This window comes from Corynebacterium sp. ACRPQ, assembly GCF_022347225.1.
In the GTDB taxonomy this organism is placed as follows: domain Bacteria; phylum Actinomycetota; class Actinomycetes; order Mycobacteriales; family Mycobacteriaceae; genus Corynebacterium; species Corynebacterium tuberculostearicum_D.
The window spans coordinates 57,209-109,510 of the sequence record NZ_JAKRNF010000007.1 but is presented as its reverse complement, the minus strand read 5'-3'; the positions used below and the strand labels follow the sequence as shown (position 1 = coordinate 109,510).

The window sequence follows — 52,302 nt, the reverse complement described above, 5'->3', positions numbered from 1 at the left end:
GAGATCCGGCGGCGTACCGACGTTGTAGGGATCTTTCCTAACCGCAGGTCTGTGATCCGCCTGGTCGGCTCTGTACTAGCCGAGCAACATGATGATTGGATCCAACAAAAGCGCTACATGTCGCTGGCGAGCTTGGAACAAACCCGAAACCTCATAGCCGCCAACACCTTCAATGACAGCAACACGAAGACCACCGAAGAAGCAGCCTAATGAACCGACATCAACCCCGAGCCGGACCCTAACACCGCCGATGACACTGTCCCTCGATTCAGAAAGAACAGATACACCACTTCCACGGACTTGACCGCTGTATATTTCATATACCGAAATCAGACTATCAAGATGCAAACTCTGCTGCAGCTGTATCGATAGGTGGAATCATCATCGACATCAGATCTTACCTCTTGTTTGAAAACTTCTTCCCTTTTAATGCCAACCAGGTTGAAAATCAGCCCCTTAATCGAATTGGAATTTCATTAGGTCCACGAACCGGCATGGACCTTGACCCCTTCACCACCCCACCCAGAGCTTAGACAACCAATAGATAGCCCTGAGGCAAACTTTTGTTCGCATACTTGAAATTTGAACTTAACCATCCAATGGACTATCTGACATCTCTGATACCAGATACCCCCACTCGCTAGTACGTGAAGTAACTTTCAGAAACACACCCACCAATACTTTGCCACGCAAGGAACGGCCTTCTCTAGCCAACTCGGCCGTACAACAGCTTTACAAAATCTTTGCTATTTCATTTCAACACAAACTATCAGTTATTTTATTTAGTAATAAGCATTATATCAACTTGATATTATTTTTATTAATTTATTGGTTTTGTGGGTTAGTGGTCAGAAGGGGACGCGGACATGCGAAAAGCCCGGGCGAAGCCGGGCTTTTCGCATCTCCGTGTCGGTGTGCGACGGGAGTGCGGAGCGGTTTACTCCACTACGGAGTTAGCACCCACAGCGTGGTCGAAGAGGTCCGGCAGGGTGGCGGACCAGGCGGCGACCAGCTGGGAGATGGCGACGGACTCGCCACCGAGGGTGAGGGCACCGGTTTCGGTGGTCTCGCCAACGATGGCGGCTGGGATGCCCAGCTCACCGGCGCGGGCAAGTACCTGATCGGCGCGGTCGGCAGTGGTGGCCACGAGCACGCGGGAGGCGGACTCGGAGAAGGCCGCGACGAATTCATCCTCGTGGACTGCGGAAAGGTCCAGGTTGAGGCCGAGGCCGGCGCCGTCGGCAGTCGCACCAGCGCGCTTTGCCATCTCAAAAGCGGTGACGGCAAGGCCACCCTCGGACAGATCGTGTGCGGCGGTAAGCAGCTCATTGCCGTGGAAGAACTCAGCCAGGCGCTTCTCGTTGGCCATATCCACCTGCGGCGGCAAGCCATTGAGGGAGGAAGCATCGGAAGTATCGGCGCTTACCTGTTGCCAGATGGAGCCGCCGAACTCGTCCTTGGTCTCACCCAGGGCGATAAGAACTTCCTTTTCGTCCACGGTGCCGAGCTCATTGCCAATGGCCTTGTGCACGTCATCGATAACGCCCAGCACGCCTACCACCGGGGTAGGCAGGATCGGCTCCTCGCCGGTCTGGTTGTAGAAGGAGACATTGCCGCCGGAGACGGGGATGGAAAGCTCCACGGCGGCGTCGGCAAGCCCATGCACAGACTCGCGGAACTGCCACATCACGTCGGGGTTTTCCGGGGAGCCGTAGTTTAGGCAGTTGGTAATCGCGACGGGCTTCGCACCGGTGACGGCGACGTTGCGATAAGCCTCCGCCAGCGCGAGGCGGGCGCCCATATTCGGATCCAGCTTGGTGTAGCGGCCGGACGCATCGGCAGAAACGGCCACGCCGCGGCCGGTCTCCTCATCGATGCGCAGCACACCGGCATCCGCGTGGTGGGACTGAACGGTATTGCCGCGCACGTAGCGGTCATACTGATTCATGATGAAATCGCGCGAGCAGAGCGATGGGGAGGAAACGAGCTTCTGCAGGGATTCCACCAGTCCACGCTTGTCAGTGCCCTGGTATTTCTGCAGCTCGTCCTGCCACTCCGGGCGGGCATAGGGGCGCTCATACACAGGGGCCTCATCCGCGATGGTGCCGGCCGGGGCATCCACGACAACCTCGCCGCGGTGGCGGATAACCAGGTGGTTGCCCTCGGTGACCTCGCCGATCTCAGCGCAGGTGACGTCCCAGTACTCACAGATTTCGCGGAACTTCTCCACGTTTTCCGGAGCCACAACGGCACACATGCGCTCTTGGGACTCGGAGGCGAGGATCTCGGCCGCGGTCATATTCTGCGCGCGCAGCGGCACGTTATCGAGGTTGACCTCCATGCCGCCATCGCCGGAGGCGGCCAGCTCGGAGGTGGCGCAGGCCAGGCCCGCGCCGCCCAAGTCCTGAATGCCTACGACCACGCCGGCGTGGTAGAGGTCCAGGCAGCACTCGATGAGGACCTTCTCTGCGAAGGGATCGCCCACCTGCACGGCCGGCAGCTTGCGCTCAGCGCCGTCCTCGAAGGTATCGGAGGCCAGCACGGACACACCGCCGATGCCATCCAGACCGGTGCGGGAGCCGAAGAGCATAACCTTGTTGCCCTTGCCGGACGCAAAGGCCAGCTTCAGGTCATCAACCTTGAGGGTGCCCACGCACAGGGCATTGACCAGCGGGTTACCGGCATAGGTCTCATCAAAGACGGTCTCGCCGCCAATATTGGGCAGGCCCAGGGAGTTGCCGTAGCCACCAATACCGGAAACAACGCCGGGCAGGACGCGCTTGGTATCGGGGGCGTCGGCAGGCCCAAAGCGCAGCTGGTCCATCACGGCAATCGGGCGAGCACCCATGGCCATAATGTCGCGCACGATGCCGCCCACGCCGGTGGCCGCACCCTGGTAAGGCTCCACGTAGGAGGGGTGGTTGTGGGACTCCACGCGGAAGGTCACCGCGTTGCCGTCCCCGATATCCACCACGCCAGCGTTCTCACCAATGCCGGCGAGGATCTTCTCCCCCATCTCCTCGGTCATGGTCTCACCAAAGTAACGCAGGTGCGTCTTGGACGACTTATAGGAGCAGTGCTCGGACCACATGACGGAGTACATGGTCAGCTCCGCATCGGTGGGGCGGCGGCCCAGGATGTCATGGATGCGCTGGTACTCGTCGTCCTTCAGGCCGAGTTCCGCGTAGGGCTGCTGCTCGTCCGGGGTGGACTGCGCCTTTTCTACGGTGTCATTATGAACGGTCATGAAAATGGCCTCCTTAAACCGCCGGCGCCTGGGCGACGGCCTTGATGGCGGATACGAAAAGTCCCAGTCCGTCGGTGGATGGGCCGGTTAGCGTGTCAATGGCGTGCTCGGGGTGCGGCATGAGGCCCACGATGCGGCCGGACTCATCGCTCACACCGGCGATGCCGTTGACGGAACCGTTGTAATTATCGGTATAGCGGAAGACCACGCGGCCCTCACCCTCGATGCGGGCGATATCATCATCGCCGGCCTGGAAGCGGCCCTCGCCGTGCTTGGCCGGCACCAAGATCTTCTGCCCCTGCTCAAACTCGCTAGTCCACGCGGTGGTGGAATTAGCCACCTCGAGGTAGGTATCGGTGCAGTGGAAATGCAGGCCCTTATTGCGGGTCAGCGCGCCTGGCAGCAGGCCCGCCTCGGTCAAAATCTGGAAGCCATTGCAGATGCCGAGCACCGGCATGCCCTGCTTCGCACGATCGATGACGGACTGCATTACCGGCGCAAGCGCAGAAATAGCGCCCGAGCGCAGGTAGTCACCATAAGAAAAACCGCCCGGCACTACGACCGCATCCACGCCGTGCAGATCAGTATCTGCGTGCCAGAGGCTTTTCACCTCTGCGCCGGCGGTGCGGGCTGCGCGAGCGGCATCCACATCATCCAGGGTTCCGGGGAAAGTGATTACTCCGATAGTGGCGGTCACTTACTTGACCTCCAGCCCAACAACCTCGTAGTCCTCGATCACGGTATTGGCCAGCAGTGTGGCGGCTACCTTCTCCAAGTCCTCTGCGGTGACGGAGTCATCGACCTCGATTTCGAAGCGCTTTCCCTGGCGAACATCGCTGACACCGGAGACCCCGATGCGACCCAGCGCGCGGACGACGGCTTGGCCCTGCGGATCCAGAATTTCCGCCTTGGGCATGACATTGACAACTACACGAGCCATGAAAATATTTGCCTTACTGTATGGGGCTTTGGTCTGCGCGGCTTAGTTTAGTTGGCACCCCCGGCTTTTACCTAGACTCACCCCCGCAGTGTGGGTTTCACCCCGGTTGGGGAAACTCTACGTGAACCCCAAACAACGCTCTGGCAAACTCCGGCGTGCGCTCCAGCCTGGCCCGGCGCGGCGCTCTACTAATAGACATCGCACACTATCGCTCTCTTTTTAAGGTTGAATCTATGTCTTCTCGCCGCCTAGGCGCATTGGCGCTCGCCACCGCCTTGTCCTCTGCCGCCCTTGCCGTTCCCACCGCCACGGCTGCCACCGACGGCTCCGCCGCAGTCATCTCCGAAGTCTATGGAGGAGGCGGCAATAAGGGCGCTGCCTTCACCCACGACTTCATCGAGCTCTATAACCCCACCGATGCCCCAATTGACCTGAACGGCTATACCGTGGAGTACTTCTCCGCTTCCGGCAACACGGGCGGCAAGGTGGACCTTTCCGGCACCATCGCCCCGCACGGCTACTACCTGGTGCAGGGCGCGGCCGGCAATGGTGCGGGCGAGGCCCTGCCTGCCCCAGATGCCGAGGGCAGCCTCAACATGTCCGGTTCTAAGGGCTCGGTGCAGCTTGCCGACGCCACCGGAACCCCCATCGATGCCATCGGCTACGGTGCCGCTTCCCTCAAGGAGGGCACCGCTGCCGCGGGCCTGTCCAATGCCAAATCCGCCTCCCGCAACGCGGAGGGCACCGATACCGATGACAACGCCGCCGACTTCACCATTGGCGCTCCCACCCCGACTAATACCGGTAATGAGGCTCCCTCCCCTCAGCCTGAGGATCCGGCCGAGCCCGAGCAGCCAGCTCCCGAGGGCGTGACCGCCATCGCGGATATCCAAGGCACCGGCGCTGAGTCCCCGCTCAAGGACCAGACCGTTACCACCGAGGGTGTTGTCACCGGCGTGTGGAGCGAGGGTGGCCTCAATGGCTTCACCATCCAGACGGGCGGGACCGGCACCGAGGCTACCGATGCCTCCCAGGCCCTCTTCGTGTACATGGACGATAAGCCAGCCGATCAGTACCCAGACCTCGAGGATTCCGTCGCAGTCACCGGCAAGGTCTCCGAGTTCTATGGCTCCACCCAGCTCACCGCCTCCACGGTCACGCAGCTCGAAACCCCGCTGGAGAAGGTCACCCCACTCAAGGTGGATCAGCTTCCCGATGGCAACGAGGCCCGCGAGCCCTTCGAGCACATGCTCATCCAGCCCGGCGAGCACACCGTGACCAATAACTACTCGCTCAACCAGTACGGCGAGGTCGGACTCGCCCCCGGCAAGGAAGCCCTCCGTCAGCCTTCCGATATCTTCTCGCCCTCCACGGATCCCAACTCCGATATTCAGAAGCTGACCAAGGACAACGCCGATAAGCTGGTCACCCTGGATGATGGCCGCACCCGCGACTATCTCAAGACCGACCAGAATACCCCGCTGCCGTACATCGCCCAGGATGATGCCCAAACCATCAAATCCCTGCGCACCACCGATACCGTGACTTTCCAGCACCCCGTCATCGTGGGCTTCTCTCATGAGCAGTGGCGCTTCCAACCCACCACCCCAGTCACCGGCAACACCAAGGGCGCAGACCTGCCCATCTCTTGGGAGGACTCCCGCGAGGCCGAGCTACACGCCATCGATGACGTCAAGGGCGAGTACACCATCGGCGCCTTCAACGTGCTGAACTACTTCACCTCCCTGGGTGAGGAATTCGGCGGTAGCGCCTACACCGACCGCGAGGGCAATAAGGTCACCGTCAACCGCGGCAAGACACGCGGCGCCTATACCCAGTCGGCCCTGGAAGACCAGGAGCGCAAGATCGTTGCCGCCATCAACGGCCTCGATGCCGATGTCATCGGCCTTTCCGAAATCGAAGATGGCTACGCCGTCACCGGTGACTTCGCCGAACGCGACAAGGCGCTCAAGCGCCTGACGGAAAAGCTCAACGAGGCCGCCGGCTCCGACAAGTGGGCCTTCGTCCCCTCTCCTTCCGAGGACGCCGTACCGGACTCCCCGGACGTCATCCGCACCGCGTTCATCTATCACAAGGATGTGGTCAAGCCCGTCGGCGAATCCCGCATCTTCCAAGACGATCGCTTCACCGGCACCGCCCGCGAGCCACTCGCCCAAGAGTTCCAGCCGCTAAAGGAGGGCGAGGAGTCCTTCGTTGCCGTGGCCAACCACTTCAAGTCCAAGGGCTCGGTGGCCAAGGGCGACGCCGATTCCGGCGACGGCCAGGGCAATAACCCGAACGTTCGCAACGCACAGGCGCAGGCCGTACTCGATGCCCTGAAGAAGCAGGAAGACTGGAAGGATAAACCGCTTTTCGCCCTGGGTGATTTCAATACCTACACCCACGAGACCGCGCTCGATGTCTTCCGCAACGACGGCTTCACTGTCCCCGCCGAAAAGTACGAGGCTGACCCCTCCTACCAGTTCTCCGGTCTGCTCGGCACCCTCGACCACGTGCTGGCTAATAAGGTTGCCACCGGCACGCTTGACGACGCCCAAGTCTGGAACATCAATGCCGATGAACCCGTCGCCTTCGAGTACTCTCGCCGCAATTACAACATGGTGGACTTCTACGATGATTCCCCGTTCCGCGCCTCCGACCACGACCCGGTCAAGGTCGGCTTCACCCTCGGCGAGGACGACTCCGCCGGCCAGCCAGACGATCCTGCGGACAATCCTGCAGACGAGCCTTCCGATGAGCCAGGTAAGCCAGAGGACAAGCCCTCCGATAACCCTTCTGAAAAGCCGGATAAGCCTGCCTCCGGCTCTAGCTCCAGCACCAGCTCCGTCGGCGCCGGTATCGCCGCTGCCATCGCGGCCATCGCTGGTCTTATCGCCATCCCCGGCTTCCTCGCCGTGACCGGCAATCTCCAGAAAGCCATCCCAGCCCCCATCTGGGTCATGCTGCCTAAGGAAGTAAAGAACTTCATCACCAGCCTGCAGCGCTAATCATTTTCGCCAGCTTATAGAAATCCCTGCTCTTCCTACGTAGAGCAGGGACTTTCCATTCGGGTAGGCCACAAACGATGTATTCTGAATCTGCCCTATCCCCTATCCCGAACGCTTCTCTGCGCTCCATGTGCCAATGCAAATAATCCAGGAATTAGCTGCTGATTTTCGACGGAAGGCGGACGAGCTCCGCTACGTTCCCCAGGACTTTCTCCGCGTCCTCAAGAATAATTGGCTCGCGTTATTTGGCACCTTAGTTTTAGCCGTTGCGCTGAACAGGATCCTTCTATGGGGCTCCGTAGCCCTGACATTTATCCATCCAATTCTCAGTACTCTGACCCTCCCTTTTGCCGCTCTCGCCATGATGTCTGGGGCAATTGTTGCCATATGGATCATCGAAAAGGATCTAGTTCACCTAAAATTCGCGGTACCCCAAGAAAATCGATTTAGATACCTCCTCCATTCCACCGGTGCGTTAATACTTCCATTTATCGCTATATACGTATCCACTGGGTGGTATAGTGATGACTTTATTGATCGCCGAATGCCGATCATCGAGCTGCGGGCAGGAAGCGCTGAATACTTTGACTCTCTGAAGCTCGACCCCGGCTATGACGAACGCTCAACTATTGTGGTGTTCTGCGCCGCCGTCGTCGTGCGTATGCTTTTGAGGTGGTCTGGGCTGGGACGTAAGAATCTCCTGTGCGCATGGTTATTGGCCTACTGTGAAGTGCTGTGGGCATTTACCCTTGCTACTTGGCTGAAAAGCTTTGCTGCCGGTGAATCCATTTGGCCACAACAATTTCATTTCTGGGATTGGTGGGAATCCGGAAAAGACTTCTTCTCTAGCGTGGAACCGCTGAAGGAAGGCATCGTCTTTCTATTTTCGACAGTCTTAGTGCTGCCCGTTTCTTGGAAAATCTTTGTCCAGGTAGTCCTGCGTAAAAGCATTTTTCTGGACGAGAACACCCCCTTTCCCAAAACAAGGGACGAGTGGGCAGTGGCACCACAATTGGTATCCCGGCAAACGTTTACATTCCTCCAGGCCTTTCGCGAAACAGTACTTTTGTTGTTCTCAATAGGCCCCTTTGCAGTAGCGCTTCTCTGCTTCTACTTCAATCTTTTTTGGGTACCTGAAAACCTTTGGCGCTGGTTACTAGATCTTATTCTCGGGCCAATTACAGCCCCCGGGCCGCGGTTTTACATCAAATATTCGCTACTTCCGTTCGGAAAAGTCTTAGCCCTCGCAGTCATTACCGTTCTTAGCTGCGTGACCGCAGACCGGTGCCAAGGGAGCATCATTAATCGGCTGCGCAAACCACAATGGACTTAGTTAACGGCAAACTCTGACTTGTCTCCGTCAACGTCTCCTGACTTATTTACTTCAACGATGATCCGGTCGATTTCTAAATCTTCCGGCAGCGGAATGTACTCAGTGACGCTTCTGCGCGTATCTTGCTCAGAGGGAGAAGCCGGTCCGTCCTGCTCACGGTGATGTTTTGCCGAAAATTGTTGGTCGCGCAAAATTCCGCATGCGTCTTCTCTGCGTGTTGAGAAGACGCTGCCACGAGGAACAAATGTCTTCGGAAGTTCAATTTCGCCTCTGTATTCCACAGCAGGAGCAGTAGTTCTTAACCGCCATTCTTGCTGATTCCGGTCATTGATATAGGAAACTTTGCACGAGAACTCTGACTGTACGGAAGCATCATTCCACGTAATTTCAGCGGCGAATACCCTGTATTTATTGCCATAGGTGTCCACCGCGTAAGACGATTCCATAATTTCAGCCGATTTAACACCAATCTCGGGCTGACCACCTAACCCGCTTCCAAATTGAGGCCCTAAAGCCCACATTTCTCCAACCCGACCGTTCCAGTCCGCCTCACTGCTACCCCCGTTGCCGAAGAAGATATAGAGCGGTAAGCTCGAAGACAAAAGTAGGGTTAGGCTTCCGAAAAACAACAATGCGAACCGCCTAATCAAGCAATACTCCCTCGTCAAACTCAGGAAGATGGATGGTCCTTCCCTGTGCTTCCTCTGCCAAGCTTGTCGCCTCTTCAGAATCAACCTGCAATGGAATTCGGATTTGTGGTTCAGCAAAGTTGAACTTTCCGTCCCAGCGGGTCAATGAGATCACAAGCTCCGCTCTTTCCAACTGGTCCACAGGTATTTCAAAAATGGGGCGGCAAGAAACCACAACATAGCGGGTGTTGGGATTACAGTTTCCCGTGTGCGCTACAGAAAGAAACACATTGTCTTGCCTACTTTGCAAGGCATAGCTTGCTCTCCCCGTGTTTTTCAGAGTCAACTTCTGTGCAACCTCAATCTGCACGAAGATTCCTTCAGAGTGGGCATCATCCAGATTCGAAAATGATTGCATTCCCTTAACCTGGAATTCTCCAAACCCGTTCACCGCGACCTTTTCATTGAGCTCACCTTTGATTTTTACTCGGTGTTCGCTTACCCGCTCGACCCGAGAAAAATCCTGAAAATACGCACTACCCACCACAAGGCCAATGATGACAAGGCCCCACAAAAGCGTGCGCAAAATAGACGTACTCACTTGTTTCATTAGAAATACACTTTCGCCAGTGGTTCCCCTCGAAGCGTACTGTTTACGAAACCTCGATAGTTAGGGGTTGGCACAATATCGAATAGATAAAAGCCATCATTTCCGGACTTCTCAATTTCGTACTGGGCACTCAAGCTTGGCCCCAACATGCTGCCGCCACGATGACTCCCTGCCCGGAACACACTGAACTCTTCGCCGCTCTGCTTAGAAAATCGCCCCTCCGGGTTTGTACCCAGTACCTCATGGGGATAAAAAGCCCTATCCAGATGATTCGTAATACTCACCTTGATAACAGTCAGTTCTTTGGGTTCAATGATCTGCTGTCGTGTACCCACTCCCTCAAAGGAAAAAGTTACTCCTTCGCCCTCGGTAACGGGGTCTTCGCTTAAGTCATATGTAGGGATTTCTCCTCCCTCGCGAGGCTTGAATCCGCCGGCAATCGCAGTTAATGCGAGCAGAATGACGCAGAGGCTCACAAGCAGCACGCGGGGTCGGGATAGTAAGGAAGAGAGATACACCCTTCAGAGTGTAAATGCATTTTGTCTGCATTTCTCTACTTAGCAATGCAGCCAGCTCGGCCCACTCCTGCTACAGCTTGCCACTAATAGATTCTGCTTCGCGCCGATGCAGCTGAGATCGGCAAAATCACGACTTTCGTCCATCTAAACCACCGCAACCGTCGACGGAAATGGGCGTTTATATGGACGAAAATCGCGAAGATGTGCTTATTGCTCCGCGGAGCCTCTGACGAGGGAATGCGCAGGCTATTTTGGAAGATAAGCGCCGTAATCGGCAGGGGTCGCGCCGGCGTTGATGGCCCGGTCGGCGGCTTTGACGAAGTCATTGATTACTTTGCGGTCATCCAGGTTGCGGCCGGAAACCGAAAGGCGGACCGTATTGCCACGCTGGGCGGAGCGCTCAGCAGCGCGAATAATGTTCTTGCGCCACCACTTGGCGGAACCAAAGCCTTCACCGAAAGAAAGGTTGCGGGCCTGGTGGAACTTACCGGAATTAATCTGAAGAATGCCGCGGGTGGAGGCGGCTACCTCAAACTTGAACTGCGGCAAGACCTGCAAGGTGCCGGGCGACATGCGCCAGCGAGGGGGCGCAAAGATGGTGGGGTCGAAGCCGATCTTGGCCATTTGGCGGGTAGCTCCGGCGAGCCGCAGCTTCGCCTCGTGCGAATCGAGGTTGGCGAATTCCGCGCGGCGGCCCTGCACTGAACGATCAAAACCATTCAGGATGAGAACGCGGCCGGCATCGGCTTGGTCTTGGAGCCACTTCTTGGTGTCTTTGTCTTTGGCGAGGTGCCAGTCGCCGTCGATATGCGGGGCAATCAGCAGGGAAACAGGAATCTCCTCCCGATCAAGGATCGAGAGGAGCCGGCTAGCCTGCTTCCGTGTGTCATCAAAGATGCTGGAGATAGATACCAGAAGGTGGCCATTCATAAGGAAAATTATCGCACAGGAATTCAGGATTCGCGCGTTGGCCCCCTATCCGGGTTTTACTTCTCCAAGCCAGTGGCCTTGTTGATGGTCCACGCGTACTCGAAGGCATTCTGGCGCCACTTTTCATAGCGCCCGGACACGCCGGCATGGCCTGCGGCCATTTCGGTCTTGAGCAAGAACTCGCCGCCGGTGGCCGTCGTTCGCAGCTGGGCGATCCACTTGGCCGGCTCAACGTAGAGTACGCGAGTGTCATTGAGCGAGGTGATAGCCAGAATGTCCGGGTAGTCCTTAGCCTCGATATTTTCATACGGCGAGTAGGACTTCATGTAGTCATAGACCTCTGGATCGTGGTACGGGTCGCCCCACTCTTCCCATTCAGGGACCGTGAGTGGCAGCTCCGGCATGAGGATGGAGGTCAGCGGATCCACGAACGGCACGACGGCCTGGATGGCGGTGAAGCGATCCGGGGCCATATTGGCAATCGCGCCCATGAGCATGCCGCCGGCAGAGCCGCCCTCGGCCACCATCTGATCCGCGGTGGTCACGCCGCGGGCGATGAGGTCATCGGCGACATCGATGAAATCGGTGAAGGTGTTCTTCTTCTTGAGCATCTTGCCGTCGTCGTACCAGGTGCGGCCCATCTCGCCGCCACCGCGGACATGGGCCACGGCGAAGATCATGCCGCGATCCATGAGGGACAGGCGGGTAACGGAGAAAGCCGGATCCACGCTGACCTCATAGGAACCGTAGCCGTAGAGCAGGGTCGGATTCGGCTGGGTGCGGTCGAGATCCGCGCGGTGGACAATGGAGACGGGGATTTCGGTGCCGTCGGCAGCCGTGGTCCACAGGCGGTAGGCCACGTAGTCATCCGGGTTATAACCGCCGGGAACCTCCTGCTCCTTGAGCAGGGTAAATTCGCCGGTATCCACGCGGTAATCAAAGAGCTGGGAGGGCTGGGTGAAAGACACGTAGCTCACGCGCAGCACCGGTGCGTCCCACTCGGGGTTACCGGATACAGACACGGTGAAGAGTTCTTCGTCGAAGTTGAGCTCTTCGAATTCGCTAAAGCCGTCGTTCACACGCATGATGGCGGCGCGGCCGATGCCGCCGCGGCGGTAGCCCACCACAATCTGATCGCGGTAGGTGTCCACGCCCTCGATGCGGGTGGTTTCCTCGTGCGGCAGAAGCGTCGGCAGCTCGCGTAGGGCGGGCAGCTCATCCTTGGCCTTGGTATAGCCGACCTCGAAATTGGGGCCGGTGGCGTTGTGGGTGACGATCCAGTAATCCTCGCCCTTAACGACGGCGTGGTCGACGTCGTAGTCCACGCCGGATTCGCGCTCCCACAGCAGGCGGAATTCACCCTCGGGGTTGTCTTCTTCGAGGACCCACACCTCAGAGGTCACCTTGGAGCTCACGCCAAGGAAGAGGTATTTATCGGAGCGAGCGCTGCCGATGCCGACGTTGAAGTGTTCGTCTTCTTCCTTGAACACCTGCACGTCTTCGGACTGCGCGGTGCCGACCTTGTGGCGCCAGATGGCGTCAGGGCGCCATGCCTCGTCGACGGTCGTGTAAAAGATATAGCCGTCGCCGGCCCAGGTGGCGCCGTAGAAGATGCCCTTGAGGTGGTCGTCGAGAAGCGCGCCGCTTTCCAAGTCCTTGATGTAGAGCTCGAAGCGCTCGTCGCCGGCGAAGTCCACGGAATAGGCCAGGTAGCGGCCGGAATCAGAGATGGAGGCGGCGCCGAGGGCGAAAAAGTCCTTGCCCTCCGCCAGCGCGTTGGCGTCGAGGATAATCTCCTCACCTGCCGGGGTGCCTTCCTCTGGGATAACCGGGGCAGTCCATGGGTCGGCCCCCTCCTCTACCGGGAGGCGGCAGGAGTAGCCGTAGCTCTTGCCCTCCTCGGTGCGGCCGTAATACCAGTAATCGCCGCGGCGAGAAGGCACGGACATATCGGTTTGCTTGATGCGGGACTTAATCTCCTGGAAGATATTTTCCGTCATCTCATCCAAGTGCGCGGTCTTCGCCTTGGTGTAATCATTTTCTGCGTTGAGGTAATCCAGGGTTTCCTGGGATTCCTTGTCGCGCAGCCACTCGTAGTTATCCACGAACTCGCGTCCGTGGAAGGAACGGGTCACGGGGTGGACGGCGGCCACGGGGGCGGAAAGATTCTCGTTGCTCATGCCGCCCCACTGTACGCGTGGCGCCCCGTAGAGCGAGAGCTAGGCCTCGGGTGAGAGGAAGTCCGCGAAGCGCTCGCCGGAAAGCCGCTCATAGGCCTCGATGTAGCGCAGGCGGGTGGCGGAAACGACGTCGTTGGGAAGCTGGGGCGGGGTGCCGTCAGCGGCTTGATCCCATCCGGAGGCGTCGGAAGTCAGCCAATTGCGCACGTACTGCTTGTCGAAGGACGGCTGGACCTCGCCCTCCACGTAGGAATCGGCCGGCCAGTAGCGGGAGGAATCTGGGGTCAGAACCTCATCGGCCAGCACGAGGGTGCCGTCCTTGTCGAGGCCGAACTCAAACTTGGTATCGGCGAGGATAATGCCCTTCTCCTCCGCGAGCGCGGCGGCCTCAGAGTAGATGCGGAGGGTGGCCGCGCGCAGCTCCTCGGCACGCTCGGCGCCCAGCTTGTCCGCCACGAAGTCGAAGGAAACGTTCTCATCGTGCTCGCCCTGTTCTGCCTTGGTGGCCGGGGTGAAGATGGGCTCGGGCAGGCGGGAAGCCTCAACCAGGCCCTCCGGCAGCTCGATACCGCACACGGTGCCGTTGGCCTTGTACTCCTTCAGGCCGGAACCGGTGAGGAAGCCGCGGGCCACGCACTCGAAGGGCAGCATATCCAGTTTCTTGACCACCATCGCGCGGCCGAGGCACTCGGCGGGGATGCGCTCATCATCGAGCGGGCCGGCCAGGTGGTTGGGGAAATCGATGGAGTCGAAGAAGAACTTCGAGGTTGCGGTCAGCACGCGGCCCTTGTCCGGGATGGCCGGTTCGAGGGCGTGATCGTAGGCCGAGATGCGGTCCGAGACCACCATCAACAGGGTGTTCTCGTCTACATCGTAGATATCGCGGACCTTGCCGGAGGCAAGATGGTTATAAGAAGAAAGCTCAGGTCGCATGACCTTTATTCTAGCGCCCAGGGGTAGCGAGCACGTTTCGATCAAATAAGCCCCGAAATCCGCGTGGGATTCGGGGACTATTTGATCGAAATGCGAAAAGTGGGGCGCACCGCGACAGGCAGGGCGCACCGCGACAGGAAGGCGCCCGGTGCGGTTCGAATTAAAGGATCTCGCCCGGGGTATAGGCCGCGGCCTTGGGGTGCTCGCCTACCAATGCGTTGATGCGGTTGAGCACCTGGCTGACCTGGGACTCGGCGGCGCCGATGAAAGCATGCTTATCGGCTAGGGCGGCCTCGAGGTCGGACTCGTCCATGGGCAGGCGGTCATCGGCAGCAAGGCGCTGGACCAGGTCCTGCTCGCCGCCGTTTTCGCGCATATTGAGCGCGACGGCCACGGCGTTTTCCTTGATGACCTCGTGGGCGGTCTCGCGGCCCACGCCGGCGCGCACGGCCGCCATGAGGATGCGGGTGGTGGCCAGGAAGGGCAGGTAGCGCTCCAGCTCGCGGTCGATCATGGCCGGGAAGGCACCGAACTCGTCGAGGACGGTGAGGAAGGTTTCGAATTGGCCGTCGAGGGCAAAGAAGGCGTCGGGAAGCGCGACGCGGCGGACGACGGAGCAGAAAACATCGCCCTCGTTCCACTGCTGGCCAGCGAGGTCTGCGGCCATGGTGAGGTAGCCGCGGAGGATGACCTGCAGGCCGCCGACGCGCTCGCAGGAACGGGCGTTCATCTTGTGCGGCATGGCGGAGGAGCCGACCTGGCCTTCCTTGAAGCCCTCGGTGACCGTCTCGTTGCCGGCCATCAAGCGGATGGTGGTAGCCAGCGAGGACGGGGCGGCGCCGAGCTCCACCAGGGCGGAGATGGCGTCGAAGTCGAGGGAGCGCGGGTAGACCTGGCCCACAGAGTTGAAGATGCGGTGGAAGCCCAGGTAATCCGCGATGGCCGTCTCCAGGGAGGCGAGCTTGTCCTCGGAGCCACCCATGAGATCGAGCATGTCTTGGGAGGTGCCCATCGGGCCCTTGATGCCGCGCAGCGGGTAGCGTGCCAAAAGATCTTCGACGCGCTCAATGGCCAGCAGCATCTCGTCGCCGGCCGTTGCGAAGCGCTTGCCCAGGGTGGTGGCCTGCGCGGCCACGTTGTGGGAGCGGCCGGCCATGACCAGGGACTGGTACTCGGCGGCGTGGCGGCCGATGCGGGAGACCACGGCGATGGCCTTATCGCGGATGATCTCCAGCGAGGTATGAATCTGCAGCTGCTCCACGTTCTCGGTGAGATCGCGGCTGGTCATGCCCTTGTGAATGTGCTCGTAGCCGGCCAGAGCATTGAATTCTTCGATGCGGGCCTTCACATCGTGGCGGGTGACGCGCTCGCGCTCCGCGATGGACTCGAGGTTCACGTCCTCTACCACGGCCTCGTAGGCATCGATGGCCTTGGCGGGGATGTCTACACCCAGATCCTTCTGGGCGCGCATAACCGCAATCCAGAGCTTGCGCTCCAAGATGATTTTATGCTCCGGGCTCCAGATATTGGACAGCTCCGCGGAGGCATAGCGGGAGGACAGGACGTTGGAAATCTTCTTCTTTTCAGCCACGTGGCTATTATTCCATGCCTGCCCCGCCGCGGGGTGAAGGGTTAGAGAGAAATCTCACCGTCTTCTGCTCGCTTGCCGATGTCCCGGCGCACAAAGCCACCCGCAAACTCGATGCCGTCGACGGTGGCGTAGGCGTTTGCGCGGGCGTCGGCAAGCGTGGCGCCCTTGCCCAGCACGCTGAGCACGCGGCCGCCGGCGGTGCGGTAGGCGCCATCGGTATGCACGGTGCCGGCATGGAGGACGCGCTGCGGATCGTCCAAGGCGGCGCCGGAGATGGCATCGCCCTTGCGCGGGGAAGCCGGGTAGCCCTCGGCCGCCATGACGATGATGACGGCGAAGCCATCCTCCCACTCCAGCGGCGGGAGCTCGGAGAGGGTGCCGGTGGCCGTGGCGTGGAGGGCCTCAGCCAGCGGGGACTTGAGCAGGGAGAGCACTGCCTGGGTCTCTGGGTCGCCGAAGCGGCAGTTGAACTCGACAACGGCCGGGCCTTCTTCGCCCCAGGCCAGGCCGGCGTAAAGCAGACCGGAATAAGGGGTGCCGCGGCGCGCCATCTCCTTGGCCACAGGGGTGCAGACCTCGTCCACGATGCGCTGCACGCCGTCCTGCGGCAGCCACGGCAGCGGGGTGTAGGCGCCCATGCCACCGGTATTGGGGCCTTCGTCGTTGTCATAGGCACGCTTGTGATCCTGGGCTGGCAGCAGCGGGACGACGGTCTCGCCATCGACTAGGCAGAAGAGAGAGACTTCGGGGCCGTCGAGGAAGGATTCCAGCAGCACCGGGTTGCCGGCCGCGAGGACGGCATCGACGTGAGCGCGGGCGGCGGCGCGGTCTGGGGTGACCACGACGCCCTTGCCGCCGGCCAGGCCATCATCCTTGACAACGAACTGCGGGCCGAAGCGGTCGAGCGCGGCCTCAATGTCGTCTTCGGTGGCGCCCGGGCGCAGCTGCTCCGCGCGGGCGGTCTTGACGCCGGCGGCTTCCATGACGTCTTTGGCAAAGGCCTTGGATCCCTCGATTTGGGCTGCTTCTTTGCTGGGGCCGAAAACTGCGATACCGGCCGCGCGCAGAGCGTCCGCCACGCCGGCAACGAGGGGAACCTCAGGGCCGATGACGACGAGATCCGCGGCGATGCTCTGGGCGAGCTCCACCATGCGATCAGCGTCCTCTACCTGGGAGTAATCCGGGTGGACGGTAGCGAGGGTGGACATGGCCGCGCTGCCCGGCGCGGCGTGGATTTCGGTGCTCTTAGGGTCGGCGGACAGGCCCTTGACTAGGGCGTGTTCACGGCCGCCCGAACCAATTACGAGAATGCGCATGCCCACCATCATAACCAGCGGGTAGCCTGGCACACATGGCTTCTGTATTTACAAAGATCATTAATGGTGAACTACCCGCTCGCTTTGTCTACCGCGATGAGACCTGCGTGGCTTTCCTCTCCATCGAGCCGCTGCGCTACGGCCACACCTTGGTCGTGCCCATCGAGGAAGTAGATAAGTGGACCGACCTAGATCCACAGACCTGGGCCCACCTCAACGAGGTCGCCCTGGAAATCGGCGGCGCTATCAAGACCGCGTTTGATACCCCGCGCACCGGCTACATCATCGCCGGATTCGATGTCCCGCACACCCATATCCACCTCTTCCCCACCGAGAAAATGGAAGAGTATGACTTTGCCAAGGCCTTCGACGCCGAGAACACCGACGATGCCGCGATGGACGAGGCGGCCGCCCGCATCCGCCAGCACCTGGGTACCAACGAGGAAGGCTTTCGCGAGGAGGATTAGGGCTCAGAGGGGGCGTCGGCAAGCGCGGGCAGGCGCACCGTAAAGGTGGTGCCGCGGCCGAGCTCGGAGTCGACGCTAATGCTGCCATCGTGCTGCTCCACCAGGGAGTGGACGATGGCCAAGCCCAGGCCGGAGCCGCCGGTATCGCGGGTGCGCGAGGTATCGGCACGGTAAAAGCGCTCGAAGATGTGCGCCGCATCTTCCTGGGACATGCCCTTGCCGTCATCGCTGACATCGACCAGCACATCATTGGCCTCGCGGCGCAGGCGCAGCGTCACCGTGGCATCCTCGCCGCCGTGGCGGATGCCGTTGGTCACCAGGTTGAGCAGCACCTGGTGCAGGCGGCTGGCATCGCCATTGACCACCGGGATGGACTTGGCGTCATTGGCCACCGAAATTTCGCGTCCGGGAAAGGCCGCGCGCGCAGAAGAGCCCACGGACAGGGCCAGCTCCAATAGGTCCACTGGGCGCAGGTCTAGGCGCGTGCCTTCGGCGCGGGTGAGGGCCAGCAGGTCCTCCACCAGCAGGGACATGCGCTTGGACTCATCATCGATCTTGGAAAAGACAAGATCCACGTCCTTGGTGGCGCCGGAGCGATAAAGCTCGGTATAACCGCGAAGACTCGTCAACGGCGTGCGCAGCTCGTGCGAGGCATCGCCCACGAAGCGACGCATCTGTTCCTCTTTCTCTTGCGCGCGCACGACGGAGCGCTGTAGCTGCCCCAGCATGATATTGAGCGCGGCGGCCAACTGGCCCACCTCGGTGTGCAGCGGCCATTTGGGAACGCGCTTGTCTAGGTCGCCTGCCGCGATTTCCGACGCCGTCTTTTCCACCACCCGCAGCGGCCGCAACGCCCTGCGGATAAACCAGAAACCCACGGCCGCAATGGCGGCCAAGGCGATGGCAGCAATGGTCACTTGGACCATGGCTAGGCCGTGCAGGATTTCCTTCTCATGGGTCATATCCTTGGCAATGACCGTGATAACGCCATTGGAATCCGCGAAGGCGAGCGCGCGCCACTTGGTGTTGTTTTCGATGGAGCCCACGGTGGTGGGATAGCCGCCGAGCGGGATATTCTCCGCGTTCGGGGTAGTCGACGATGGTCCCGAGTAGCGAATGGTGCCATCGGGTAGGTAGTTCAGCACCACGTATTCGGTAGGCGGGCGCTTTGTGTGATCGCCGATGAAAAAGTCATTACTGATATCACGCGCCCATGTGGTCGACGCGGCGCGCAGCTCATCATCGACGTTGTTGAAGAGGACGTTGCGCATGATGGAATTCACCGCAAAGGACGAGCCCGTAATGCCGAGCCCGGAGACCACGACGAGGAGGATGACCAGCCACGTCCGCAGCGGCATGGCCTGCGGAATCTGGGAAAACATCCGCCGCTTGGAGGACTTTTTCTCCCCTTCGCCTTGCCCCAGGCCCTCATGCCACATGGACTGCGGGCGCGCCGCTGCCGGTGCAGGTGCCTGGTCCTGGGTCTCCTGTGAATCTTCCATCACTTAAGCACTTTAGGAGCGCGGGGTGCGCAGTACATAACCCACGCCGCGCACGGTGTGGATCAGCTGCGTCTCGCCGGTATCGATCTTGCGGCGCAGGTAAGAGATATAGGACTCGACCACGTTGCCATCGCCGCCGAAATCGTAGTGCCACACATTGTCCAAAATCTTGGACTTGGATAGCACCACTTCCTTGTTTTGCATGAGGTACCGCAGGAGGTTGAACTCGGTGGGCGAAAGCTCGATGAGCTCGCCGGCCTTGGTGACCTCATGGGTGTCATCATTGAGCGTCAGATCTGCATAGCTCATGGTGGCATCGTTGGTGGATTCTTCCGCTGCGCCGCCGCGGCGCATGATGACGCGCAGGCGGGTGATAACTTCTTCCAGGCTAAAGGGCTTCGTCACGTAATCATCCGCACCGATGGTCAAGCCGTGGATGCGCTGGTCCACACCGTCCTTAGCGGTGAGGTAGAGCACCGGGCCGTCCAGGCCTTCTTGGCGCAGCTTGCCCAGCAGCTCGAAGCCGTCCATGCCCGGCATCATGACGTCCAGGATGTAGGCATCTGGGTTTACCTCGCGGGCAATGCGCAGCGCCTCGTTGCCGGAATTGGCGCTAAATACCTCGAAGTTCTGGAACTTCAGTGATACGGTAAGCAGCTCCACAATATTGGGTTCGTCATCGACGACAAGAACCTTGGCGAGTTTAGTGTCTTCCATGTTCTCCTCAGACTCCCTTAAAGGTTGTGATTTTCTAACACGTCATCATGGCACGCTTGCTTTCCAGCCTACTGAAGAGTTTCTGCCTGAATCCTGTGAACGTGGATGCTCGGCCTGGTCGGGGTAAAAGAAAACCACGCCCCTCCTTAGATGGGGAAGGGCGTGGTAGGTAGCGCAGCGCGCTATTTAGAAGTCCTGCGGGCGCGGGATGTTGCGCAGGTTGGACTTTGCCATGGTGATCATCTGGCCAACGCCACCGTCCAGAACGGTGCGGGTGGCAGCCTTGGAGAAGCCCATGAGCTGCTCGATGGTCAGCGTCGGTGGCAGGGAGAGGGCGTTGGGGTCAGTAACGACGTCGATAAGAGCCGGGCCGTTATAAGCCAGTGCCTTCTTGATCTGCTCCGGTGCGTCCTTCGGATCCTCGATGCGGAAGTGCTTGATGCCGGAAGCCTCTGCAATCTTGGCAAAGTTGACGGACTCGTGGTCGGTCTCGTGCTCCGGCAGGCCCTGCACCAGCATCTCCAGCTTGACCATGCCCAGGGAAGAGTTGTTGAACACGAACATCTTGATAGGCAGGTTGTGCAGCTTCACGGTGAGCAGCTCACCCATCAGCATGGACAGTCCGCCGTCACCGGAGAAGGTGATGACCTGGCGGCCCGGGTTAGCGGCCTGTGCACCCAATGCCTGTGGCAGGGCGTTGGCCATGGTGCCGTGGCGGAAGGAGCCAATCTGCTCGCGCTTGCCGTTGGCGGTGATGTAGCGAGCGCCCCACACGTTGCACATGCCGGTATCGACGGTGAAGATGGCATCTTCATCCGCGTTCTTATCAATGAGATCCGCAATGTACTCCGGGTGGATCGGGGTGTGCTTATCCACATTGGAGGTATAAGCCTCAACGACGTTCTCCAGCTTGTCGTAATGCTTCTTGAGCATCTTGTCCAGGAAGGAGCGATCCTTCTTCTCATCCACGTGCGGCAAGATGTTCTCGATGGTGGCGGCGACGTCACCGGTGACCGGGTAGGAAATCTTGGTGCGGCGGCCGATGTGGGAGCCGTTGATGTCCACCTGTGCCACGTTGGCATCCGGCAGGAAGTCGTTGTACGGGAAGTCGGTACCCAGCAGGATGAGCAGGTCAGCCTCGTGGGTGGCCTCGTGTGCCGCACCGTAGCCCAGCAGGCCGTTCATGCCTACGTCGAACGGGTTCTCGTACTGGATGTACATCTTGCCACCCAGGGCGTGGCCGATAGGAGCCTTGATCTTCTCCGCCAGCTTGAGCACCTGCTCGCGGGCATCCTTGACGCCGGCGCCAACGAACAGAGTGACGGAATTAGCCTCGTTGATGGCCTGGGTCAGGGCAGCGGCCTCGGCCGGATCCGGGAAGACGACCGGGCGGCCAGCAGAGATCTTGGACTCGACGAAGGAGTCATCCTCAGCGTCCTGCATGGAAACGTCACCCGGGATAACGAGGACGGATACGCCATTGCCGGCCATGGTGGACTGGATGGCGTGGTGCAGGACAACGCCGCCCTGCTCAGCGGAGTTGACCATCTCGCAGTAGCCAGAGCACTCCTGGAAGATTGCCTCTGGGTGGGTCTCCTGGAAGAACTTGGAGCCGATCTGGCGAGATGGGATGTGGGAAGCCAGTGCCAGCACCTTGGCGCCGTTGCGGTGGGCGTCGTACAGGCCCTGGATCAGGTGGGTATTGCCCGGGCCGCAGGATGCGGCACATACGGCCAGCTTGCCGGTGGTCAGGGAGTCTGCCTCGGCAGCGAAGGCTGCTGCTTCCTCGTTGCGGACGTGAATCCACTCGATGGAGGAGCGACGAACGGCATCCACGATCGGGTTCAGGGAGTCACCGACGAGGCCATAAATGCGCTCGACACCCTGCTTTTCCAGGGTGTCAACTAGCTGTTCTGCATAGTTACGTGCCATTAAAAATCATCCTTAACTCTTAATTGGTGTTAATACCACTGTGCTACTTGGACCGCAGGAAAGTCCACTGTTCTCTTATACACTCACACACTGCGCCCAGCTGTGAGGAAGGTAATACTAACCTATCTTAGGCTGCAAACTGTAACGACCGTTCGGTACTGTTTACTGCGCTATGAGTATCCACCCGCCCCGCGCACAAGACCACGCCGCTGCGGCCTCCACGGCCGCCCAGCGGTGGTCTTTCTGCGCCGTCATCTCTCTGGGGTTACTCATGGTTGGGCTGGATAATTCCATCCTCTACACCGCATTGCCGCAGCTATCGCAGCAATTGCACACCACTGATACCCAGCAACTCTGGATTATCAACGCCTATGCGTTGGTACTCTCCGGCCTCCTTCTAGGCGCCGGCACGCTGGGCGATCGCACCGGCCACCGGCGGATGTTCCTCATCGGCTTGGCCGTCTTCGGCGGCGCTTCCCTGCTCGCCGCTTATTCCCCCAGCGCTTGGACGCTGGTTGTAGGCCGCGCCTTCCTGGGCTGCGGCGCCGCCATCATGATGCCGTCGAGCCTGGCGCTCATCCGCCTGACCTTTCCCGATGAGGTGGAGCGCAATACGGCCATTGGCATCTGGGGTTCTGTCGCAGTCATCGGCGCGGCGGCTGGCCCCACCGTGGGCGGCTTCTTTTTGGAGCATTTCTGGTGGGGCTCGGTCTTTTTGCTCAATGTCCCGGTTGTGGTCGTGGCCATTGTGCTGACCTGGCTCCTTGCCCCGCCAAACGCTCCGAACCCCCATAAACACTGGGACTTCCCCTCGTCCCTGTATTCCCTTATCACTCTCGTCAGCCTAGTGCTGGCCATTAAATCCCTGGCACACAACTGGCCGCTAAGCGCCGCCGCGGGCATCGTCTTCATCTGCGGCGCGCTCGTCTTTGGCCACCGCCAGGCTCGCTTGTCAGATCCCCTGCTGACCTTCGACATCTTTGGCTCCCGCATCTTCAGCGGCGGGGCCCTAACGGCCGGCGGCGCCATGTTCGGCCTCGCCGGCCTGGAGCTGTTGAGTACCCAAAAGCTGCAGCTTGTCGACGCCCTCTCACCCCTCCACGCCGGCCTCATCATCTCTGCCATGGCGCTCTCTGCCATCCCTACCTCCATCCTGGGTGGTGCCACCTTGCATCGCGTGGGGTTCCTCCCCCTCATTAGCGGCGGATTCTTGCTCATGGCCGCCGGCATGGCCCTGGTGGTGGTGAGCCGGGGTGAGACGCTTCCCCTACTCGTCTCCGCCCTCGTGCTCACCGGCCTAGGTGCGGGCCTGGCCATGTCCGTGTCCTCCACCGCCATCATCAATGCCGCTCCCCTTCATCGCACGGGCATGGCCTCGGGCGTAGAAGCGGTCTCCTATGAATTCGGCACCCTGATCTCCATTGCACTGACCGGCACCCTCGTGCCGCTGCTCATGGCCCGCGAACTGCCGCCCCACCTCGCGAAACTGGGTACCGACGCGCTGTATCACCCCGCTTCCCACGCGGCCGCAGCGAGCGCTTACAATTCCGGTTATCTTTCCACCATTGGCGGCCTAGCTTGCTTCGCCTTGCTCCTAGCCGCGATAACCGCCTGGTGTTTCCGCGATAACCCGAAATCAGGAGATCCCTATGCCGCGCATCAACAAAAAGACCGCAGCCCTTGAAGCTGCGCTCGACATCATTGCCGCAGAGGATGTCTCCGGCCTCACCTATGACTCCCTGGCGCAGGCGACCGGCATGTCCAAGTCCGGGCTTATCTACCACTTTCCTACCCGCCACGACCTACTAGTAGATTGTCACCGTTTCTGCGCTAAGCGCTGGGAAGCAGAACTCGAGTGCCTGGCCGGCGGCCACTCGGCAAGTGAGCTAGGCTGGGCCGAGCGCTCCCGAGCGCTCGTATTGTCGATGGGCAAAAATGATCCCCTCATCAAGCTTTTGATGTGCGTGCATTCCCAGACCCACCCGGATTTTTCCGCCCAGTGGGCCGAGGTGGATGCGCGCTGGATGGTCGATCCTTCCGCCACCGAAACGGACGAGGATAATCTGCTGATCATGCTTCTTAGTACCGGCCTGTGGGTGCACGATCACCTCAACCAGCGCAAGCTATCCCCTGCCAATCGCCAGCGCATGGTCGACCGGCTTTTTCGGCTTATCGACGCCCCCTCAAAAACCACCGAAGGCTAGGCCCTCACCGGGGCCCAGCCTCCTTTTGAGCTGGAGACGAGACTTGAACTCGCAACCTACGCATTACAAGTGCGTTGCGCTACCAATTGCGCCACTCCAGCACCGCGGGAGAAATCCCGCTCGTTGCATAGTACCCGAGCACCGCCGCCGAGGGGAAAGCCGGTCCCCCATCTATGCATTGACAGGGTGCAGGGGCTAAAGTTCAGGCAGAATCTATCCCACATTCCCAGCGCTTTTTCGAGGGTTATTTCCGTGTCATTTTTGTCCGCTATGCGGGAGCGCCTGCGCGCTTCCTCGGGCCAGGTAGCCATCATCGACGCGGCTAAAGCCGCACCGCCGCCATCACCACTCGCCCCGGTCGATCTCACCGACGCCGCCCAGGTCAGCGGCGTTATGGAGATCGCCGCTCGCATTGGTGAAATCCTCATCGGAGCCGGCACCGCCAACTCGGATGCGCGCGCCCAAGTGCACCTGGCAGCGTCGTCGTATGGCTTGCACTACTGCCACGTGGACATCTTGATGAATACCATCACCATCCACACCACCATTGGCACCGGCGAGCAGCGCAAGAACCTGCACGTCTTCCGCGTGGTGCCGAGCATTGGCGTGGATTTTTCCAAGCTCGCGGCCGTCGATAAGCTCATTCGCTCCATCCACTCCGGCCAGATGCCGCCGGCCATGGCGGAGCAGCGCCTCGATGAGATCGACCGCATGCCCGCGCCCTATAAGCCGTCCACGGTGATGCTCGGCTGGGGCGCGATGGGTGGCCTGATTTCCATGATGCTCGGCGGCGACCTGCTCGTCGGCGTGGTGGCGTTTGTAGTCTCCGCGTTCATCATGGGCTTAAACGCCTGGTTGGCTAGTTACCGCCTGCCGCCCTTTTATCAGAATGTGGTCGGCGGATTTTTCGCCGTCTTCCCGGCCGCCATTTTGTACAACATCGCGGCCTCCTTCGGCATTAATTTCTCGCCCACGCAGATCATTGCCTCCGGCATCATCGTGCTGGTGGCGGGGCTGACGTTGGTGCAATCGCTTGTCGACGGCATCACGCGCGCCCCCGTGACTTCCTCCGCCCGCTTCTTTGAGGCGCTGCTATCTACCGGCGCCATCATCGCCGGCGTCGGTGTGGGCATCCAGATGGCCGATTCCCTGGGCTTTAACCTGCCGCCGCTGGCCACGCTGGCCCCGCCGGTCTACCACGAAATTCCGCTGCTAGTGCTGCTTGGCGGCACGGGTTCTGCTGCCTTTGCGCTGGCCTGCGGCGCGGCCTGGATTGAGATCACCATGTCCGGCCTTACGGCCGCGGCCGGCATGATTTTCTATTACTTCGTGGTGGTTTCCTTCGGCATCGGCCCGGTGATTGCCTCGGGCCTGTCTGCCGTGGTCGTCGGCCTGGCCGGCGGTTTGATGTCGCGCCGCTGGGGAATCCCGCCGCTTATCACCATGATCGTGGGCTATACGCCGATGCTGCCCGGCCTCATGCTCTACCGTGGCATGTACGCCTCGCTCAATAAGCAGATGATTACCGGCTTTACCAATATCGCGATGGCGCTGGCCATCTCCGGCGCCTTGGCCGCCGGCGTGGTACTGGGCGAGCGCGTGGCTCGCCGCCTGCGCCGCCCGCAGTATTTCCGCCCTTACTCCACCTTTAAGCGCATCGGCCGCTTCTCCTTCCACAAGGCCACGCACTTGGCCCGCAAGGCCCCGCGCATCCCGCGCGTACCGATGTCCCCGTTTGCCCCACGCGTCAATCGCCCGGAGCTACCACCCAAGCTCGGCCCGAAGCCGCCGCAGCAGCACCCGCGCCACGAGTCCCAAAGCCATGCGCCACACACCCGCTCGGCCGCGGACCTGTGGCCGGAGGATTCCCAGTGGCCGGCGCAGCCGCAGCAGCGCGAGAAGACCACCTATACCGTGCCCGGCACCGAAACGTTTCGCGCCCAGAAACCGGAGCAGCCAGGCCCCGAATCCGGACCCGAACGGCCCTAAACGCCGCCGGTAGCGTACAATATTTGCTCTGATAGCTTTTCTTGCAAGCGCTTAAGTAGTTTCCACAACGTTCAGGAGGACACGTCGTGCCACCCAAGGTCCAAGACACCCACCCACAGGCTGACCAGAATCACGCCCTTGAGGAGGAGACCTCCCGCGCAGCCCGCCGCATCGTGGCCACCTATGCGCAGGACTTCCTCGACGGCGTGACCCTGATGTCCATGCTGGGCGTGGAGCCAAAGGGCCTGGTGCACAAGAAGGTGCTGGCGGAGCAGGCCGACGCCGCTCCGAAGAAGTCCACCAAGAAATCCAGCAAGAAGTCCACCAAGAAGTCGACTAAGAAGTCCACCAAGAAATCGACTAAGAAGTCGACCAAGAAGGCTACAAAGAAGGCCACCAAAAAGGCGACGAAGAAGGCCTCCAAGAAGGCAACGAAGAAGTCCACTAAGAAGTCTTAAGTTATTCTTGCACCATGAGTGAGCGTGGCAATGACTTCGTGGTGGTGGCCAACCGCCTGCCGGTAGATCTGGAAACCCGGCCCGATGGCAGCCATACCTGGACGCCCTCGCCGGGCGGTCTGGTCACCGCATTGTCTCCAGTCCTCGAATCACACCAGGGATGCTGGGTGGGCTGGCCCGGTGTGGCCGATGCCGCGCCAGAGCCCTTCCGCACCGATACCGGCGTGCTGCTGCACCCAGTCAAGCTCACCGAGTCCGATTTCGAGGGCTTTTATGAGGGTTTTTCTAATGCCACCTTGTGGCCGCTCTACCACGATCTCATCGTCACCCCTACCTATGACCGCGATTGGTGGCACGCCTATCGCGAGGTCAACCTGCGTTTTGCAGACGAGGTAGCCGAGGTCGCCGCCGAGGGCGCCACCGTGTGGGTACAGGACTACCAGCTGCAGCTTTTACCCGGCATCCTGCGCCAGAAGCGCCCCGATCTCACCATCGGATTCTTCCTGCACATCCCCTTCCCTTCTGCCGATCTCTTCCGCCAGCTGCCCTGGCGCGAGGAGCTCGTGCGCGGGCTGCTTGGCGCGGATCTCATCGGCTTCCACCTGGAGGCCAATGCCCGCAACTTCTTGGAGCTTGCCCGCCGCCAGGGCCTCGACGTACAAGGCGAGGCCAGCACCCGCGAGGTCACCGCGCATATTCGCCTGCCGCAGGGGCGCACCATCGGCGTGGGCGCCTTCCCCATTTCCATCGCCGCGAAGGACTTTGCCGCATTCACTGGGGAGGAGAAGGGGGACGTCGCCAAGCTGCGCGAAGAGCTGGGCTCGCCCAGGCGCATTATCTTGGGCGTGGATCGCCTCGATTACACCAAAGGCATCCTGCAGCGGCTGACCGCCTTTGAGGAGCTGCTGGACACCGGCGCGCTCGACCCGGAGGAGGTGACGCTGGTGCAGCTCGCCACGCCGTCGCGCGAGCGCCTCGACCATTACAAGGCCACCCGCTCCAAGGTGGAAGAAGCCGTTGGCCGCATCAACGGGCGCTTCGCCCGCGTAGGTCACCCGGTGGTGCACTACCAGCACCGCGGCGTGGCCAAGAGTCTCCTGCGCTGCTACTACCGCATGGCCGATGTCATGCTGGTGACCCCCTTCAAGGACGGCATGAACCTGGTAGCCAAGGAATACGTGGCCTGCCACGACGATGGCTCGGGCGCGCTGGTGCTCTCCGAGTTCGCCGGCGCGGCCGATGAGCTCAACCAGGCCTACCTGTGCAATCCCTTCGATATCGAGTCCGTCAAGGCCGCCTTGCTCAATGCACTCAAGGCGCTTGACGACGCCCCCTCCACCATGACCCAGCGCATGCTCACCATGCACCAGCAGGTCACCGAGCACGACGTGCAGCTATGGTCCCAGTCCTTCCTGGGCTGCCTGCGCCAAGCCGAAGAACAGGGGGCGGGCGCATGATGTCTCGCTTTCCCCGCCTGGCCGCAGTGCCCATTGCCGCAACCTGCGCCGCCGCACTTCTGGCCGGCTGTGGTTCCGGCGACGAGGAACCCCAAGCCCCTGGCGATGAGCAGATCTTGGATAAGCAGTGGCAGGTAGTCTCCATCAACACCACCCCGGATGCCGCCTCCACCATCCCGGAATCCATCCCGCAGGCGCCCACGTTGAGCTTTGGCCAATCCACTATGGTAGGCACCACCGGGTGCGCCCAAATGGTGGGCAAGGTGACCTATTCCGCCGATGATGAGCGCCAAAACATCCGCGAAGGCAACCGTCTCCACTTTGATGAGGTGGAGTTTGATGAGACCGCCGAGGATTGCCACGGCGCGTCCGTGTGGGCCGATAACCTGCTGCGCAACCTGATTTCCGCGGACCACGATTTCCACTACACCGTCAATTCCAATAATCAGCTGGTCTTGGAACTGGTCACCGATGAGGTGGACTCGCCGTCTATCAAGTTGGTTTCCCTGGGCGGTTAGTTGCGTAGGCTATAAACCATGACGCTTTCAACTGCCATCAAGGCCCTTGCCGCCGCCGAGCACCTCGCGGTGGTCTCGGATTTCGACGGCACGCTCTCCCCCTTCGCCACGGCCATCTATGAAGTCGAAATGAACCAGGAATCACTGCGCGCCCTGGATAAACTGGCCCACCTGCCGGACACCACCGCGGCCGTGCTCTCCGGCCGCCACCTCGAAGGTCTCAAGCGCGTATGCCCGCTGCGCGAGCCCGTTCTTTTCGGCGGCTCCCACGGCGCCGAGTCCTCGTGGGAGGACACGGAACTAACCCCCGCGATGCGCGAGCACCTCGCCACCAAGGAAGCTGAGATCCGCGCGATCATGGAGCGCTTCCCCGGCGCGGACATCGAGGTCAAGCCCTTCCAGCGCGTGCTGCACCTGCGCGCGCTCGAGGATTCCGATCCAGAAGCTGCCGCCCAGGCTTATGAGGCCGGCCTCGCGCTCGATCCGGGCGGCTTCCCCCGCACGGCCGGCAAGTCCGTGGTGGAGTTCTCCGCCACCCAGGCCACCAAGGGCACATGGATTGAGAACTTGCGCGAGCGCACCGGAGCCACCGCCGTGGTCTTCTTGGGCGATGACGTCACCGATGAGGACGGTTTCCGCGCCCTGCACCAGCCGCCAGACGTTGGCGTCAAGGTCGGCGAGGGCGAGACCGCGGCCGTAGTGCAGCTTGCCGACGTCGACGCCGTCGCCCACTTCCTCACCGAACTCGCCGCCGCCCGCGCGGCCCATGTCGGCCGCCCCGACAACGGCGGCGCTGCCTAACGCGCCGCTGCCTAGCGAAGCGGCACCTAGCGCGGTGGCGCTACCGTCCGCCCGGCCGCGAAGCTGGTCTGCAGCACGCGCCGTAGCACCGCAGTTTCGCCCGCGTCCGAACCCTCTGCGCCCGCGATGAGCTTGGCGAGCATGTGGCCGGCGGCCGCGCCCTTGGCCTTATTGGGCTGGACGATCGTCGTCAAGCCAAGGCGCTGCGCCGCATCAATGCCGTCGAAGCCGGTAACGGACAGCTCGCCGGGGACGTCGATGCCCCGCTCGCGCGCATAGGTCATCACGCCCAGCGCCATGGAGTCGGTGGTGCACAGGACTGCGGTGAGGTCAGGGTGGGCGTCGAGAAGCAACTGCGCGGCCGCCCGCGTGGTGTGCGCATCGTTGATGTGCTGGGTAACCACGGGAACGGTCTCCGGTGCGATGCCCGCCTGCGCAAAGACGTCCATGGCTCCCATGACCCGGGCGCGCTGCACGTGCATATCGGCGCCCTGCAGCTCACCCCACGAAATGGGGCCATCGTGACGCTCGCGTTTGAGGCGAATCGCCAGCACACCAATCTTGCGGTGGCCGGCCTCCACCAGCGCGCGGGCGGCCGGGACAATCGCCGCGCGGTCATCGATGCCCACGAACGGCAGGCCCGAATCCGTCGGCTGATCGCAGACCACCACCGGCAGCCCGCGGCCGCGCACCGCCTCCAAGTAGGCATCCCCTGCCGCCACGGAGTAGACCACAAAGCCATCCACCGCGGCCGAACCCACCAGGCTGGCCGCCTCCGCCTCGCCCTCCGGACCGGCCGGAATAAGGGTGAGCGTAGTCTGCGCGCCGGCCGAGGCTTCTGCCATGCCAGCCAGGAAATCCACCGAGGCCATGTCCTCGAAGGCGTAGGACAGGTGCTCGGTCAGCAGCACGCCCACCGAGCCCGCGCGGCGAGTGCGCAGGCTGCGGGCCGTAGGGTCCGGCCCGGGATATCCCCGCGCCTTCGCCGCCGCCAGGATGCGCTCGCGCGTTGCGGCCGAAAGCTGATCCGGCCGGCTATAGGCATTAGAGACTGTCGTGCGCGAAACACCCAGCTCGGCGGCCAGCGAGGCCAGCGTTTTGCGGGTGGGGCTGCGTTTCACCATGACCGCAAGCATACCCCGCGGCCGTATTTTCAATACATATTCAATTGACAATGGTTCCCATCAAACGCACACTGGAAACTATGCATACCTCACTTCGCGCATCCGCAGCCCTCCTCGCGGCCGGTGGCCTCCTGCTGACTGCCACCGCCTGCTCCTCCGACACCGAGGACTCGGCCGCCGAGCCGGGCGCCCAGAAGAAGATCTCCATCGTCGCGTCCACCTCCATCTGGGCCGACGTCGCCCAGGCCGTGGCCGATACCGCCTCCGGCGTGGACATCGAGGTCAAGCCCATCGTCGAGGGCAACGGCGTTGACCCGCACCACTTCGAGCCTTCCGCGGCCGATATCGCCAAGGCCGAGGACGCGGACCTGCTCGTGGTTAACGGCGGCGGCTATGATTCTTGGATTTACCAGGCCGTCTCCGACCAGGACAATATCGTCTCCGCCCTGCCGCTGACCGATCACGGCAAGCTAGCCGATGATCCTAATGTCATGACCATCGACGCTGCTAAGGCCACCGCCAAGAAGGACCCGGAAAAGGTCACCAATATCGAGGGCAACGAGCACATCTGGTACGACCCGGCCGCGCTCGACGAGGTCGCAGGAAGTATCGCTGACCAGATCAACGAGCTCAATACCGATGCCAACGCCAGCACCGAGCGCGTGGACTCCCACGTCGACCGCCTGCGCGACAAGCTCAAGGAACTGCCGGGCGACCTCTCCTACGCGCAGACCGAGCCGATTGCGGACTACATCATGAAGTACACCTCCGGCAAGGACGTCACCCCAGAGGGCTACCGCAAGGCCACCATTTCTGAGGGCGAGCCCACCGCGGCCGACCTCGCCGCCTTCACCAAGGCGATTAAAGAGGACAAGGTAGACCTGCTCATCTTTAACCCACAGACCGAAACCGATACCGCCGGCCGCATCAAGTCCGCCGCGGAGGATGCGGACGTCTCTATCGTCGAAATCGGCGAAACCCCGCCGGATGGCAAAGAATTCTGGACCTACTATGACGAGGTCACCGATTCCCTGGGGAAGCTCTAGTGCTCATCCACTTCCATGACGCAGCGGTTGCCCCGCTGTGGTCCAGCCTTAACCTCGCCGTTGACCGCGGCGAGTTTATCGCCGTTTTGGGCCCCAATGGCGTGGGCAAATCCACCCTGCTCGGCACCATCTTGGGAACCCGCAAGCTCACCGCCGGCAGCGTCGACGTTAACTGCCGCGTCGGCTTCATCCCGCAACAACGCATGTTCCCGGCCGACCTGCCCCTGCGCGCCCGCGACTTAGTCTCGCTCTCCCTAGCGCACGGCGCTTTCCGACGCCGCCGCCCGCCCCGCCACCGCGTCGACGAGCTCCTGGCCGAAGTCGGTGCTACCGGCCTGCGCCACCGCCGCGTCGGCCAGCTTTCCGGCGGCCAGCAGCAGCTCATCCGCCAAGCCCAAGCGCTAGCCAACGACCCCGAGCTCATCCTCGCCGACGAGCCGCTGCTCTCGCTCGACCCGGCGCGCCAGCAGGCCACCGTGGACAAGCTGGATGCGCTGCGCCGCGAGCGCGGCACCTCCATCATGTTCGTCACCCACGGCATCAACCCAGTGCTCGGCGTGACCGATAAGGTGCTCTACCTCGCCCCTGGCGGCCATACCTTCGGCACGGTGGATGAGGTCATGCGCTCCGATGTCCTTTCCGAGCTCTACGGTTCCAAGGTCAACGTCTTAAACGTCGATGGGAGGCTCATCGTTGTCTAGCTTTATGGAAGACACCCAATACCTGCTCAGTGTGGACTTTGTACAGTCTTCGCTCATCGCCTCCGCGCTGCTGGGCATCCTGTCCGGCGTGATGACCTCGCTCATCGTGCTGCGCCAGATGTCCTTTTCCGTCCACGCCACCTCCGAGCTCGCGCTCATGGGCGCCTCGGCCGCGCTGCTCTTCGGCCTCAACCTCGGCTTTGGCGCCGTGGCCGGCGCCATCGTGGCCGCCATCATCCTCGCCGTCCTGGGCTTTAAGGGCCAGCAAGACAGCGCCATCGGCGTGGTCATGAGCTTTGGCTTGGGCCTCTCGGTGCTGTTTTTGCACCTCTACCCCGGCAACGCGAATACCGCGATGACGCTGCTGACCGGCCAGATCGTCGGCGTCTCTTCCGCCTCGGTATGGCTCTTGGCCGCAACCACCGTAGTAATCCTCGCCGCCGTAGCTATCCTGTGGCGGCCCATGCTCTTCGCCTCGGCCGACCCAGTCATGGCCCAGGCCGCCGGCGTGCCCACCCGCTTCATTTCCGTCGCCTTCGCCGTACTCGTAGGCTTGGCGGCCGCGCAGTCGGTGCAAATCGTCGGCTCGCTGCTCGTCATGGCGCTGCTCATCACCCCGGGTGCTGCGGCCGTGCAGATTACCTCCTCGCCCCTGCGCGCGGTCATGTGGGCCACCATTTTCGCCGAGGTCTCGGCCGTGGGCGGCTTTGTACTGTCGCTCGCGCCCGGCCTTCCGGTCTCGGTCTTTGTTACCACCATTTCTTTTGTCATTTACCTGGCGTGCCGCCTCATTGGCTGGCAGCGCAATAAAAAGGCGGTGCGCGACGAGGTCGCCGCTAGGCGCTTCCACGCCGACTGCCACAGCACCGCCGAGGAGCACCACGCCGACTAGACTGGGCGGCTATGCACGTACACCGCCGCACCGCGGATGTGGATGGCCGCACCCGCCGCTTCCTCGTCATCGCGCCGGATAACCCCGGCCCGCGCCCGGACCTCTTGCTCTTCTTCCACGGCTCGCTGCAGTCCGGCAGCGTGATGCGCCGTTTTACTAACGGCACCTTCGACGAGCTTGCCGACGCCACCAATACCGTCCTTGTCTACCCCGACGGCGTCGACCGCCATTTCAACGATTGCCGCAGCATCCTGCCCGTCACCGCCCGCGCGGAGAACGTGGACGACGTTGCCTTCGCCGCCTTCCTCGTCGAGGAGATGCGGCGCGAATTCGGCACCGACCGCACTTTTGCCTGCGGCTACTCCAACGGCGGGCAGATGGTGCTTCGCCTGCTTTTCGACGCCCCCTTCAACCTCAACCGCGCCTGCATCTTCGCCTCCACCCTGGGCGAGGGCGAGAACCACGCGCCCAGCAACCCGGCAGGCTACCGGCCCACGCCGCTGCTGTTTTTCCACGGCACCGCCGATCCATACGCGCCGTATGAGGGCGGCATCGCCGGGCTGGATGCCGAGCGCACCCGCGGCCGTGTGCTTTCCGCACCGGCCACCGCCGAGCACTTCGCGCTGGCCAATGGCTGCCAGCCACCCCGCGACTACCACCCCACCGCGGATGTCACCGCTACCGCATACGACGGCGATTTTCCCGTCGAGCTGTGGACCATGGAGGGCCTCGGCCACGTGATTCCCTCTAGCATGAAAACCGACCCACGCATAGGTCCAAATACGGATTCCTTCCGCGCTGTGGATAAGGTCCGCGAGTTCTTCGGCCTCGACGACGCCGAGGCCTAGTTATCCACACCCGCACCCAGCGCACCGCGCGCCGGCGTGCACCCGCACTTAACGTGTGGAGCCGTGAACGCGCTACAGAAATTCTTGACAGGCCTGGCCGCCGGCATGGACATTATCGCCGACTGCCACGGCCTTACTAAGCGCGCGCTTATCGACGCCGGCTGCCCCGACACCACCGCCGCCCGCCTCCTTACCCTCGCCGATACCTACTTCGGCCCCACCGCCTTTCGCCGGCTCCAGCGCGAATCCATCGCCGCGGCCCGCACCAACGAGCACAGCCTCACCGCGCTGCTGGCCATCGAGCGCCACGCCACCAAGCTGAAGAGTAAGCGCCAGGCCTGGGCGCTGCGGCGGGAGCTATGTGGGATGAAGGGGGACGTGTCGGACGTCGACAAGCAGGGGCGCAAGCGCGTGCGCGAGATTAAAGGCCCGCCGCAGCGCAAGCCCGGTGTCAAGCTCTACCGCCGCGCCGATGGGCCGTGGACCATGACGATTACCGGCAAGTCTGCGGACATCGCGGATATGCACGCCGCGCTCGATAAGGACGCCCCACTCGATTCGGTGCGCAAGATTTTTCAAGGCACCGCCGCGGCCTCCCCCACGGCCGTGACCACCAATGTGGTGCTGCGCTTGGACGAGCTCGACCGCGTCGTCGACACCGCGGGCGATGACATCACCCTGCAGCTCACCAATGGAGCCCGGATGACCGGCGCGGACCTAGTGCGTCGCGCATTTACCGCGCACGGCTATGTGACTCTCATCCACCCTGTGAAAGGCCCGGTGAACCTGTACCGCACCGAGCGGCTCGCCTCGCCGAAGCAGCGCACCATGGCCGCCGCGGAAAATCCCACCTGCCCGTGGCCGCAGTGCAATTACCCCGCCGATGAGTGCCAAGTCCACCACCTCACCGCGTGGCGCCACGGCGGCGAGACCAACCCCGAAAATCTCACCATCGCCTGTCCGTACCACAACGGCGTCAACGACGATGACCCCAACGCCCCGCCGCTGCGCGGCCGCCTGGCCAGGGTGAATGGAACCATTAAGTGGCTGCCACCCTGGGCGGAAAGCGGCTAGAAACCTCGCCGGAGGTTACTGGGCCGCGCGGCGCTGGCGTGCGAATTCGGAGAGCACGGAACCGGCCGCGACGGAAGCATTAAGGGACTCGACCCAGTCCGTCATCGGGATGGACATGATGACGTCGCAGTTTTCGCGTACGAGGCGGGAGATACCCTTGCCTTCGGAGCCGATGACGATGACCACGGGATCCGTCGCGCCGTTATAGGTATCCAGCGTGTGCTCGCCGCCGGCGTCCAGGCCGACAACCTGGTAGCCGCTCTTTTGGAATTGCTGCACGGTGCGGGTGATATTCGTCGCGCGGGCGACCGGCAGGCGCGCCGCCGTGCCGGCCGAGGTACGCCACGCCACCGCGGTCACGGACGCGGAGCGGCGCTCGGGGATAATGACGCCGTCGCCGCCAAAGGCCGCCACGGAGCGGATGACCGCGCCGAGGTTGCGCGGATCGGTGATGTTATCCAGGATGACGAACATGCCTGGGCGTGCGTTCTCGGCCGCACGGGCGATGAGCTCGTCGACGTCGGCGTACTTATACGGCGGGATCTGCAGCCCGATGCCCTGGTGCATGCCGTTACCGGTCATGCGGTCCATCTCGTGGCGTTGCACCTCGATGATGGGGATATTGCGGGTATTGCACATGGCCACGGCCTCGGACAGGCGCTTGTCGTTGCGGGTACCGGCCACGATGTAGAGCGTGGTGGCCGGCACCTTGGCGTGCAGGCACTCGATGACCGGGTTGCGGCCCACAACCATCTCGGCGGTCTCCTTCTGGTGGCGGCCGGAGTTGCGGCGGTCGCGCTCCAGCTTGGCCTTGTGCTTGGCGTGGTAGATGCGGTCCTCTGCCTTGGGCGTCGGGCCTTTGCCGGCCAAGCCCTTGCGGCGCTGGCCGCCGGAGCCCTTGGTTGCGCCCTTCTTATTGGTCTTGCGGATTCCCGCGCCACCGCGGCCGTGGGTACGTGCCATAATTTATGTCCTTTCGGAGTGCTTAACGCTGCGCCAGCGACCAGGTCGGGCCGTCTGGGGTATCGGTGATGGTGATGCCGGCGGCCGCGAGGCGGTCTCGGACGGCGTCGGCAGTAGCGAAGTCCTTGTCCGCGCGCGCCTGGGTGCGCCGCTCCAGCTCAGCTTGTACCAGCGCATCCAGCGCGGCATCCGCCCCGCTAGCTTGCGCTCCATCTTCCCACTCCAGCGGGTCAAAGCCAAGTACGTGTGCCATCGCGCGGACCTGGCCAGCCAGCGTGCGCGCCTCGGCCTCATCGCCGGCCGCGAGCGCCTTATTGCCAGCGCGGACGGTGGTGTGGATTTCCGCCAGGGCCTTGGGCACCGCGATGTCATCATTCATCGCGTCTTCAAAGCTCTGAGTCCACTCGCCAAGCTCCAGATCGTCAAAGTGGCCGAGGAAGTCTTCGATGCGGCGGTAGCCAGCGGCGGCCTCGGTAAGCGCGGTCTCGGAGTACTCCAGCACGGAGCGGTAGTGTGCCGAGCCCAGGTAGTAGCGCAGCTCCACCGGGCGCACCAGCTCCAGCATATTCGGGATGGACAGCACGTTGCCCAGGGACTTCGACATCTTCTCGCCCGACATCGTCACCCAGTGGTTGTGCATCCAGTAGTTGGCGAACTTATCGCCGGCCGCATGCGACTGCGCGATCTCGTTCTCGTGGTGCGGGAACTGCAGGTCCAGGCCGCCGCAGTGGATATCGAAATTAGAGCCCAGGTAATAGGTGGACATGGCCGAGCACTCCAGGTGCCAGCCAGGGCGGCCGTCGCCCCACGGGGTGGGCCAGCTGGGCTCGCCCGGCTTCGCGGCCTTCCACAAGGCAAAGTCCTGGGCGCCGCGCTTGGCGGAATCCTCGCCTTCGCCCTGCTCCATTTCCTCTACCTTGTTGCCAGACAGCGAACCGTAATCGGAGCCTTCGGCCTTGGTCCAGGCGGCGACGTCGAAGTAGACGGAGCCGTCGGCGGGGTAGGCAAAGCCGGCGTCGATAAGCCGCTGCATATAGTCGACCATCTGGGTGACAAAGCCGGTCGCGCGCGGCTCGACAGAAGGCGGGATGACTCCCAGGGTGTTATAGGCCTTGGTGAACTCGCGCTCATAGGTGGACACCCATTCCCACCAGGGTCGATTATTCTCGGCCGCCTTGGTGAGGATCTTGTCATCGATATCGGTGACGTTGCGCACCAGGGCTACGTCATAGCCTTGGGCGAGCAGCCAGCGGCGCAGGATGTCGAAGGCGACGCCGGAGCGCAGGTGCCCGATGTGCGGCTGGGCCTGCGGGGTGGCGCCGCACAGGTAAATGGAGGCGTGGCCGGGGCGAATCGGCTCGAAATCGCGTTGGCTGCGGGTGGCTGTGTCATAAATGCGCAAAGTACTCACGCCACCCAGTCTAATTGACGCGTGCGCGGGGTTAGTGTGGTGGGCTAGGCGCGCCAGACGACGGCCGTGGCAACCGCCGCGCGGCCCTCCTTACGGCCGGTAAAGCCCATATGGTCCGTCGTCGTGGCGGAGACGGACACGGGGGCACCAAGGATTTCGCTCAGTACCGCTTCGGCCTCTTCGCGGCGAGGGCCCATCTTGGGGGTCTGGCCGATGAGCTGGGCTGCGGCATTGCCGATGATAAAGCCTTCGGATTCGAGCAGTTCGCGGCATTCGCGCAGCAGTTTCGCCCCGGAAACGCCGTCGTATTCGGGCCGGCCGACGCCCACGAAGGAGCCAAGGTCGCCGAGGTGGGCAGCGGATAAGAGGGCGTCGACAAGCGCGTGCGCTACGACGTCGCCATCGGAGTGGCCTTCGCAGCCAGCATCGCCCTCGAAGAGCAGGCCGGCGATCCAGCAGTCCTTGCCGGCCTCGATCTGGTGGGCGTCGGTGGCGATGCCAACGCGCGGGATAATCGGGTTAGTCATGGGTCTCCTCGGTCAGGGCGTGGGCCAGGGTGAGATCGATGGGCGTGGTGATTTTGAACGCCAGGGTATCGCCCGGCACGGTTGCCACGCGCTCGCCGTGCCATTCCATGAGGCTGGCGTCATCCGTGGCGGTGAATTCGGGCTGCTCGGCCCAATAATCGAGGTTGGCCTGGCGCAGCGCGGACAGGCGGAAAGCCTGCGGGGTTTGCACGGCGCGCAGGCGGGAGCGGTCGGGAGTGCTCACCACGGCGTCGGCCGCGACTTCCTTGATGGTATCGGCCACGGGAACCACGGGCACGGCCGCTGGGGCGCCTTCGAGCACGCGCTTGGCGACGTCCCGCACCATCGCCGCCGGAGTCAGCGCCCGGGCCGCATCGTGGATGAGTACCACGGCGTCGTCGTCGGGGATTGCCTGGAGGCCGGCCCACACGGAATCGGCGCGCTCGCTGCCACCGTGCACGAGGCGGATGGGTGCGGCGTTGGTGGCGTTTTTGCCGTCTGCGGTGTCGATGCGGCCGATGATGCGGGCTGCCTCGGGCTCCATGTCTGGGCTGACCAGCACGATGACCTCATCGACCACGCCGGAGGCCAGCAGCGCGCGCACGGAGCGCTCTAGGAGGGTGCGCCCGCGCAGCTCGACATAAGCCTTGGGCACCTCGGCACCGAGGCGGGTGCCCTGGCCGGCGGCCGCGATGAGCGCGATGACGCGCGGTTTAGTCTTCGTCGTCGAAGGAGAGGTCATCGAGATCGATGTCGTTGTCGATATCGGTGGTGATGGACTTATCGTCTACCAATCCGGCCGCGTGGTGGCGCTCGATGGTGGCATCGATCTCCTCCATCATGGTGTCGGCCTTCTTCTCGTCGACCGGCTTGGCCAGCGCGAGCTCGCCCACCAGGATGGTACGGGCCTTGCCCAGCATGCGCTTCTCGCCGGCCGAGAGGCCACGATCCTGGTCGCGACGCCACAGGTCGCGAACGACCTCGGCGACCTTATTGATATCGCCGGAGGCCAAGCGCTCCTGGTTGGCCTTATAACGGCGGGACCAGTTGCCGGCCTCTTCGACGTCCTCGTCACGCAGCACGGAAAAGACCTTTTCCAGGCCCTCCTTGCCCACGACGTCGCGCACGCCGACGTTATCGGCGTTCTTGATGGGCACGCGGACGACTAGGTCGGACTGGTTGATGTGCAGCACCAAGTATTCCAGCGTCTCGCCGCCCATCTCGCGGGTCTCGATATCCTCGATGACGGCCGCACCGTGGTGCGGGTAGACGACGACCTCGCCGACCTTATACTCCATTGCCACTCCTTGTGTTCCCGTTTAATCCCGGTTGACTAAGGCCGCCATTTTATCACGAGCGGCCGCCCCGCCTGCGGATACCCCCGTATACCCCCATGGTCTACCCGCCCGGTTTGGGACTAACTGTGTACTTTATTGCCAAAGGGACTAGGCTAAAGCGTTGACAAGCCCTGTGATCGCAATTGATGGAGGATGCTCAACGTGCAGTCCCTGAAGTCCGCCGCCCGCCGCGGTGCCATTATTTCCGTAACCGCCGTCTCCGCTCTGGCGCTGGCTTCTTGCTCGGCGGGTCACGTCACCCAGACCGCTGACAAGGTGGCTGCGGTCGATGGCGCTTCTGCAAGCACGGAAGACAACAAGGTTGCGGTTCGCGATGTCACCATCTTGGTAGAACCGGACGGCACCGCTGCCTTGAAGTTCACCGCCGTAAACCAGGGCTACGATACCGATGTCATCTCCCTGGAGTCCGTAGAGGTCGACGGCCAGCGCGTCGAGATGGACAAGGCTCAGCCGCTGCACCGCGACCAGTCCATCATCGCGGATTCCCAGAAGAACCTGGACGCGACCACCCAGCAGGATTCTGAGACCGTCCAGTACATCGCCACCTCCCTGAAGAACGATGACTTTGGCTACGCCGGCGACCGCCCGGTTACCTTCGAGTTCTCCAATGGTTCCATCGACGTGGACGCCACCATTGCCGCCACCCAGATGCAGTCCGGCGAATTCGACCGCGACGTCGAGTCCTCCGAGGGCTACTCCTCCGAGGCTCCAAAGAACTAAGCCACGCCGCCCAAAATCACCGCCTCCAGCCCGTTTCGGGCCGGAGGCGTTTGCGTGTTTTAGGCTAGAGGCCATGGCCAAGAAATCTCGCCCCATCCATACCTGTTCCGAATGCGGCTACGTCTCGCCGAAGTGGCTCGGCCGCTGCCCCGACTGCGGGTCTTGGGGCACGTTGGAGGAAAGGGCGCCGGTGGTGGCGGGGCCTGGGACAGCGGGGGCGTCGGCAAGCAAGGGCGTAGCGCCGTCGAGCCCGGCGCAGCCGATTACCAAGATTGGGGCGCAGGCGACCAAGACGGTGCGCACCGGCATCGGCGAGCTCGACCGCGTGCTAGGAACCGGCATTGTGCCCGGCTCAGTGGTGCTCATGGCCGGCGAGCCGGGCGTGGGCAAATCCACGCTGCTGCTGGAAGTAGCCTCGCGGTGGGCCCAGCTCGGCCGCACCGTGCTCTATGCGACGGCCGAGGAATCGGCCGGCCAGGTCCGCTCCCGCGCCGAGCGCACCGGGGCGCTCCAGGAATCGCTGTACTTGGCGGCCGAGTCCAACTTGGATGCGGTCTTTGGCCACGTGGATAAGCTCAAGCCGAGCCTCATCATCGTCGATTCGGTGCAGACCATGCACGCCGTGGGCGTGGAGGGCGTATCGGGCGGCGTGGCGCAATCGCGCGCGGTAACGGCCGCGCTGACCTCCCTGGCGAAATCCACCGGCATTCCGGTGCTGCTGGTGGGCCACGTGACCAAGGATGGCAACGTCGCCGGCCCGCGCGTGCTGGAGCATCTTGTCGACGTCGTCTTGAACTTCGAGGGCGACCGCCAATCCAGCCTGCGTATGCTGCGCGGCATCAAGAATCGCTTTGGCGCCACCGACGAGGTGGGGTGCTTCGAGCAGACGGCCGGCGGCATTCGGGAAGTCGCGGACCCTTCCGGGCTGTTTCTATCGCACCGCGGCACGACGCCGGATGGTTCGGCCGTAACGGTCGCAATGGACGGCGTGCGGCCGATACTCGCGGAGGTGCAGGCGCTGACGGTGGACCCGGTGGCGAAGAACCCGCGGCGCGTGGTGACCGGGCTAGATTCCAACCGCGTGCCGATGGTGCTCGCAGTTCTGCAGGCGCGCGCCGGCCAGCGCACCAACGACAAGGATGCTTATGTCGCCACGGTGGGTGGCATGCGGATTACGGAAACCGCGACGGATCTGGCGGTGGCGCTGGCAACATGGTCCTCGCTGCACGAACAGCCGCTGCCAGCCAAGACGGTGGTCATCGGCGAGGTGGGCCTGGCCGGCGAGTTGCGGCCGGTGCCCAATGTGGAGCGGCGCTTGATGGAGGCCGCGCGGCTGGGCTACAAGCACGCGCTCGTCCCGCGCGGGGATATCGAGCCGGTCGAAGGCATGCAGGTGCGCCAGGCCGGGACGCTGGGGCAGGCCATCGCCGCGGTGTCAGGGTAGCGCCTAGCGCAGGGTGAAGTCCTGCGGCGGGGAGGAGTTATCGCCGATGACGGTGTGGGCAAAGTAGGCACCGGGCTCGGCCGCGGGGCGGTCGGTGCACTCGCCCGGTTTGGAGGCCTGGCGGGACCATTCGGCCTCGAATTTCACGTCCTTGCCGGCCGGGAAGGTTTGCGAGCCGGTCTGCACGGAGGCATAGCAATCCGTATCGGACCACACGCGCTCGTTATCGGCCATCTTGTAGACCTCGAAGCGCAGCAGATTCTTATCTAGGTCGATTTTGCAGTCCGCGGCCGTGGGGTTGGTGACGGTCATGAAGAACTTCGGCAGCTCGCCTTCCGGCACGGAGTAGTTCAACATGGAGGTGCGGACATCGAGATCCGCGAGTTCGCAGGTCTTCTTGGCTGCCTCGGAGCTTGCAGGCGCAGCGCTCGACGGCTCGCTTTCGGCCGCCTTGCTTTCCGATGCCCCCTCGGCCGACGTCTTCGTCTCCGAGACGGTCCCGGAGGATTCGGGGGCGGCAGAGGAGGAGGTTTCCTCATCTGCGGACGTAGGGGCAGGTGCGGCGGTATCGGCCGGCTCCTCGCTGCTGCCCCCGAAGGCGGCCACGGCCGCCCAGATCAGCACCACGGCCAACACGAGCACGATGATGAGCGCAGCCACGCGGCGGCGCTTGTAGATCTCTTCTGGTAGGGGCTTTTTCTGCGTCACACTGTCAATTTTAAGCGGTGGGCGCGGGCCGGTGCGCTAAGCCCGCGCCGCGTGTCAGGCCGCTACTTCACGCCAAGGGTCTGCAGGGTCTCCACGCTGGAGTCCTCCAGCAGGTAGCGCGCGCCGACGACGCCCAAGGCGCCCTCGTCGAGCAGGCGGCGGATGTTGGGCACGTTGGCGACTAGTTGGGCGACGGTCTGGCGGGTGTGTTCCCTCTCGACGTCGTCAGTCGTGGCCTTAGGGCCTGCCACCAGCGCGGAGGCAGCGACTTTTTCAATAATGGGGCGCTGCAGGCCGGTGGGCAGCTCGCCGCCGGCCACGAAGCCGGTAGCCGCACCGACCGCGCCGCAAGATTGATGGCCGAGGACCACCAAAAGGTTTGGCTTGAGGGCGGCGAGGGCGTAGTCGAGGGAGGCTAGGACGGCGTCGTCAAGAATGTGGCCGGCGGTGCGGATGACAAAGGCATCGCCGAAGCCAATATTGAATACGTGCTCGATAGGGGCGCGGGAATCGGAACAGGAAATGACTACCACGCGGGGATCCTGGCCGTGGGTAAGACCCTCGCGGTTATAGATCTCGCGCACGTCGACGGTCTCGCCGTCGAGAACGCGCTGGTTTCCGGCCTGGAGCGCCTCCCATACGGCTTGTGGTTCGTGGGCAACATTACGTAAAGACATAGGCCACATTCTAATGCCTTAGACTATCCCTCACGATGGATACGCAAGTTCTTCTTTCCTGGTTCGATGCCAATGAGCGCGACCTGCCGTGGCGCCGGCCTGGCACCAGCGCCTGGGGCGTGCTGCTCAGTGAGGTCATGAGCCAGCAAACCCCCGTCGCCCGCGTGGCCCCCGTGTGGGAGGAATGGATGCGGCGTTGGCCCACCCCTGCGGACTTCGCACAGGCTACCCGAGCGGAGGTGCTGCGCGCTTGGGGCAAACTGGGCTACCCGCGCCGTGCCCTGCGCCTGTGGGAGTGTGCGGGGGTAATTGGCAGCGGCGAAGTTCCCGCGGACGTCGATGAATTGCTACGCCTACCAGGCATTGGGGACTACACCGCGCGCGCTGTGGCGTGCTTTCACTATGGGGTAAATGTGCCGGTGGTCGATACCAATGTGCGGCGGGTTTATGCCCGGGCGGAAGAGGGCCGGTTCCTGGCGCCGCAGCCCGCGAAGCGAGAGTTGGCGGCCGTAGCCGAGCTTTTGCCGGCCGAGAATGGGCCGCGCTTTTCGGCCGCGCTCATGGAGTTGGGCGCGCTAGTGTGCACGGCGAAGAACCCCTCCTGCGAGCAGTGCCCGCTGCGCGCAAGCTGTGCGTGGCAGTTAGCTGGCCGGCCGGAGCCCAGCGCGCAGGAGCAGGCGCAGGCGAAAAAGCGCGTGCAGAAATTCGTGGGCACGGACCGGCAGGTGCGCGGCAAGATTTTGGATGTGCTGCGCGCGGCGGATGGGCCGGTGCCCCAGTCCGAGATTGATGTGGTCTGGCCCGATGCGGCACAGCGCTCCCGGGCGTTGGCTTCGCTGCTTGCCGACGGCCTCGCCGAACAAAACGACGCCGGCCTCTTCCACCTACCCATCTAGGGAGTTAATAACGGCCGGCTATATTCGCAGTTCGCGATCTTGCGGGTGTGATCTGTTTAACGCCACCGACCGCGGAAATTGAAGCCGCCGGGCAGATTTACCCACATTCCGCCGCGGGAATTAAACGTTACAGGTCCTACCTTGGTAGACATCGAGGCTCCGGAGCCAGAAACGTTAATCCAGCTATTCTTGCCGGTCTTTTTTCTTGAACGATACTGAAGTCCCATGAGCATATATTTTAACAATTCCGCTTCCGCCGTTCCTACTGACCGGTAGGTTTTGGATATGGAAAAGATTTGCATAAGGCTTTTAGCCGTTTGTTCACTGATTCTCGGTACCCTCTTAGTTCCACCAACAGCGCAGGCGGCGGTGACCTCGACCCGACCTTCGCCGCACGTGCTCGATGGCGTCGGCCGCGGGCAGGTATTCACGTATGACACCACTACGGATGATGGTCGGCCGATTCAGGCCTCGGCAACCTTATACGAGCCGAATACACCGTGGCGCGGCAAAGGCGAGCGGCCCACCATCATCTTTGCGCCCGGCACTCGCGGCGCAGGAGACCAGTGTGCACCATCGCGCGCCGGCATGGGACTGGGATCAGTGGGACTAAGCAAGGTCGGCTCCCCTACCATCAATGCGAACTACGAATACGGCTTCTATATGGGCGCACTCCAGCATGGCGCTCGCGTCATAGTCGCGGACCTTATCGGACTCGGCATGCCAGGGCACCACACCTACGTTAATCACATTGAAGAAGCACACGCCATGCTTGATGCCGCCCGCTCCGGCCTGGAACTGGCGCACGCTCCGCAGGACGCCCCTATTGGGTTTGCGGGCTACTCGCAGGGCGGCGGCGCTTCGCTAGCCGCTGCGGAATTCGCTGACTCTTATGCGCCCGAATTGAACGTGGCCGGAACCTACTCCGGCGCCCCGCCGGCTGACCTGCCCAAGGTCATGAAGGCCATCGACGGCTCTTCCATCGTCCACGTGCTGGGCTACGCCATCAACGGCTTTGCTGAGCGCGACCCTAAATTCCGCGATGCGGTCCTTGAAGAGTTCAATCCCCGCGGCATCGACTTTCTGCGCTCCGCGGCTACCACCTGTACCGGCGATTCCATCCTCATGTGGGGCTTTACCAACACCCGCCAACTCACCCGCACCGGGGAATCGCTATCCGAACTCGTAGAGCGCAAGCCCGTCATCAAGGAAACCTTGCTACGGCAGAATCAGGGCAAGCACCCGCTCAAGGGCCCGGCAATGATCGCCAGCTCGCCGCACGATGACCTCATCCCGCACGAGCAGGTCCGCGCCGTCGCAGGAGCCTACTGCCAGATGGGCGGGACCGTAGATTTCATGGCCGCACCCGGCACCGCGACCATCCCGGGCGCTGGCGCCGACCACGCGCTGCCGCTATACGTCAATATCCCGGTGGGCTTGAAGTACCTCTTTGACCGCTTCAACGGAAAACCGGCACCATCTAATTGTGCTGGCTAAATGGGGTCCGAGCCCGCGGAACTGCACATAAAAAGCCACCCAGCCTCGCAGGAAGCGAAGTGCTGGGTGGCTTTAACCGTTGAACCGAATTACATCGGCTGGCCGGCGCCTGCTGGCGGCGGGTTGTGGCCGTCGTCATCGGAGTCGGAACCAGAGCCGGACTCTAGGTCGGTTCCGGCGGCGGTGGAGCCGCCATCGCCCGGAACATCCGGGGTGATGGTGTCGGGGTCGCCGGCATCGGTGGAGTCGGCGTCGTTTTCGCGCACCTCGGCGTCGTCGAGCTGCGGCTCCTCGGTGTCCTCCGGCAGAGGCTTCGGACGCGGGCTGAAGGTGAACTTCGCGCCCGTGTTGTCCTTGGACTCGCCGTCCCAGCCCTCGACGTCGACGGTGATGATTTCGCCGGCGCCGATTTCGCCGAAGAGGATCTTCTCAGAGAGCTGGTCCTCAATCTCGCGCTGAATGGTGCGGCGCAGCGGACGAGCACCCAATACTGGGTCGAAGCCGCGCTTAGCCAGCAGGTCCTTTGCCTTCTGCGTGAGCTCGATGCCCATATCGCGCTCATCCAGTTGCTTGGCCACGCGGCCGATGAGCAGCTCGACCATCTCCACAATCTGCTCTTGGGTGAGCTGGTGGAAGACGACGATGTCATCGATACGGTTCAAGAACTCTGGGCGGAAGTGCTTCTTCAGCTCGTCGTTGACCTTCTGCTTCATCCGGTCGTACTGGGCATCCGCATCGTTTTCGGAGGAACCAGTAAAGCCCAAGCCCACCGGCTTCGAGATGTCCTGGGTGCCCAGGTTCGAGGTGAAGATGAGAACGGTGTTCTTGAAGTCGACGACGCGACCTTGGCCGTCAGTAAGGCGGCCATCTTCCAGCACCTGCAGGAGGGTGTTGTAGATCTCCTTGTGGGCCTTCTCAATCTCATCGAAAAGCACAACGGAGAACGGCTTGCGGCGAACCTTCTCGGTCAGCTGGCCACCCTCTTCGTAGCCAACGTATCCCGGAGGAGCACCGAAGAGGCGGGAAGCGGTGAAGCGATCGTGGAACTCACCCATGTCGATCTGGATGAGGTCATCATCCGAACCGAAGAGGAAGTTAGCCAGGGACTTCGACAGCTCGGTCTTACCCACACCGGACGGGCCGGCGAAGATGAAGGAGCCGGACGGGCGGCGCGGATCCTTGAGGCCCGCACGGGTGCGGCGGATGGCGCGGGAGACGGACTTGACCGCCTCGTCCTGGCCAATGATGCGCTTGTGCAGCTCCTCTTCCATGTTGAGCAGACGGTTGGATTCCTTCTCCGTCAGCTTCAGCACCGGGATGCCGGTCCAGTGCGCCAAGACCTCAGCGATCTGGTCCTCGCCTACCTCGGCGATTTCCTCAAGGTCGCCAGAGCGCCACTGCTTTTCCTTCTCCGCGCGCTCCTCGCCCAGCTTGCGCTCCTTATCGCGCAGGCCGGCCGCCTTCTCAAAGTCCTGGGCATCGATGGCCGCTTCCTTTTCCTTGCGGACCTCAGCGATGCGGTCATCGACCTCGCGCAGGCCCTTCGGCGCGGTCATGCGCTTGATGCGCATGCGGGCGCCAGCCTCATCGAGGAGATCAACGGCCTTATCCGGCAAGAAACGGTCATTGATGTAGCGATCCGAGAGGGAAGCTGCAGCATGCAGCGCCTCATCGGTGTAGGACACGCGGTGGTGCGCTTCGTACTTATCGCGCAGGCCCTTCAGGATCAAGAAGGTGTCATCCAGGGAAGGCTCCTCCACCTTGACTGGCTGGAAGCGGCGCTCCAGGGCGGCATCCTTCTCGATGTGCTTGCGGTATTCCTCAAGGGTCGTAGCACCGATGGTCTGCAGCTCGCCACGAGCCAGCTTCGGCTTGAGCAGCGAGGCTGCATCGATGGCGCCTTCAGCAGCACCAGCACCAACCAGGGTGTGGATCTCATCGATGAACAAGATGATGTCGCCGCGCTGGTTAATCTCCTTGAGCACCTTCTTCAGGCGTTCCTCAAAGTCACCGCGGTAACGGGAGCCAGCTACTAGGGAGCCCAGGTCCAGCGAGTAAAGCTGCTTGTCCTTAAGGGTCTCTGGAACCTTACCGTTGACGATGTCGAGCGCCAAGCCCTCAACGACTGCGGTCTTACCAACGCCCGGCTCACCGATGAGAACCGGGTTATTCTTCGTACGGCGAGACAGCACCTGCATGATGCGCTCTACCTCGGACTCACGGCCGACGACCGGATCGAGCTTGCCGTCCTTAGCTGCCTGGGTGAGGTTGCGGCCGAACTGGTCGAGCACCAGGGAATTGGAACGCTCGCCGGAACCGCCGGAGCCGCCACGGCCGCCTGCGCCGGCACCTGCGCCAACCGGACCGGAGCCCTGGCCGTTGGAGGAACCACCCTCCTGCTGGCCGCCCTCATAACCGGACAGCAGCTGGATAACCTGCTGGCGCACGCGCGGCAGGTCGGCGCCGAGCTTGGTCAACACCTGGGCGGCGACGCCATCGCCCTCGCGAATGAGACCCAATAGCAAGAACTCAGTACCGATGTACTTGTGTCCCATCTGCAGACCTTCGCGCAGGGAAAGCTCCAGCACCTTCTTGGCGCGTGGGGTAAAGGGGATGTGGCCGGTGTGCGGCTGGCTGCCTTGGCCGATGATTTCCTCGACCTCGCGGCGGACATCCTCCAGGGAGATACCCATGGATTCCAGCGCCTTGGCGGCTACGCCTTCGCCCTCATGGATAAGGCCGAGCAGGATGTGCTCGGTGCCGATGTAATTGTGGTTAAGCATGCGTGCTTCTTCCTGCGCCAAAACGATGACGCGGCGAGCACGATCGGTAAACCTCTCGAACATGATTCCCCTATACTTTCGCTTCTAATGTGATACCCACTCTAACGCGGCAGTCCGCCGATAATTTCCCGTTTTGTTCCCAGATGCCCGCAATACCGCCAGAATCCACCATATTCGCAGCTCACACGGGTGTACGCCGGTAGCGAACAGAGGCATGGGCATGTAATCTAGAATCGTTTTATTCCCTGCCCCTCCCCACTTTTTAAGGACATCGCGACCGTGCCCCAGCTTCCTGAGTTCTTTGCCACCCAACACAACCTGCACGAATTGGCCGTGTTGGATGAGGCGCCATCGTCTACCCTCTTTGCGGTCGAAGATGGAAACACGCACCAGCAGCTGAGCGTGGAAATCTTCGCGCCGGAAATTACCGGCGTGGTGGACAAGTCCACGGCACTGCATGGGTTGCACCATCCAGCCATCGCGCCGCTGGTGGGCACGGGCACTACCGCGGACGGGCAGGAATTCATCGTGCGCGAAGGGGTTTCCGGAACCCAACTTTCTGAGCTTCCTAATAATCTCAGCCGCGAGGAGGCCGCCGACGTCTTCGGCCCGTTGGCGGGTGCGGTGGACTTCCTAATTTCCCGCGGGCGGGCAGACTTTGCGGTGCATGGGCTAAGGGAGGCCCGAGTGGGCGTCGATAAGCAACGCCAGGTTTCGGTGCTGGCTGCGGCCGGCCCGGCCGGCGAAGAGCACGGCGATGCGGTGGCGGCGTTTGAGGAGCTCGTTGCCCGCAAATGCCCGGAGTATAAGCCCACTGGCACGGCCGAGAGCGCCAAGGATGTGGTGTCTCACCTGCGCCCGCAGCGCGATTTCGATACCGCGCAGATTCCCCGCGTGCAGGAGCCAGAACCGCGCCCTCAGCAGCAGTTCGCCCCGCCGCAACAGCCGCAACCGGTGGCCCAGCCCATGGCGCAGCCGCAGCAACCGATGGCACCCGCGCCGAAGAAGAAGGGCAAGGGCGGGCTCATTGCGCTCATCACGGTGCTGGCGGTGGCCGCGATTGCTGCTGCGGCCGCGCTGTGGTTCTTCCTGTCCTACCCCAGCTGGAATGATAAGGAGCAAAACCTCGCGGATGCGTACCCGGACTTGGTGGGCTCCCGCAGCGGCCAGGATGGCTTCGATGGGGCTAAGTGCTCCTCGCGCGAGCCGGAGCCTGGCCAGGAGGCCAAGATTTCCTGCGTGGGCGATGGGTTCAACTACATCGTGACCTACTACCCCAGCGTGGAGGAGCGCGATGCCATGCTTCCCGACGCCGAACCGGTCGAGCTTTCCAATGACCAGTGCACCATCCAAAGCTTTGAGACCACCGCGGATGTTCCTACCTACGTGATGGCCGTGGAAGGCACCCAGTCCGCATTCCTGGTCTGGGGCGATAAAGCTGAAGAGGAGCGGCTGAACCTGCCGCTGTGCGCCTCTTAATTTGTCCTCGTGCCTATTCCGCGGAGGGTACGCGCTTGAGGAACGGAGCCAGCACGACGACCACCAGCGAAAGCGCGCCGGCAAAAAGGAAGGCCCAGTGCGCGCCATGAGCCGTCGCGGCGGCCTCGTTCATGCCTTGGGCCGCGCCGGACTTGGTGCCACGGGTCAGGAAGGTCATCAGGAAGGCAGTGCCGGCCGCGCCCGCCAGCTGCTGCAGGGTATTGAGGATGGCGGAGCCGTGCGAGTAGAGCTCGTCTGGCAGGGAGGCCAGGGACGTCGTCATCAGCGGCGTCATCATAAGCGCAATGCCCAGGGCAAAAAGGATGTGCATGCCAATGACCATCCATACCGCACTGTCCTCATTGAGCAGGGTCATCAGCCACGTGCCCGCGGCTAGAAGCAGGGCGCCGGGGATCATGAGCGGGCGGGGCCCGTGGACGTCATAAAGGCGGCCGACCATCGGCGAGATGCCGCCTTGGAGCAAGCCGCCGGGCATGACGACGAGCCCGGTAACCAGCGAACTTACCGCCAGGGAGGTCTGCAGGTAGATGGGCAGGATATTGACCACGCCGAGTAATAGCCCAAACATGAGCAGCATGCCCAGTACCGCCACGGTGAAGTTGGGAACCGTAAACGGGCGCATGTCCAAAAGGGCGCGATTGTCCTTGGCCAGGCGCAGCTGGCGGCGGGTGAAAAGCGCCAAGGCCACGAGGCCAACGATGAGGACGATGATGTCTACGAGGCCATCTCCCTCCAGCATGTTTTCCAGGGACGATACGGCGTAGACCAATCCGCCGAAGGCGAAGACGGACAGGACGACGGACGGGAAATCCAGCGGGGTATCGCGCTTATCTCCCACGTTGACCAGGCGGAAATAGCCGGCGGCGCAGATGAGGCCAAGCAGCGGCACCATGGTCCAGAAGATGACGTGCCAGCTAGACATGCCCAACACGAAGCCGCCCACCGTGGGTCCGAGTGCTGGGGCCACGGAAATGACCACGGAGATAATGCCCATCACGCTGCCGCGGCGCTGCGGCGGGACGAGGGTCATCGCCACCGTCATCAGTGTAGGGATCATCAAGGCGGTGCCGGCCGCCTGGAATACGCGCCCCACCAGCAGCACGCCGAAGGCCGGGGCGAGCGCCGCCAGCACCGTACCGGCAAGAAATACGCCCGACGATGCCAAGAAGATCTGCCGGGTGGTGAACTTATCCATGAGAAAGCCGGTGGTCGGGATGACCACGCCCATGGTGAGGAGGAAACCGGTAAGCAGCCACTGGGCAGAGGTCGCGGGGATACCGAAGTCCGCCATGATGGTGGGCAGCGCCACCGACAGGGCGGTCTCGTTCAGGATCATCACCATCGCGCCGAGGACGAGGATGGTGAGGTTGATTTTTACCTCTGCGGAAATGTGGGGATCTGGTTTCTGAGACACCCAGACAGGATACTGAGGCCGCGGGTGCGGGGAAAGTCGAGGAGTATAGTTTTAGTGTCTTCATCCGCGCGGTGAGACCGCGCCACCCGAGCCTAAAGCGAGGTACACTCCAGTGCGATTTCTCAACGATTCCCACCCGCCATACGAATTGACCTACTCCGACGTTTTCATGGTGCCGAGCCACTCCGAGGTGGGCTCGCGCCAATCGGTAGACCTCACCACTGAGGACGGCACCGGAAATACCATCCCGCTCATCGTGGCCAATATGACTGCCGTGGCCGGGCGCCGCATGGCCGAGACTATTGCCCGGCGCGGCGGGCTGACCATCCTGCCACAGGACCTCTCCTTAGAAGCAGCCGCAGAAACCATCGCCTCTGTGAAGGCGGCGGATTTGGTCTATGACACCCCAATTACCGTTAAGCCGCACCACACCGTGGGCTATACCAGCAACCTTTTGCACAAGCGCGCCCATGGTGCCGCCATCGTGGTCGAGGGAGACATGCCGATCGGCATCATCACGCCGAAGGACCTGCGCGGACAGGATAACTTCACCGCCGTCGGCCAATTGATGACCACCGACTTGGTCACGCTGCCGGTGGGCATAGACCCGCAGGAGGCCTTTACCAAACTGCGCAAGACCTCCCGCAAGCTGGCGCCGGTGGTGAATCCAGACGGCACCCTGGCCGGCATCCTCACGCGGAAGGGTGCGGTGCGGGCGAAGATGTATAGGCCGGGCGTCGACAAGCAGGGCCGCCTGCACATTGGTGCTGCGGTGGGTATTAACGGCGATGTGGAAGGCCGCGCCCGCGCCTTGGCGGAGGCCGGTGCTGATGTGCTGGTCATCGATACCGCGCACGGGCACCAAGACAGCATGCTCAGGGCACTGCGCAAAGTCAAGGCTCTGAACCTGGGGCTTCCCATTACCGCAGGCAATATCGTGACGGCCGAAGGCGTGCGCGAGCTGGCCGCGGCCGGCGCGGACATTATCAAGGTCGGTGTGGGCCCGGGCGCGATGTGCACCACCCGCATGCAGACTGGCGTGGGCCGCCCGCAGTTCTCGGCCGTCCTGGAGTGCGCTGCGGCCGCCCGCGAGGTTGGCGCCCATGTTTGGGCCGACGGCGGCGTGCGCGACCCGCGCGATGTCGCCCTCGCACTGGCCGCGGGAGCTTCCAATGTCATGATTGGCTCTTGGTTCGCCGGCACCTTCGAGTCCCCAGGTGACCTGCACAAGGATGCCGACGGTGCCTTCTATAAGGAGTCCTTCGGCATGGCCTCGCGCCGGGCGGTGCGCGGCCGCAATTCCGATACCGAGGCCTTTGAGCGCGCCCGCCGCGAGATGTTCGAAGAGGGGATTTCTACTTCTCGCATCTACCTCGACCCCGAGCACGGCGGCGTAGAGCACCTGGTGGACCGGATTGTCTCTGGCGTGCGTTCCTCGT

The 52,302-nt window shown here is 62.4% G+C and carries 47 protein-coding genes and 1 tRNA gene (1 of these 48 running past the window's edge); 22 read left to right on the top strand and 26 right to left on the bottom strand.

Annotated features, from left to right (window positions below; genetic code table 11):
• On the top strand, positions 1 to 210 hold a 210-nt coding region (locus MHY24_RS06045), incomplete at its 5' end, for a transposase (RefSeq protein WP_239228705.1).
• A gap of 727 nt (positions 211 to 937) precedes the next feature.
• Here MHY24_RS06045 and purL read toward each other — a convergent pair.
• From purL to purS, 3 genes are read right to left on the bottom strand one after another with little or no spacing between them, the layout of a single operon-like run.
• Positions 938 to 3,247 carry a phosphoribosylformylglycinamidine synthase subunit PurL gene (purL, locus tag MHY24_RS06040; RefSeq protein WP_239228704.1) on the bottom strand — a complete coding sequence of 770 codons (2,310 nt, stop codon included), beginning with the start codon at positions 3,245 to 3,247 and terminating at the stop codon, positions 938 to 940.
• Positions 3,248 to 3,260: 13 nt separating this feature from the next.
• Positions 3,261 to 3,944: a phosphoribosylformylglycinamidine synthase subunit PurQ gene (purQ, locus tag MHY24_RS06035; RefSeq protein WP_005325791.1), complete on the bottom strand. Its 684-nt coding sequence runs from the start codon at positions 3,942 to 3,944 to the stop codon at positions 3,261 to 3,263.
• Positions 3,945 to 4,187, bottom strand: coding sequence for a phosphoribosylformylglycinamidine synthase subunit PurS (purS, locus tag MHY24_RS06030; protein ID WP_239228703.1), 243 nt, complete (start codon positions 4,185 to 4,187; stop codon positions 3,945 to 3,947).
• Positions 4,188 to 4,420: 233 nt separating this feature from the next.
• On the opposite strand from purS, the gene MHY24_RS06025 reads away from it, so the two are divergent.
• Entirely contained in the window at positions 4,421 to 7,195 is a 2,775-nt protein-coding gene (locus MHY24_RS06025; RefSeq protein WP_239228702.1) for an ExeM/NucH family extracellular endonuclease, read from the top strand.
• Between the two features lie 544 nt (positions 7,196 to 7,739).
• On the top strand, positions 7,740 to 8,528 hold the full coding sequence (locus MHY24_RS06020) for a hypothetical protein (protein WP_239228701.1): 789 nt from the start codon (positions 7,740 to 7,742) through the stop codon (positions 8,526 to 8,528).
• On the opposite strand, the gene MHY24_RS06015 is transcribed toward MHY24_RS06020, so the two are convergent.
• The 8 genes from MHY24_RS06015 to purD all read right to left on the bottom strand — a co-directional run bounded on the left by MHY24_RS06015 (position 8,525) and on the right by purD (position 17,235).
• Positions 8,525 to 9,160: a hypothetical protein gene (locus MHY24_RS06015; RefSeq protein ID WP_239228700.1), complete on the bottom strand. Its 636-nt coding sequence runs from the start codon at positions 9,158 to 9,160 to the stop codon at positions 8,525 to 8,527. The genes MHY24_RS06020 and MHY24_RS06015 overlap by 4 nt on opposite strands.
• A gap of 10 nt (positions 9,161 to 9,170) precedes the next feature.
• Positions 9,171 to 9,767: a hypothetical protein gene (locus MHY24_RS06010; RefSeq protein ID WP_239228699.1), complete on the bottom strand. Its 597-nt coding sequence runs from the start codon at positions 9,765 to 9,767 to the stop codon at positions 9,171 to 9,173.
• A complete protein-coding gene (locus tag MHY24_RS06005; protein ID WP_239228698.1) occupies positions 9,767 to 10,285 on the bottom strand; it encodes a hypothetical protein in 519 nt (172 codons plus the stop codon). The genes MHY24_RS06010 and MHY24_RS06005 overlap by 1 nt, the downstream gene beginning before the upstream one ends.
• 246 nt (positions 10,286 to 10,531) lie before the next feature.
• Positions 10,532 to 11,215 (bottom strand): DUF2334 domain-containing protein, encoded by a 684-nt coding sequence (locus MHY24_RS06000; RefSeq protein ID WP_239228697.1) that lies wholly within the window; start codon positions 11,213 to 11,215, stop codon positions 10,532 to 10,534.
• A gap of 56 nt (positions 11,216 to 11,271) precedes the next feature.
• Entirely contained in the window at positions 11,272 to 13,395 is a 2,124-nt protein-coding gene (locus tag MHY24_RS05995; RefSeq protein ID WP_239228696.1) for a S9 family peptidase, read from the bottom strand.
• A 39-nt stretch (positions 13,396 to 13,434) separates the two neighbouring features.
• The gene (locus MHY24_RS05990) at positions 13,435 to 14,328 is read right to left on the bottom strand and encodes a phosphoribosylaminoimidazolesuccinocarboxamide synthase (protein ID WP_239228695.1); all 894 of its coding nucleotides are present in this window, start codon (positions 14,326 to 14,328) and stop codon (positions 13,435 to 13,437) included.
• A 160-nt stretch (positions 14,329 to 14,488) separates the two neighbouring features.
• Positions 14,489 to 15,919 (bottom strand): adenylosuccinate lyase, encoded by a 1,431-nt coding sequence (gene purB, locus MHY24_RS05985; protein ID WP_005325782.1) that lies wholly within the window; start codon positions 15,917 to 15,919, stop codon positions 14,489 to 14,491.
• Positions 15,920 to 15,960: 41 nt separating this feature from the next.
• Complete coding sequence (purD, locus tag MHY24_RS05980) at positions 15,961 to 17,235, bottom strand: phosphoribosylamine--glycine ligase (protein WP_239228694.1); 1,275 nt, start codon at positions 17,233 to 17,235, stop codon at positions 15,961 to 15,963.
• Positions 17,236 to 17,270: 35 nt separating this feature from the next.
• Between purD and MHY24_RS05975 the strand changes: the two genes are divergently transcribed.
• Entirely contained in the window at positions 17,271 to 17,702 is a 432-nt protein-coding gene (locus MHY24_RS05975) for an HIT family protein (RefSeq protein WP_239228693.1), read from the top strand.
• Here the strand turns inward: MHY24_RS05975 and MHY24_RS05970 are convergent.
• The 3 genes from MHY24_RS05970 to MHY24_RS05960 form a co-directional block, all read right to left on the bottom strand.
• Positions 17,699 to 19,204 (bottom strand): cell wall metabolism sensor histidine kinase WalK, encoded by a 1,506-nt coding sequence (locus MHY24_RS05970; RefSeq protein WP_239228707.1) that lies wholly within the window; start codon positions 19,202 to 19,204, stop codon positions 17,699 to 17,701. The two genes, MHY24_RS05975 and MHY24_RS05970, sit on opposite strands and share 4 nt — an antisense overlap.
• 12 nt (positions 19,205 to 19,216) lie before the next feature.
• Complete coding sequence (locus MHY24_RS05965; RefSeq protein ID WP_150850895.1) at positions 19,217 to 19,921, bottom strand: response regulator transcription factor; 705 nt, start codon at positions 19,919 to 19,921, stop codon at positions 19,217 to 19,219.
• Positions 19,922 to 20,107: 186 nt separating this feature from the next.
• Positions 20,108 to 21,853: a pyruvate dehydrogenase gene (locus tag MHY24_RS05960; protein ID WP_239228692.1), complete on the bottom strand. Its 1,746-nt coding sequence runs from the start codon at positions 21,851 to 21,853 to the stop codon at positions 20,108 to 20,110.
• Between the two features lie 172 nt (positions 21,854 to 22,025).
• Here MHY24_RS05960 and MHY24_RS05955 point away from each other — a divergent pair, with 172 nt between their 5' ends.
• Both MHY24_RS05955 and MHY24_RS05950 read left to right on the top strand, forming a co-directional pair.
• Positions 22,026 to 23,537 carry an MFS transporter gene (locus MHY24_RS05955; protein ID WP_239228691.1) on the top strand — a complete coding sequence of 504 codons (1,512 nt, stop codon included), beginning with the start codon at positions 22,026 to 22,028 and terminating at the stop codon, positions 23,535 to 23,537.
• Complete coding sequence (locus MHY24_RS05950; protein ID WP_239228690.1) at positions 23,503 to 24,057, top strand: TetR/AcrR family transcriptional regulator; 555 nt, start codon at positions 23,503 to 23,505, stop codon at positions 24,055 to 24,057. The genes MHY24_RS05955 and MHY24_RS05950 overlap by 35 nt, the downstream gene beginning before the upstream one ends.
• A 28-nt stretch (positions 24,058 to 24,085) precedes the next feature.
• Here the strand turns inward: MHY24_RS05950 and MHY24_RS05945 are convergent.
• Positions 24,086 to 24,158: transfer RNA gene (locus tag MHY24_RS05945), tRNA-Thr, on the bottom strand.
• Between the two features lie 151 nt (positions 24,159 to 24,309).
• On the opposite strand from MHY24_RS05945, the gene MHY24_RS05940 reads away from it, so the two are divergent.
• The 5 genes from MHY24_RS05940 to otsB all read left to right on the top strand — a co-directional run bounded on the left by MHY24_RS05940 (position 24,310) and on the right by otsB (position 29,280).
• Entirely contained in the window at positions 24,310 to 26,046 is a 1,737-nt protein-coding gene (locus MHY24_RS05940; protein WP_239228689.1) for a threonine/serine exporter family protein, read from the top strand.
• Positions 26,047 to 26,132: 86 nt separating this feature from the next.
• Positions 26,133 to 26,504: a hypothetical protein gene (locus MHY24_RS05935; RefSeq protein WP_005325749.1), complete on the top strand. Its 372-nt coding sequence runs from the start codon at positions 26,133 to 26,135 to the stop codon at positions 26,502 to 26,504.
• 14 nt (positions 26,505 to 26,518) lie between these two features.
• Positions 26,519 to 27,961: a trehalose-6-phosphate synthase gene (locus MHY24_RS05930; protein WP_200435759.1), complete on the top strand. Its 1,443-nt coding sequence runs from the start codon at positions 26,519 to 26,521 to the stop codon at positions 27,959 to 27,961.
• On the top strand, positions 27,958 to 28,479 hold the full coding sequence (locus MHY24_RS05925; protein ID WP_005325746.1) for an META domain-containing protein: 522 nt from the start codon (positions 27,958 to 27,960) through the stop codon (positions 28,477 to 28,479). Before MHY24_RS05930 ends, MHY24_RS05925 begins: the two co-directional genes overlap by 4 nt.
• 18 nt (positions 28,480 to 28,497) lie before the next feature.
• The gene (gene otsB / locus MHY24_RS05920; RefSeq protein ID WP_239228688.1) at positions 28,498 to 29,280 is read left to right on the top strand and encodes a trehalose-phosphatase; all 783 of its coding nucleotides are present in this window, start codon (positions 28,498 to 28,500) and stop codon (positions 29,278 to 29,280) included.
• 26 nt (positions 29,281 to 29,306) lie between these two features.
• Here the strand turns inward: otsB and MHY24_RS05915 are convergent, their stop codons facing one another.
• Positions 29,307 to 30,404, bottom strand: coding sequence for a LacI family DNA-binding transcriptional regulator (locus tag MHY24_RS05915; RefSeq protein WP_239228687.1), 1,098 nt, complete (start codon positions 30,402 to 30,404; stop codon positions 29,307 to 29,309).
• Between the two features lie 80 nt (positions 30,405 to 30,484).
• Here MHY24_RS05915 and MHY24_RS05910 point away from each other — a divergent pair, with 80 nt between their 5' ends.
• The 5 genes from MHY24_RS05910 to MHY24_RS05890 all read left to right on the top strand — a co-directional run bounded on the left by MHY24_RS05910 (position 30,485) and on the right by MHY24_RS05890 (position 34,965).
• The gene (locus tag MHY24_RS05910) at positions 30,485 to 31,450 is read left to right on the top strand and encodes a zinc ABC transporter substrate-binding protein (RefSeq protein WP_239228686.1); all 966 of its coding nucleotides are present in this window, start codon (positions 30,485 to 30,487) and stop codon (positions 31,448 to 31,450) included.
• Complete coding sequence (locus MHY24_RS05905; protein ID WP_239228685.1) at positions 31,450 to 32,151, top strand: metal ABC transporter ATP-binding protein; 702 nt, start codon at positions 31,450 to 31,452, stop codon at positions 32,149 to 32,151. The genes MHY24_RS05910 and MHY24_RS05905 overlap by 1 nt, the downstream gene beginning before the upstream one ends.
• Entirely contained in the window at positions 32,129 to 33,043 is a 915-nt protein-coding gene (locus MHY24_RS05900) for a metal ABC transporter permease (RefSeq protein WP_239228684.1), read from the top strand. Before MHY24_RS05905 ends, MHY24_RS05900 begins: the two co-directional genes overlap by 23 nt.
• An 11-nt stretch (positions 33,044 to 33,054) precedes the next feature.
• On the top strand, positions 33,055 to 33,891 hold the full coding sequence (locus tag MHY24_RS05895; protein ID WP_239228683.1) for a PHB depolymerase family esterase: 837 nt from the start codon (positions 33,055 to 33,057) through the stop codon (positions 33,889 to 33,891).
• Between the two features lie 63 nt (positions 33,892 to 33,954).
• Complete coding sequence (locus MHY24_RS05890) at positions 33,955 to 34,965, top strand: HNH endonuclease signature motif containing protein (protein ID WP_239228682.1); 1,011 nt, start codon at positions 33,955 to 33,957, stop codon at positions 34,963 to 34,965.
• Positions 34,966 to 34,980: 15 nt separating this feature from the next.
• Here the strand turns inward: MHY24_RS05890 and rlmB are convergent, their stop codons facing one another.
• From rlmB to MHY24_RS05865, 5 genes are read right to left on the bottom strand one after another with little or no spacing between them, the layout of a single operon-like run.
• A complete protein-coding gene (gene rlmB, locus MHY24_RS05885; RefSeq protein WP_005325725.1) occupies positions 34,981 to 35,928 on the bottom strand; it encodes a 23S rRNA (guanosine(2251)-2'-O)-methyltransferase RlmB in 948 nt (315 codons plus the stop codon).
• 22 nt (positions 35,929 to 35,950) lie between these two features.
• A complete protein-coding gene (gene cysS / locus MHY24_RS05880) occupies positions 35,951 to 37,339 on the bottom strand; it encodes a cysteine--tRNA ligase (protein WP_239228681.1) in 1,389 nt (462 codons plus the stop codon).
• A gap of 44 nt (positions 37,340 to 37,383) precedes the next feature.
• A complete protein-coding gene (ispF, locus tag MHY24_RS05875; RefSeq protein WP_204610983.1) occupies positions 37,384 to 37,866 on the bottom strand; it encodes a 2-C-methyl-D-erythritol 2,4-cyclodiphosphate synthase in 483 nt (160 codons plus the stop codon).
• On the bottom strand, positions 37,859 to 38,608 hold the full coding sequence (ispD, locus tag MHY24_RS05870; protein WP_239193290.1) for a 2-C-methyl-D-erythritol 4-phosphate cytidylyltransferase: 750 nt from the start codon (positions 38,606 to 38,608) through the stop codon (positions 37,859 to 37,861). The genes ispF and ispD overlap by 8 nt, the downstream gene beginning before the upstream one ends.
• The gene (locus tag MHY24_RS05865; RefSeq protein ID WP_204610979.1) at positions 38,580 to 39,164 is read right to left on the bottom strand and encodes a CarD family transcriptional regulator; all 585 of its coding nucleotides are present in this window, start codon (positions 39,162 to 39,164) and stop codon (positions 38,580 to 38,582) included. The genes ispD and MHY24_RS05865 overlap by 29 nt, the downstream gene beginning before the upstream one ends.
• Positions 39,165 to 39,356: 192 nt before the next feature.
• On the opposite strand from MHY24_RS05865, the gene MHY24_RS05860 reads away from it, so the two are divergent.
• Together MHY24_RS05860 and radA are read left to right on the top strand one after the other, a co-directional pair.
• Positions 39,357 to 39,944, top strand: coding sequence for a hypothetical protein (locus MHY24_RS05860; RefSeq protein WP_239193288.1), 588 nt, complete (start codon positions 39,357 to 39,359; stop codon positions 39,942 to 39,944).
• A gap of 73 nt (positions 39,945 to 40,017) precedes the next feature.
• Positions 40,018 to 41,388: a DNA repair protein RadA gene (radA, locus tag MHY24_RS05855; protein ID WP_239228680.1), complete on the top strand. Its 1,371-nt coding sequence runs from the start codon at positions 40,018 to 40,020 to the stop codon at positions 41,386 to 41,388.
• Positions 41,389 to 41,391: 3 nt separating this feature from the next.
• Here radA and MHY24_RS05850 read toward each other — a convergent pair whose 3' ends face one another.
• Complete coding sequence (locus MHY24_RS05850) at positions 41,392 to 42,096, bottom strand: hypothetical protein (RefSeq protein ID WP_204610976.1); 705 nt, start codon at positions 42,094 to 42,096, stop codon at positions 41,392 to 41,394.
• A 62-nt stretch (positions 42,097 to 42,158) separates the two neighbouring features.
• Positions 42,159 to 42,773: a carbonic anhydrase gene (locus tag MHY24_RS05845; RefSeq protein WP_239228679.1), complete on the bottom strand. Its 615-nt coding sequence runs from the start codon at positions 42,771 to 42,773 to the stop codon at positions 42,159 to 42,161.
• A 35-nt stretch (positions 42,774 to 42,808) separates the two neighbouring features.
• Here MHY24_RS05845 and MHY24_RS05840 point away from each other — a divergent pair, with 35 nt between their 5' ends.
• Positions 42,809 to 43,669 carry an A/G-specific adenine glycosylase gene (locus tag MHY24_RS05840; RefSeq protein WP_204610974.1) on the top strand — a complete coding sequence of 287 codons (861 nt, stop codon included), beginning with the start codon at positions 42,809 to 42,811 and terminating at the stop codon, positions 43,667 to 43,669.
• A 56-nt stretch (positions 43,670 to 43,725) separates the two neighbouring features.
• Here the strand turns inward: MHY24_RS05840 and MHY24_RS05835 are convergent, their stop codons facing one another.
• Complete coding sequence (locus MHY24_RS05835; RefSeq protein ID WP_080970400.1) at positions 43,726 to 43,896, bottom strand: DUF4236 domain-containing protein; 171 nt, start codon at positions 43,894 to 43,896, stop codon at positions 43,726 to 43,728.
• A 142-nt stretch (positions 43,897 to 44,038) separates the two neighbouring features.
• Here MHY24_RS05835 and MHY24_RS05830 point away from each other — a divergent pair, with 142 nt between their 5' ends.
• The gene (locus MHY24_RS05830) at positions 44,039 to 45,166 is read left to right on the top strand and encodes a lipase family protein (RefSeq protein ID WP_239228678.1); all 1,128 of its coding nucleotides are present in this window, start codon (positions 44,039 to 44,041) and stop codon (positions 45,164 to 45,166) included.
• A gap of 89 nt (positions 45,167 to 45,255) precedes the next feature.
• Here the strand turns inward: MHY24_RS05830 and MHY24_RS05825 are convergent, their stop codons facing one another.
• Complete coding sequence (locus MHY24_RS05825) at positions 45,256 to 48,012, bottom strand: ATP-dependent Clp protease ATP-binding subunit (protein ID WP_239228677.1); 2,757 nt, start codon at positions 48,010 to 48,012, stop codon at positions 45,256 to 45,258.
• Positions 48,013 to 48,228: 216 nt separating this feature from the next.
• Between MHY24_RS05825 and MHY24_RS05820 the strand changes: the two genes are divergently transcribed.
• A complete protein-coding gene (locus MHY24_RS05820) occupies positions 48,229 to 49,428 on the top strand; it encodes a serine/threonine protein kinase (RefSeq protein ID WP_239228676.1) in 1,200 nt (399 codons plus the stop codon).
• Between the two features lie 13 nt (positions 49,429 to 49,441).
• Here the strand turns inward: MHY24_RS05820 and MHY24_RS05815 are convergent, their stop codons facing one another.
• The gene (locus MHY24_RS05815) at positions 49,442 to 50,863 is read right to left on the bottom strand and encodes an MDR family MFS transporter (protein ID WP_239228675.1); all 1,422 of its coding nucleotides are present in this window, start codon (positions 50,861 to 50,863) and stop codon (positions 49,442 to 49,444) included.
• A gap of 112 nt (positions 50,864 to 50,975) precedes the next feature.
• On the opposite strand from MHY24_RS05815, the gene MHY24_RS05810 reads away from it, so the two are divergent.
• Positions 50,976 to 52,302, top strand: the 5' portion of a protein-coding gene (locus MHY24_RS05810; RefSeq protein WP_239228674.1) for a GuaB1 family IMP dehydrogenase-related protein. 110 nt of this gene lie beyond the right edge of the window; the window shows 1,327 of its 1,437 coding nt (coding positions 1-1,327); its start codon is at positions 50,976 to 50,978; its stop codon lies off the right edge, out of view.

Excerpts from the sequence above, each read along its gene's own strand:
- purL (WP_239228704.1), bottom strand. The coding sequence starts at position 3,247 with ATGACCGTTCATAATGACACCGTAGAAAAGGCGCAGTCCACCCCGGAC.
- purS (WP_239228703.1), bottom strand. The coding sequence starts at position 4,187 with ATGGCTCGTGTAGTTGTCAATGTCATGCCCAAGGCGGAAATTCTGGAT.
- MHY24_RS06025 (WP_239228702.1), top strand. The coding sequence starts at position 4,421 with ATGTCTTCTCGCCGCCTAGGCGCATTGGCGCTCGCCACCGCCTTGTCC.
- MHY24_RS06020 (WP_239228701.1), top strand. The coding sequence starts at position 7,740 with ATGCCGATCATCGAGCTGCGGGCAGGAAGCGCTGAATACTTTGACTCT.
- MHY24_RS06010 (WP_239228699.1), bottom strand. The coding sequence starts at position 9,767 with ATGAAACAAGTGAGTACGTCTATTTTGCGCACGCTTTTGTGGGGCCTT.
- MHY24_RS06000 (WP_239228697.1), bottom strand. The coding sequence starts at position 11,215 with ATGAATGGCCACCTTCTGGTATCTATCTCCAGCATCTTTGATGACACA.
- MHY24_RS05995 (WP_239228696.1), bottom strand. The coding sequence starts at position 13,395 with ATGAGCAACGAGAATCTTTCCGCCCCCGTGGCCGCCGTCCACCCCGTG.
- MHY24_RS05990 (WP_239228695.1), bottom strand. The coding sequence starts at position 14,328 with ATGCGACCTGAGCTTTCTTCTTATAACCATCTTGCCTCCGGCAAGGTC.
- purD (WP_239228694.1), bottom strand. The coding sequence starts at position 17,235 with ATGCGCATTCTCGTAATTGGTTCGGGCGGCCGTGAACACGCCCTAGTC.
- MHY24_RS05975 (WP_239228693.1), top strand. The coding sequence starts at position 17,271 with ATGGCTTCTGTATTTACAAAGATCATTAATGGTGAACTACCCGCTCGC.
- MHY24_RS05970 (WP_239228707.1), bottom strand. The coding sequence starts at position 19,204 with ATGGAAGATTCACAGGAGACCCAGGACCAGGCACCTGCACCGGCAGCG.
- MHY24_RS05965 (WP_150850895.1), bottom strand. The coding sequence starts at position 19,921 with ATGGAAGACACTAAACTCGCCAAGGTTCTTGTCGTCGATGACGAACCC.
- MHY24_RS05960 (WP_239228692.1), bottom strand. The coding sequence starts at position 21,853 with ATGGCACGTAACTATGCAGAACAGCTAGTTGACACCCTGGAAAAGCAG.
- MHY24_RS05955 (WP_239228691.1), top strand. The coding sequence starts at position 22,026 with ATGAGTATCCACCCGCCCCGCGCACAAGACCACGCCGCTGCGGCCTCC.
- MHY24_RS05950 (WP_239228690.1), top strand. The coding sequence starts at position 23,503 with ATGCCGCGCATCAACAAAAAGACCGCAGCCCTTGAAGCTGCGCTCGAC.
- MHY24_RS05930 (WP_200435759.1), top strand. The coding sequence starts at position 26,519 with ATGAGTGAGCGTGGCAATGACTTCGTGGTGGTGGCCAACCGCCTGCCG.
- MHY24_RS05925 (WP_005325746.1), top strand. The coding sequence starts at position 27,958 with ATGATGTCTCGCTTTCCCCGCCTGGCCGCAGTGCCCATTGCCGCAACC.
- otsB (WP_239228688.1), top strand. The coding sequence starts at position 28,498 with ATGACGCTTTCAACTGCCATCAAGGCCCTTGCCGCCGCCGAGCACCTC.
- MHY24_RS05915 (WP_239228687.1), bottom strand. The coding sequence starts at position 30,404 with ATGGTGAAACGCAGCCCCACCCGCAAAACGCTGGCCTCGCTGGCCGCC.
- MHY24_RS05910 (WP_239228686.1), top strand. The coding sequence starts at position 30,485 with ATGCATACCTCACTTCGCGCATCCGCAGCCCTCCTCGCGGCCGGTGGC.
- MHY24_RS05900 (WP_239228684.1), top strand. The coding sequence starts at position 32,129 with ATGGGAGGCTCATCGTTGTCTAGCTTTATGGAAGACACCCAATACCTG.
- MHY24_RS05895 (WP_239228683.1), top strand. The coding sequence starts at position 33,055 with ATGCACGTACACCGCCGCACCGCGGATGTGGATGGCCGCACCCGCCGC.
- rlmB (WP_005325725.1), bottom strand. The coding sequence starts at position 35,928 with ATGGCACGTACCCACGGCCGCGGTGGCGCGGGAATCCGCAAGACCAAT.
- ispF (WP_204610983.1), bottom strand. The coding sequence starts at position 37,866 with ATGACTAACCCGATTATCCCGCGCGTTGGCATCGCCACCGACGCCCAC.
- ispD (WP_239193290.1), bottom strand. The coding sequence starts at position 38,608 with ATGACCTCTCCTTCGACGACGAAGACTAAACCGCGCGTCATCGCGCTC.
- MHY24_RS05865 (WP_204610979.1), bottom strand. The coding sequence starts at position 39,164 with ATGGAGTATAAGGTCGGCGAGGTCGTCGTCTACCCGCACCACGGTGCG.
- MHY24_RS05860 (WP_239193288.1), top strand. The coding sequence starts at position 39,357 with ATGCTCAACGTGCAGTCCCTGAAGTCCGCCGCCCGCCGCGGTGCCATT.
- radA (WP_239228680.1), top strand. The coding sequence starts at position 40,018 with ATGGCCAAGAAATCTCGCCCCATCCATACCTGTTCCGAATGCGGCTAC.
- MHY24_RS05845 (WP_239228679.1), bottom strand. The coding sequence starts at position 42,773 with ATGTCTTTACGTAATGTTGCCCACGAACCACAAGCCGTATGGGAGGCG.
- MHY24_RS05840 (WP_204610974.1), top strand. The coding sequence starts at position 42,809 with ATGGATACGCAAGTTCTTCTTTCCTGGTTCGATGCCAATGAGCGCGAC.
- MHY24_RS05835 (WP_080970400.1), bottom strand. The coding sequence starts at position 43,896 with ATGGGACTTCAGTATCGTTCAAGAAAAAAGACCGGCAAGAATAGCTGG.
- MHY24_RS05825 (WP_239228677.1), bottom strand. The coding sequence starts at position 48,012 with ATGTTCGAGAGGTTTACCGATCGTGCTCGCCGCGTCATCGTTTTGGCG.